The 57,671-nt window shown below is 63.6% G+C and carries 38 protein-coding genes and 2 pseudogenes (1 of these 40 running past the window's edge); 24 read left to right on the forward strand and 16 right to left on the reverse strand.

Annotation, left to right across the window (positions count from 1 at the left end):
* A partial coding sequence (locus C1T17_RS00005; protein WP_317617073.1) for a cytochrome c oxidase subunit II transmembrane domain-containing protein occupies window positions 1–505 on the reverse strand: 505 nt, incomplete at its 3' end.
* Window positions 506–746: 241 nt separating this feature from the next.
* Here C1T17_RS00005 and pyrE point away from each other — a divergent pair.
* From pyrE to C1T17_RS00030, 5 genes and pseudogenes are all read left to right on the forward strand, one after another.
* A pseudogene (gene pyrE / locus C1T17_RS00010) lies at window positions 747–1,322 on the forward strand (orotate phosphoribosyltransferase).
* 53 nt (window positions 1,323–1,375) lie between these two features.
* A pseudogene (locus C1T17_RS00015) lies at window positions 1,376–2,127 on the forward strand (pyridoxine 5'-phosphate synthase).
* Window positions 2,124–2,525: a holo-ACP synthase gene (gene acpS, locus C1T17_RS00020; protein WP_104951647.1), complete on the forward strand. Its 402-nt coding sequence runs from the start codon at window positions 2,124–2,126 to the stop codon at window positions 2,523–2,525. Before C1T17_RS00015 ends, acpS begins: the two are co-directional and overlap by 4 nt.
* 45 nt (window positions 2,526–2,570) lie before the next feature.
* Window positions 2,571–3,497: a signal peptidase I gene (gene lepB / locus C1T17_RS00025; RefSeq protein WP_104951648.1), complete on the forward strand. Its 927-nt coding sequence runs from the start codon at window positions 2,571–2,573 to the stop codon at window positions 3,495–3,497.
* Complete coding sequence (locus C1T17_RS00030) at window positions 3,494–4,576, forward strand: AI-2E family transporter (protein ID WP_104951649.1); 1,083 nt, start codon at window positions 3,494–3,496, stop codon at window positions 4,574–4,576. Before lepB ends, C1T17_RS00030 begins: the two co-directional genes overlap by 4 nt.
* 244 nt (window positions 4,577–4,820) lie before the next feature.
* On the opposite strand, the gene C1T17_RS00035 is transcribed toward C1T17_RS00030, so the two are convergent.
* A complete protein-coding gene (locus tag C1T17_RS00035; protein ID WP_223262716.1) occupies window positions 4,821–5,990 on the reverse strand; it encodes a serine hydrolase in 1,170 nt (389 codons plus the stop codon).
* 173 nt (window positions 5,991–6,163) lie between these two features.
* Here C1T17_RS00035 and C1T17_RS00040 point away from each other — a divergent pair, with 173 nt between their 5' ends.
* Entirely contained in the window at window positions 6,164–7,012 is an 849-nt protein-coding gene (locus tag C1T17_RS00040; protein ID WP_104951650.1) for an alpha/beta fold hydrolase, read from the forward strand.
* Between the two features lie 78 nt (window positions 7,013–7,090).
* Window positions 7,091–7,519, forward strand: coding sequence for a hypothetical protein (locus C1T17_RS00045; protein ID WP_104951651.1), 429 nt, complete (start codon window positions 7,091–7,093; stop codon window positions 7,517–7,519).
* A 6-nt stretch (window positions 7,520–7,525) separates the two neighbouring features.
* Here the strand turns inward: C1T17_RS00045 and C1T17_RS00050 are convergent, their stop codons facing one another.
* From C1T17_RS00050 to C1T17_RS00060, 3 genes are all read right to left on the reverse strand, one after another.
* Window positions 7,526–8,218 carry a Crp/Fnr family transcriptional regulator gene (locus C1T17_RS00050; protein WP_223262717.1) on the reverse strand — a complete coding sequence of 231 codons (693 nt, stop codon included), beginning with the start codon at window positions 8,216–8,218 and terminating at the stop codon, window positions 7,526–7,528.
* Complete coding sequence (gene nadB, locus C1T17_RS00055; protein ID WP_104951652.1) at window positions 8,215–9,819, reverse strand: L-aspartate oxidase; 1,605 nt, start codon at window positions 9,817–9,819, stop codon at window positions 8,215–8,217. Before nadB ends, C1T17_RS00050 begins: the two co-directional genes overlap by 4 nt.
* A 145-nt stretch (window positions 9,820–9,964) precedes the next feature.
* A complete protein-coding gene (locus C1T17_RS00060) occupies window positions 9,965–10,900 on the reverse strand; it encodes an ABC transporter ATP-binding protein (RefSeq protein ID WP_104954888.1) in 936 nt (311 codons plus the stop codon).
* An 83-nt stretch (window positions 10,901–10,983) separates the two neighbouring features.
* On the opposite strand from C1T17_RS00060, the gene C1T17_RS00065 reads away from it, so the two are divergent.
* Window positions 10,984–11,211 (forward strand): zinc-finger domain-containing protein, encoded by a 228-nt coding sequence (locus C1T17_RS00065; RefSeq protein ID WP_104951653.1) that lies wholly within the window; start codon window positions 10,984–10,986, stop codon window positions 11,209–11,211.
* A 9-nt stretch (window positions 11,212–11,220) separates the two neighbouring features.
* Here C1T17_RS00065 and C1T17_RS00070 read toward each other — a convergent pair whose 3' ends face one another.
* A complete protein-coding gene (locus C1T17_RS00070) occupies window positions 11,221–12,627 on the reverse strand; it encodes an HlyD family type I secretion periplasmic adaptor subunit (RefSeq protein ID WP_104951654.1) in 1,407 nt (468 codons plus the stop codon).
* 87 nt (window positions 12,628–12,714) lie between these two features.
* On the opposite strand from C1T17_RS00070, the gene C1T17_RS00075 reads away from it, so the two are divergent.
* The 4 genes from C1T17_RS00075 (at window position 12,715) to C1T17_RS00090 (ending at window position 17,921) form a co-directional block, all read left to right on the forward strand.
* A complete protein-coding gene (locus tag C1T17_RS00075) occupies window positions 12,715–14,976 on the forward strand; it encodes an ATP-binding cassette domain-containing protein (protein WP_189338438.1) in 2,262 nt (753 codons plus the stop codon).
* A 95-nt stretch (window positions 14,977–15,071) separates the two neighbouring features.
* Window positions 15,072–15,800, forward strand: a complete 729-nt coding sequence (locus C1T17_RS00080) for a hypothetical protein (protein ID WP_104951656.1) — start codon at window positions 15,072–15,074, stop codon at window positions 15,798–15,800.
* Window positions 15,801–15,828: 28 nt separating this feature from the next.
* Window positions 15,829–17,493 (forward strand): hypothetical protein, encoded by a 1,665-nt coding sequence (locus C1T17_RS00085; protein ID WP_104951657.1) that lies wholly within the window; start codon window positions 15,829–15,831, stop codon window positions 17,491–17,493.
* Window positions 17,494–17,525: 32 nt separating this feature from the next.
* Entirely contained in the window at window positions 17,526–17,921 is a 396-nt protein-coding gene (locus C1T17_RS00090) for a PilZ domain-containing protein (RefSeq protein WP_104951658.1), read from the forward strand.
* Here the strand turns inward: C1T17_RS00090 and C1T17_RS00095 are convergent.
* Window positions 17,918–18,853, reverse strand: a complete 936-nt coding sequence (locus C1T17_RS00095) for a glutaminase (protein WP_104951659.1) — start codon at window positions 18,851–18,853, stop codon at window positions 17,918–17,920. The two genes, C1T17_RS00090 and C1T17_RS00095, sit on opposite strands and share 4 nt — an antisense overlap.
* Before the next feature lie 58 nt (window positions 18,854–18,911).
* Here C1T17_RS00095 and C1T17_RS00100 point away from each other — a divergent pair, with 58 nt between their 5' ends.
* Both C1T17_RS00100 and C1T17_RS00105 read left to right on the forward strand, forming a co-directional pair.
* Window positions 18,912–19,112 (forward strand): hypothetical protein, encoded by a 201-nt coding sequence (locus C1T17_RS00100; protein ID WP_104954889.1) that lies wholly within the window; start codon window positions 18,912–18,914, stop codon window positions 19,110–19,112.
* A gap of 3 nt (window positions 19,113–19,115) precedes the next feature.
* Window positions 19,116–19,928: a crotonase/enoyl-CoA hydratase family protein gene (locus tag C1T17_RS00105; protein WP_104951660.1), complete on the forward strand. Its 813-nt coding sequence runs from the start codon at window positions 19,116–19,118 to the stop codon at window positions 19,926–19,928.
* A 3-nt stretch (window positions 19,929–19,931) separates the two neighbouring features.
* On the opposite strand, the gene C1T17_RS00110 is transcribed toward C1T17_RS00105, so the two are convergent.
* From C1T17_RS00110 to C1T17_RS21110, 3 genes are all read right to left on the reverse strand, one after another.
* Entirely contained in the window at window positions 19,932–40,757 is a 20,826-nt protein-coding gene (locus tag C1T17_RS00110) for a hypothetical protein (RefSeq protein WP_104951661.1), read from the reverse strand.
* Between the two features lie 75 nt (window positions 40,758–40,832).
* Window positions 40,833–42,410, reverse strand: a complete 1,578-nt coding sequence (locus C1T17_RS00115; RefSeq protein WP_104951662.1) for a TolC family outer membrane protein — start codon at window positions 42,408–42,410, stop codon at window positions 40,833–40,835.
* Window positions 42,411–42,662: 252 nt separating this feature from the next.
* Window positions 42,663–42,818, reverse strand: a complete 156-nt coding sequence (locus C1T17_RS21110; RefSeq protein WP_189338439.1) for a hypothetical protein — start codon at window positions 42,816–42,818, stop codon at window positions 42,663–42,665.
* A 117-nt stretch (window positions 42,819–42,935) separates the two neighbouring features.
* Here C1T17_RS21110 and C1T17_RS00120 point away from each other — a divergent pair, with 117 nt between their 5' ends.
* From C1T17_RS00120 to C1T17_RS00150, 6 genes are all read left to right on the forward strand, one after another.
* Window positions 42,936–44,171 carry a dicarboxylate/amino acid:cation symporter gene (locus C1T17_RS00120; RefSeq protein WP_104951663.1) on the forward strand — a complete coding sequence of 412 codons (1,236 nt, stop codon included), beginning with the start codon at window positions 42,936–42,938 and terminating at the stop codon, window positions 44,169–44,171.
* A gap of 120 nt (window positions 44,172–44,291) precedes the next feature.
* Window positions 44,292–45,887, forward strand: coding sequence for an isocitrate lyase (locus C1T17_RS00125; protein WP_104951664.1), 1,596 nt, complete (start codon window positions 44,292–44,294; stop codon window positions 45,885–45,887).
* Window positions 45,888–46,461: 574 nt separating this feature from the next.
* Window positions 46,462–47,400 (forward strand): NAD(P)H-dependent flavin oxidoreductase, encoded by a 939-nt coding sequence (locus tag C1T17_RS00135; RefSeq protein WP_104951666.1) that lies wholly within the window; start codon window positions 46,462–46,464, stop codon window positions 47,398–47,400.
* 12 nt (window positions 47,401–47,412) lie between these two features.
* Complete coding sequence (locus C1T17_RS00140; protein ID WP_104951667.1) at window positions 47,413–47,682, forward strand: hypothetical protein; 270 nt, start codon at window positions 47,413–47,415, stop codon at window positions 47,680–47,682.
* On the forward strand, window positions 47,675–47,851 hold the full coding sequence (locus C1T17_RS00145; protein ID WP_104951668.1) for a DUF4169 family protein: 177 nt from the start codon (window positions 47,675–47,677) through the stop codon (window positions 47,849–47,851). The genes C1T17_RS00140 and C1T17_RS00145 overlap by 8 nt, the downstream gene beginning before the upstream one ends.
* A gap of 85 nt (window positions 47,852–47,936) precedes the next feature.
* On the forward strand, window positions 47,937–49,244 hold the full coding sequence (locus C1T17_RS00150; protein ID WP_223262718.1) for a metal-dependent hydrolase family protein: 1,308 nt from the start codon (window positions 47,937–47,939) through the stop codon (window positions 49,242–49,244).
* Window positions 49,245–49,248: 4 nt separating this feature from the next.
* On the opposite strand, the gene C1T17_RS00155 is transcribed toward C1T17_RS00150, so the two are convergent.
* Entirely contained in the window at window positions 49,249–49,392 is a 144-nt protein-coding gene (locus C1T17_RS00155) for a hypothetical protein (protein WP_189338611.1), read from the reverse strand.
* A complete protein-coding gene (locus tag C1T17_RS20900) occupies window positions 49,392–49,640 on the reverse strand; it encodes a hypothetical protein (protein ID WP_145958924.1) in 249 nt (82 codons plus the stop codon). Before C1T17_RS20900 ends, C1T17_RS00155 begins: the two co-directional genes overlap by 1 nt.
* Window positions 49,641–49,920: 280 nt before the next feature.
* On the opposite strand from C1T17_RS20900, the gene C1T17_RS00165 reads away from it, so the two are divergent.
* Together C1T17_RS00165 and C1T17_RS00170 are read left to right on the forward strand one after the other, a co-directional pair.
* On the forward strand, window positions 49,921–51,741 hold the full coding sequence (locus tag C1T17_RS00165) for a DUF885 domain-containing protein (RefSeq protein WP_104951671.1): 1,821 nt from the start codon (window positions 49,921–49,923) through the stop codon (window positions 51,739–51,741).
* 243 nt (window positions 51,742–51,984) lie between these two features.
* Complete coding sequence (locus C1T17_RS00170; RefSeq protein WP_104951672.1) at window positions 51,985–52,632, forward strand: hypothetical protein; 648 nt, start codon at window positions 51,985–51,987, stop codon at window positions 52,630–52,632.
* 66 nt (window positions 52,633–52,698) lie between these two features.
* Here C1T17_RS00170 and C1T17_RS00175 read toward each other — a convergent pair whose 3' ends face one another.
* From C1T17_RS00175 to C1T17_RS00190, 4 genes are all read right to left on the reverse strand, one after another.
* On the reverse strand, window positions 52,699–52,848 hold the full coding sequence (locus C1T17_RS00175; protein ID WP_104951673.1) for a lmo0937 family membrane protein: 150 nt from the start codon (window positions 52,846–52,848) through the stop codon (window positions 52,699–52,701).
* A 130-nt stretch (window positions 52,849–52,978) separates the two neighbouring features.
* A complete protein-coding gene (gene infC, locus C1T17_RS00180) occupies window positions 52,979–53,512 on the reverse strand; it encodes a translation initiation factor IF-3 (protein WP_104951674.1) in 534 nt (177 codons plus the stop codon).
* Window positions 53,513–53,647: 135 nt separating this feature from the next.
* Window positions 53,648–55,642: a threonine--tRNA ligase gene (thrS, locus tag C1T17_RS00185; RefSeq protein WP_104951675.1), complete on the reverse strand. Its 1,995-nt coding sequence runs from the start codon at window positions 55,640–55,642 to the stop codon at window positions 53,648–53,650.
* 109 nt (window positions 55,643–55,751) lie between these two features.
* Entirely contained in the window at window positions 55,752–56,132 is a 381-nt protein-coding gene (locus tag C1T17_RS00190; RefSeq protein WP_104951676.1) for a hypothetical protein, read from the reverse strand.
* Window positions 56,133–56,229: 97 nt separating this feature from the next.
* On the opposite strand from C1T17_RS00190, the gene C1T17_RS00195 reads away from it, so the two are divergent.
* Complete coding sequence (locus C1T17_RS00195) at window positions 56,230–56,979, forward strand: alpha/beta fold hydrolase (protein ID WP_104951677.1); 750 nt, start codon at window positions 56,230–56,232, stop codon at window positions 56,977–56,979.
* Window positions 56,976–57,671: the 5' portion of a tetratricopeptide repeat protein gene (locus C1T17_RS00200; protein WP_104951678.1), read on the forward strand. Its footprint extends 162 nt past the window's final position; the window shows 696 of its 858 coding nt (coding positions 1–696); it begins with the start codon at window positions 56,976–56,978; its stop codon lies beyond the right edge, outside the window. The genes C1T17_RS00195 and C1T17_RS00200 overlap by 4 nt, the downstream gene beginning before the upstream one ends.

A 57,671-nucleotide genomic window follows, 5' to 3' on the forward strand; every position in this document is an offset into this window, starting at 1 on the left:
GATCGGCCAGCAAGCCAATCGAGGGCACCGCGATCGCCAGCAGGATCACCACAGGCAGCACTGTCCAGAGCACTTCGATCGTGGTATTGTGCGACGTCTTCGAGGGCACCGGATTGGCCGAGCGGCGATAGCGGAACATCACCCAGAGCATCAGGATCAGCACGAAGATCGAGATCACGGTGATGATCGGCAGCAGCATCACGTCGTGCAGCCAGCGGGCCTGACGGCCAAGCGGCGTGAACTGTTTTTGCAGCGTATATTCGCCGGGCATCGGCATTCCGATGCCTTCAGTCGGCTTCATGCGAGGCGGCGCAGCGACTTTGGCAGCGTCCGGCGCAGCGGCAGTCGCCGCCGGAGCCGCTGCATTCGCGGCAGCTGCGGCCGAATCAGCAGCGGCGGCAGCAGGAGCAGCCGCAGCTGCGTTGTCCTGCGCCAGGGCCCCCTGCCCCAGCACCGGCGCAAACGCCAGCAATCCTGCAAGTACGACCGATTTCACCATCTTCATAAGCGTCTCGACACCTTGTATCCCCGAACAGCCGACGAACGTCACGGAAACGGGTCCGGCAGCGTCTGACTTGGGGCGGCTTATAGGCACGGTTATGCCGCGCCTCAAGCACCTATAAACTGATTTTCTTCGCTGTTGCAACGGGCGGTCCCGCCGCCTATCTGCGGGCGGCTGTGCGAGGATCGGATGCCGGGCTTGCGGGCCGTTGCGCATCTGCCGCGACAAGGGGAACGGGCTGGAAATGACTGACGAAGAAGTGCTGGCGGAATTCAGGGCGGCAGGTGCGCTGCTGGAGGGGCATTTCGTGCTGTCTTCGGGGCGGCACAGCGCTAATTACCTGCAATGCGCGCGCGTTCTGATGAATGCGGAGCGCGCGGGGACGCTGGCGCGGGCGCTGGTGCACGCTGCCGCGCGAGATACGCAATGAAATCGAAGTGGTGGTGTCGCCTGCGATGGGGGGCGTTATCATCGGGCACGAAGTCGGCCGCGCGCTGAATGTCGACGCGCTGTTCCTGGAGCGGCCCACCGGCACGTTCGAGTTCCGGCGCGGCTTTGCGTTGAAACCGGGGCAGAAGGTGCTGATGGTGGAGGACGTGGTGACGACCGGCCTGTCGTCGGGCAGGCGATGGAGGCCGTCGCGGCGGAAGGCGGCATCGTCATTGCCGAAGCGGCGCTGGTGGACCGCTCCGCAGGCGAGGCGGATTTGGGCGTACCCTTCTATCCGCTCGTGAGCATCAATTTTCCGGTCTATGATGCCGATAATCTGCCGCCTGAACTGGCAGCGGTGCCGACCACCAAGCCGGGAAGCCGGAAATAGCGGCCTCGCGCCCCATCGCGGACGCCGCGCAGCCCGGATCTGAGGGAGAAGATATGAGCGGACATCTGAGGCTGGGCGTCAACATCGATCATGTGGCGACGATCCGCAACGCGCGCGGCGGGGTATCCCGATCCGATCCGGGCGGCGCTGGTCGCACAGGAAGCGGGCGCGGACGGCATCACCGCACATCTGCGCGAGGACCGCAGGCACATCATCGACGAAGATATAGGCCATTTGATCGGCGCGATCTCATTGCCGCTCAACATGGAAATGGCCGCGACCGAGGAGATGGTGGAGATCGCGCTGCGGCATCGCCCGCATGCGGCGTGCATCGTGCCAGAGCGGCGCGAGGAAGTGACGACCGAGGGCGGGCTGAATGCGGCAGGGCTGCATAACAACCTGAAGCCGCTCATCACGCGATTGAAGGATGTCGGTATACGCGTCAGCCTGTTCATCGAACCCGATCGCGGCAGATCGAGGCGGCGCTGTCGCTAGGCGCGCCTGTGGTCGAGCTGCACACTGGCAAAATGCGCATAGCGAGGGCGAGGATCGGGCGGTGGAACTGCGCCGGATTGCCGATGCAGCGGCGCTGGCGGCGAAGAACGGGATAGAGGCGCATGCGGGGCATGGGCTGACGTTCGACAATGTCGCACCGATTGCCGCGATCCCGCAGATCGCGGAACTCAATATCGGCCACTTCCTGATTGCCGAGGCGATTTTTGATGGGCTTGGTCCGGTCGTGCAGCGAATGCGTGCGTTGATGGATGCATCGCGTCCTTCGACAGGCTCAGGATCAGTTGGATGATAATCGGGCTCGGCTCCGACCTGTGCAACATAGAGCGCATCCAGAACTCGCTCGATCGGTTCGGGTCGCGGTTCGAGCAGCGAGTGTTCACGCAAGTCGAGCAGGCCAAGGCGGCGCGGCGGCCCCTCACCAAGGCGGGCGCGCTGGCGAAGCGCTTCGCCGCCAAGGAGGCGTTTTCCAAGGCAGTCGGAACCGGCTTCAAAGCTGGCGTGTTCATGAAGGACATCGGCGTCGTCAATGCACCCTCCGGCGCGCCGACCTTGCATCTGACAGGAGGAGCGGAGGCGCGGTTGCTCTCGCTCATTCCTGCCGGCCATCGGCCCGTCATTCACCTGACGCTCACGGACGATCATCCATGGGCACAGGCATTTGTAATTATCGAAGCCTTGCCGCAATAAGAACGGGCGGGGCGACCTGCAGGCATTAAGACTCCAAGGACGCAGATGACGGCTACTCCGATAGATGCAGGACAGGATACTAGCGTCCGGCTGGACTTCGATTCCACCGCCGATCATAGCGGCCACGAGACGGGGCCGGAGGGCGGCGCGCCGTCGCGGCACGGCGTCGATTGGTGGCAGGAGATCAAGAGCATCGTCGTGCTGGTGCTGGCCGTGCTGTTCTTCCACAGCTTCGTTGCCAAGCCGTTCTACATCCCATCGGAATCGATGATGCCGGTGCTGCTGACCGGCGACCGGCTGGTGGTGAGCAAATATCCCTATGGCTGGTCGTTCGTCTCGCCTAGCTTTCATCCGCTGCCGTTCATCAAGGGGCGGATCTTCGGACGGCTGCCGGAGCGGGGCGACATCGTGATCGTGACGCCGCAGGCGCGGAACGAGGATTATATCAAGCGGGTGATCGGCCTGCCCGGCGACATCCTGGAAGTGCGCGACGGCATCGTCATCCTGAACGGCATTCCCGTGCCGCAGAAGTGGATACCGCCGCTGCGCATCCCGGTAGACGCCAACGCCCCCTGCCCGCCCGACCAGTTCCCCGGCGCGCTGGTCGAGGATCGCAGCGGCAAGCGCTGGTGCGAATTGCCGGTGAAGCAGGAGACGCTGCCCAATGGCAAGACCTACAAGATCATCGATGTCGGCGCGCGGACGCTCGACTGGTACGGGCCGGTGCGCATCCCCGATCACCACGTGTTCCTGATGGGCGACAATCGCGACAACAGCGCGGACAGTCGCGCGACGCTGGCCGATCGCGGCCTCGGCGGGCCGGTGCCGTGGGAAGCGATCGGCGGACGCGCGGAGTTCATCACCTTCTCGCTGGATGGCACCGCCAGCATCAATCCCTTTAGCTGGTTCGGAGCGCTGCGCAGCGGCCGGGCGGGAAGCAGCCTGCGCCCTGCGACGGAGAGCGGCCAATGAGCGACGGCGAGCGACATATCGAACAGCCGGGTCCGGCGGAGCATCAAAGTGCGCTGGTACGCAGTGAAATGCAGCGCGCAGGTGTGTGGATCGGCCTGGTGGTCGCAATCGCATTGGCGTGGTTGCTGGCGCAGCCGATCCTCCTCATCCTTGCAGCGCTGGTGCTGGCGACGATGATGGATGGCGGCGCACGGCTGCTGGGGCGCGTGTTTTCGGGCGGCCGCGGCTGGCGGCTGGCGATCATCATCTTCGGCGTGTTCGGTTTTCTGGCATGGACGGTCTACCTGACCGGATCGCAGATGGCGGGGCAGGCCGTGGCAATGCGCACCATTGTCGAAACACAGATCAACCGCATTGGCGACTGGGCATCGCAGCTCGGCATCACCGCAACCCCGGCCGATCTCAAATCGCTCGGCAATCAGGTGATGAGTTCGCTCGGCCGCGTCACGGCGGCGCTGATGACGACCGTGGGTGTCGTCACCAGCCTGGTCATGATGCTGGTGCTGGCGATCTTCATTGCAATCGAACCCAAGCTCTATGAGCGCGGCGTCGCGTGGATGCTGCCGATCAACAAGCGGCAGAATTTCTACCGGATCGCCGACAAGATGGGCTGGACTTTGCGGCGGCTGATGGCCGGGCGTCTTATCGGGATGCTGGTCGAAGGCATCGGCACCTGGGTGCTGCTGGCGGTCGGCGGGGTGCCGATGGCCGCGCTGCTGGGCGTATTGACGGGGATATTGGCGTTCCTGCCGAACATCGGCGCGATCATATCGGGCGCACTCATCATCCTTGTGGGCTTTTCGGGCGGCGTCGATTCGGGGCTGTACGCCGTGGGCGTGTATCTGGCGGTGCAGATGATCGACGGCTATCTGATCGTGCCGATGGTGGCGAAGCGGGCCGTCGATCTGGCTCCGGCGCTGGTGCTGGGCGCGCAGATCCTGTTCGGCGCGCTGTTCGGAATATTAGGGCTGGCGCTGGCCGACCCGATCGTCGCGATGATTAAGGTATATCTGGAAGAACGGGCCAAGGCGCAGGACGCGGCGCAGGGCGAGCGCTTGCTTGGGGTGCCAAAGGGTTAGCGGCTGGGAACGGGTAAAAGCAATCGCCGCCTTCTGACTCTGGAAAGTCGTATCTGGTGGTGGAAACGTCTTGGAGCCTAGCCGCCCGCGTAGCGATCCCAGGCAAGTGGTTCCAGTCTTCGACTGACCAACGCGCGGCGAAAGTCATTTCCACCGCGCCAGTCAGTTCATTCTGTCGAACCAGCGAGATTTTCCGGCGACGATATCCGTGCCCCTAGGGGACAAGGCCGTTAAACAAGCAGGATTATCGCTTGTCGTGGTTCGCGGCGATGGCCCGCGCGACCGACTGCATCAATTGCCATCGCTCGGGGATCGAAACCGTCGTGCTGCCGATGAACACGGCGACCGCATAGCTCGTCCCATCCGGCGCGGTCATGATGCCGATGTCGTTGAAGCCAGTGGCGCGGGGGCCAAGCTCCTGCCCCGTGCCCGTCTTGTGCAGATAGCTCCAGCCGGGTGGCACGCCGCCCTTGATGCGCTGTGGGCCGGTTTTCGCACGATGCATCACGTCGAGCAGCAGGCTCGTCGACGATGGCGACAGCATTTCGCCACGCTTCAGCTTGGCGAGCGCCATCACCACGGAACTAGGCGCGGCACCGTCCGGTGGGTTCGCAAGATAGGCGTCTAGCGCCCTTTGCCGCACTCCCATCGGTAGTGCCGCGCGCGCAGTGTAGAAATTGCGCCCCTGTGCGTAGCTCGGGTTCCAGCTAAGCCCTGCCGTCGTGCTTTGCAGAATGCGCTCGCCGGGACCAAAGCGGATGTTGCTGACGAAGCGCCGCGCCAGGAAACTGCGCACCGCCTCCGGCCCGCCAACCTTGCGGAGCAGCATGTCGTTCGCGGTATTGTCGCTCTGCGCCATCGCGCGGGTCATCAGGTCTTCGATCGTGGTTGTGAAGCCATCGCTATCCACCATCGCCGCCAGCGGCTGATTGAACAGCGTCAGATCCTCGCGCCGGATCGTCACGGAGTCGGACAGGCGCAGCTTGCCGCGATCCACTGCGTCCAGCATCGCCATCGTTACCCACAGCTTCGACACGCTCTGCTGCGGGAACAGATCGGTGCCGTTCCACGCGACCGTCCAGTCGGCATCGACACGGCGGACCGCGATACCGACCTTCCCATTGAAATTCTGCCCCAGCGACCGGATGATGCTAACCAGCGCAGGTGAGGGCACGCTGCGCGGGTTGTAATCGGGTATGGCTATCGGCGGATTGGCGACGGGCTTGATCGGCTCGCGCGGCTTTTGCGGCGTCGTGACGGGTCCCGTATGGCGCGGGACCGCTGCGGCGACTCTCATCGGCCGGGGTTCGCCGCTGCCTACGCACGCACCCAGCGCCGCCAGCACGAGAGTAAGGCCAAGCCGCCGTCGCACGCGCTCCCTCCGGTCCATGGGAGCGCGGCGCTTGATCTTCATGTGCACGTTTTGCTCTTTTCCCCGCATTTTCAATTCTCTGAGTGTCGAGGCGGACCCTGCCAAAAAGCAAGGTCGATGCGGCGAATGATTCCCCACATGCGATGTAAGGAAGCTGAACGGGGCAACGGAACGCGTCATTGTGCGTTCAGGGCGGCTGCTTAAAAGGCGCGGGAATGACAGAGACTCCTTTTTTCGATCGACGTGCCTGTCTGGCAGCGGGCCTGACGGCGCTCACGCTGAGTGGAATGCCCGCCATGGCCGCGCCTTTTGCATCGCGCCGGATCAGCGTAACGGTGCGCGGCAACGGGCCGGATGTGCTGCTGATACCCGGACTTGCGAGCGGTCCCGGCATCTGGAACGGTACAGTCGCCGCCGTGCCGGGCTATCGCTATCATCTGGTTCAGGTGCGCGGCTTCGCAGGCCTTGCGCCCGACCTCAATAGGAGCGGTCCGTTGCTGGAGCCGCTCGTGGGGGAGATCGCGGCCTATATCACGCAAGCAAAGATCGCTCGTCCAGCGGTCGTCGGGCATTCTATGGGCGGTACGCTGGCGATGTTGCTGGCGATGCGTCCCGCGCCCGCGATTCGCAAAGTCATGGTCGTCGATATGCTCCCCGACGGCGCGAGCATGGTGGGCGGCACGGCCAGCGGAATGGGCTACCTTGCCGATCAACTGAGCAGCTACTTCACCTCCACAAAGGCAGGGCGGCAGCTGTTCATGCAGATGATCGCGCAGCAACCCGGCGCAAAAGGCAGCGATCCTGATGTCATCGCAAGCGCGCTTCGCGAACTGGCGCATACCGACCTTGGTCCGAAGCTGCCGCTGATCCGCGCGCCGATGGAAGTGGTATACGCGCTGGGCGGGGACGCGGCGACGCAACGGGCGCAAGTACAGCGTTACCGCACAGCTTATGCCGCCGCGAAGGCGATGAAGCTGGTGCCGATCAGCCCCAGCGGCCACATGGTCATGAGCGATCAGCCCGCGAAGTTTGCGGCGGCGCTGCGGAATTTTTTGACGGGCTGATCCGAAGTTTGACAACCGTCAAAGTTATCCACCCGGTCCCACACTACACAGGCTCCAGAACCCGAAAGGAGCCTCGCCATGACCGCACAATTTCCCGCAGAGACATTTACGAACGCACGCATCGTGCCCGCACCGGCAGCGCCCGCCCGCGGTCAATATGGTCGGGTGTTCGATCTGCCGCCGGCCCTCTTCTGGCTGACCGTCGGCGCTTATATGACCTATCTCGCGGTGATGGCAGTGGCGTTCCGCGATCCGCAGATCGCCATCCCGATGGTGATCTGTGTCATCAGCTTCGCGGCGGGTTTCGGCGTTCCTGCACTCTGGGCCGGCACTGCGCCGACTCCCGCTGGCCGCAAGCAGAGCTGGGGTCAGTTCATGGCGAACGGCTTCGAATGTGCGACCGGCCATGTGACTGGCGGCGCAGCGACCGCGCAGGTGCTGATCCTTCCTGGCCTGATCCTGCTCTGGGGCGTGTGCATCGCGATCATCGCCGCAGCCGTGCGCTGATCGCGTCTAGTCGACCATCTCCTCCAAACTGGGCACGTCGAGGACTTCCATGCCTCGCGTGCCCGTTCTTTTGATGATGCCGCGCCGCTCCAAAATGCCGATCTGGCGGCTGACCGTTTCTATGGTTAGGCCGAGCAACGCTGCCATCTCGCCCCGCGTCAGAGGCAAGTCGAAGCGCGCCGCGACGCCGCAGGGTGTATTGGAAGCCCCTCGCCCGAAGATCAGGATCAGCCCCGCCACGCGCGCCAACGACGTGCGGCGCCCGATCAAATCGATCAGCGCGCGCGTCTCCGCAAGATCCGCTGTCGAGCGGCGCAGCAGGGCCGTCGCCAGCCGGGGATAGCGTTCCACGGCCCGTTCGTAATCCATCCGTGGGAACAGGCACAGCAGGCTATCCGTCAGCGCCGTCACATGATGATGCGCGCGCGGCGCGAACAATTCGCCGACGAAGCCCGCCGGGTGCACTAGTGCAACGATCCGTTCCGTTCCATCCGCATCGATCGCGGCGATTTTGAGCGCGCCAGAGATCAGAGTGGCGCAGGCGTAATTATCGTCCCCTGCATCGACCAGTGCCTCACCCCGATGCAGCGTGCGATGCGTGCCGATCCGCGCCAACTCGCTGCGTTCCGCTTCGGACAACGCCGCGCATACCGCTTGCTCGCGAACCGAACATGCGGCGCAATGATCCGTCGGGATCACGGCACCAGCACCGTATCCACCGCCTCCGATAGCATCTCCGGGTAGTCCAGCGTGTAGTGCAGCCCGCGGCTCTCCTTGCGATGCAGCGCCGATCGCACGATCAGCCGCGCGACTTCCAGCAGGTTGCGTAGTTCGATCAGATCCGGCGTCACACGGAAGTTGCCGTAATAGTCGTCCACTTCCTGCGCGAGGAGGTCGATGCGGTGCTTAGCGCGTTCCAGCCGCTTGGTGGTGCGCACGATGCCCACATAGTCCCACATGAAGCGGCGGATTTCGCGCCAGTTGTGCTGGACGATGACTTCCTCGTCCGAGTCGGTGACGCGGCTTTCGTCCCAAGCGCGGATCAGGGGCGACACGGGTAATTCGTCCCAGTGGGCGAGGATATGCTTCGCCGCCGCCTCCCCGAACACGAAGCATTCAAGGAGGGAGTTGGACGCGAGGCGATTTGCGCCGTGCAGACCGCTTTCGGTCACTTCGCCCGCCGCGTAGAGGCCCGGTAGATCCGTGCGCCCGTCGAGGTCGATCACCACGCCGCCGCAGGTGTAATGCTGGGCCGGCACCACAGGAATCGGTTCCTTCGTGATGTCGATGTCGATGTCCAGCAGCCGCGCGTAAATGGTCGGGAAATGCTCCTTGATGAATTCGGGCGGTTTGTGGCTGATATCGAGGTGCACGTAATCGAGGCCCAACCGCTTGATCTCATGATCGATCGCGCGCGCCACCACGTCACGCGGCGCCAGTTCGCCGCGTGGATCATGCTTGTCCATGAAGCGCTTGCCGCCGCCGGGCACGCCGGGGGGCAGCTTCAGCATGCCGCCTTCGCCGCGCATCGCCTCGGTAATCAGGAAGTTCTTCACCTCCAGATTGTAGAGGCAAGTCGGGTGGAACTGGTTCATTTCCATGTTGGAAACGCGGCACCCCGCGCGCCAGGCCATTGCGATCCCGTCACCGGTCGCCCCACGCGGCGCGGTCGAGAACAGGTACGTGCGCCCTGCCCCGCCCGTCGCCAATATCGTCGCACGACCCAGCAGCGCGTCGACATGCTTGGTGGCCTTATTGAAGGCATAGACGCCCCACACATGCCCGTCGCCCGAGTAGCGCTCGCCATGGCGGCTGGTGATGAGGTCGATGGCGACCATGTCGCTCATCAGCGTGATGTTGGGGTTCGCCTGCGCCGCCTTTACCAGCGCCACCTGCACCGCTGCGCCGGTCGCATCGTCGACATGCACGATGCGGCGATGGCTGTGCCCGCCCTCGCGCGTCAGGTGCCAGCGTTCGCCAAGGCCGTCGCCCGCGTTGAACGGCACGCCGAGTTGCGCGAGGCGCTCGATCGCGGCGGGCGCGTTTTCCACCACGAATTCCACGGTCTCGCGATTGTTGAGGCCCGCCCCCGCGATCATCGTGTCCTCGACATGCTGCGCGAAGCTGTCGCCCGGCTCCAGCACTGCGGCGATCCCGCCCTGCGCCCAGTTGGTCGATCCGCCGTCCAGCGCGCCTTTGGCCAGCACCAGCACCTTCTTGTCCTGCGCCAGCGTAATCGCCGCCGTCAGCCCCGCCGCACCGGAGCCGATGATGATGACGTCGTATTGGTGTGTGGGCATCGTCGTCCTGGCGCTGTCTTTTATTCCGTTCGCCCTGAGCCTGTCGAAGGGCCATACCGAACGCAGTGAGGGGGTATTGCCTTCGACTACGCTCAGGCGAAGGCTTCGACAAGCTCAGCCCGAACGGAGGTGGGGGGCAGTTTGGTTAAGCCGCCGCCGCAGTCAGGTTGAGGAATACATCCTCCAGGTCCGGGTCGCGCGTCACCACGTCCACGATCTGCAACCCCATCGCCTGCACCGCGCTCAGCACGTCGCCAGCATTGGCCTTGTCCTTCGAATAGGTGATGCTGAGCACGCGCTCCCCTTGCAGTTCCACTTTCTCGAAACGTAGATGCGATGGCGCATCGGTAAGATCGCGATCGACCGTCACCTGCACCACCTTCTCCTGTGCCATGCCCACCAGTTCGCGAGTCGGCTTGTCGGCGATGACGCGGCCATGGTTGATGATCGCGATCCGATCGCAAAGCTGTTCCGCTTCCTCAAGATAATGCGTCGTCAGCACGATCGTCACGCCCTGATCGTTCAACTGCTTCACATAGGCCCAAAGTTGCTGGCGAAGTTGAATGTCCACGCCCGCCGTCGGCTCGTCCAGCACCAGAATCGGCGGCGAATGCACCATGGCCTTTGCCACCAGCAACCGCCGCTTCATGCCGCCCGAAAGAGTGCGGGCATAGGCGTTGGCTTTATCCTCCAGATGCACCGCGCGCAGCAGCTCCATCGTCTTGCGCGCATCCTTGGGCACGCCATAGAAACCCGCCTGATTCTCCAGCGTCTCGAACGGCGTGAAGAACGGGTCGAACACGATTTCCTGCGGCACGATACCGATCGAGTTCTTTGCATTGCGCGGGTTGGCGTCGATATCGAAGCCCCAGATGCGCGCATGGCCGCCGGACTTGTTCACCATACCGGACAATATGTTGATAAGCGTCGATTTCCCCGCGCCATTCGGCCCCAGCAGCCCAAAGATCTGCCCACGCGGCACCTCGAACGACACATGGTCGAGTGCGAGCTTTCCGCCCTTATAGACCTTGGTCAGATTGTCGATGGCGATGGCGGGTATGGGTGTCGGCGTGTCGATCATGCGCGTCTCATAGCGTGGCGGAACCGGCAGGTCGAGCAAGCGCTATATTGCGGCGCACCAACTGCGATGATACAGGCGATGCCATGATCCAGCCGCCCGAACTTTTCCGTGTATCCAAGACTCGCGTGACCTGCGACGGGTCGGGCGACATTCCTGCCGCCCTTGGCCATCCGCGCGTCTATCTGGAGATCGACGAGAAGGGCTATGTGGATTGTGGCTACTGCGACCGGCGCTTCGTGCTGATCGGCGGGCCTGCCGATGGTGCGGACCAGAGCAGCCTGCCGGACGTTCCCTCCGGCGCGAGCCTCTAGGCTTACGGATTATTCCCGCAGCGCACTGTCGCGAATGCGGATGAGCGGCCCCAAGATATAGTCCATGATGCTCTGACGGCCGGACTTGATGTTCACTTCGGCCGTCATGCCCGGAATGACCGGCTTGCCTGCACCGAATTTTGACGTCTCGGCCCGCAGGCGCACACGGTAATAGACTTCGCCCTTGGCATCCTGAATGACGTCCGGCGACACATCGACGACTTTTCCGTCCAGCCCGCCATAGATCGCCGAATCATAGGCGGAAATTTTGATATTTGCCGGAAGGCCCGACCAGACCTGACCGCGATCCTTGGGCATGATCCGCGCTTCGATCATTACCACCTTGTCGACGGGTACGATTTCGATGATCGGTTCGCCGCCGCGGATCACGCCGCCGACTGTCTGAACATAGAGCTTGTTGACGATGCCATCCATCGGCGCGCGGATTTCCTCGCGCGATTCCTTGTCGGAATAGGCGTCCAGCGTCTCGCCGGCCTTGGCGAGTTCCATGCGGAGCTTGGCGGCTTCCGCCTTCGTTTCCTGCACCGACTTGGTCCAGACTTCGCCGCTGCGGGCCGATGTTTCGCTCATTTGCGCCCGGACCTGGGGAATCTGGCTTTCCACGTCGGCGATGCGCGTCTGGAGCGCCAATAGCATCGATCGCTTGTCGAGCACTTCGCGTTCGGAGATCGCTTCGGCTTCATAGGCGCGTTCCAGCTTGTCGAGCTGCGTCATCATCAGCGTCTGTTCGCTGCGCAGGTTCTTGAGGCGCGATTGCAGACCGGCGAGTTCGGCGCGATGCTGGCGCGACTGTTCCGAGATGATGCCGGTTTCCTGACCCCGTTGATTGCGACTCGAATAGAATAGCGCCTCTTCGGATGCGGCGATGTCGGGCGCGGCTTTCGCCAGATCGGCAGGCACGGTGAAGCTGGACGCGCCGCTGACGGTCGCATCCATCCGCGCCAAAGCAATGCGCTTGGCAACGACATCGGTACGGGCGTTTTCGAAGTCGGCGGTCGTGAATTGATTGTTGATGCGCATCAGGATCTGCCCCTTGCGGACGCGCTGGCCTTCGCTGACGAGTAGCGCCTGCACGATGCCGCCTTCGAGATGCTGGACGACCTGATTTTGTACCGAAGGCAGGACACGGCCTGATCCCCGCGTGACCTTGTCGACTTGAAAGAACACGGCCCAGGCGAGGAACGCGATGACGAGGAACGCCAGTACCTTCAGCACGCGGCCCTGACGGTCGGTGCGGATGCGCGCGCTCCATGGCGCAATGCCGTCGATCGGGGCGCTGGCGACCTTGATGTCGCCTGCAAACGCTGCCGCCAGTTCACGGCTGCTCACGCCTTCGAACAGGCTGGCCCCGCCGAGCGACCGGATGATTCGGTCTCTGATTGCGCTGAATTTCATGTCGTGGTCCCCGAAAATCTCAGCGGCGTTTACCACTCATTATCCTTAAGAATGTTTAATGATCCCCGCAAACATATGGGGACTACCATGACGCGGGCTTCAGACGAGCAGACGGGGATCAGCCTTTTCGGGCGGATAGCGGCGGCCATTGGCATGGCGCCGTCACCCGAATCACGCAGCGAGCGCGCGCGCCACGCGGCCAATGCGGCGCGGCAATGGAGCGGATCGGTAGAGCCTGCATCGCTGGTGACATGCCTGGAGCGCCTCAGCGCATTATGCGGCAAGCCGACGCCGCGCGACATGCTGATCGCGGCGCTGCCGATGCCCAATGGCTTCATGGACCCTCGCCTAGCGCCCATCGCGATGGCCCGCGCGGGGCTGGACGCACGATGGGACATGCGGCCACTCGCCAGCCTGACGCCGCAGGATCTGCCGATCGTCATGCAGTTGCGCGAGGGGGGCTCGGTATTGCTGGTCGGCCTGAGCGACGATCCCCATGCCACCATCATCGACGCAACTGGCGAGAAGCTGGTGCCGCTCCCGATCCTGAAGGAACTGGTGAGCGAGGACGTCCTCGTCTGCGGCCATGTCGACCCGGCAAACGGGTTGGAACTGGACGATGAGCGCAGTTTCGTGCGCCGTAATCCGCGCCTCTGGCTGCTCGGCACGTTCCTCAGCGAGCGCAAGCGACTCGGGCAGTTGCTGCTGGCGGCGGCCTTCCTCAATCTGTGCGCGCTGGCTATCCCCCTCTATATGCGCGCGGTTTACGACCGGGTGGTGCCCAATTTGGCGATCGAATCGCTTTGGGCGCTATCGGCCGGCGTGATGATCGTTCTGGTCTTCGAATTTGTCTTCAAACACGTCCGTGGCGGCTATATCGACGCCGTGGGCGTGCGCGTGGGACAGGCGATCCAGAACCGGGCGATGGCGTCCTATCTGCACGCGCGGATGGGCCATGCGGAAAGCAGCGTCGGCGGACTAATGACGGCACTGCGCGATGTCGAGGCGCTGGCCCTGCTCGTGCCGCAGGCGGTCGTGACATTCTGCATCGATGTGCCGTTCTTCTTCGGATATGTCGCGCTCATCATGCTGATCGGCGGCTGGGCCGTTGCAGGACCGATCGTCGGCGCAGGCGCGATGGTGCTGGTGGGCATCACCGCTGCTTACGCCCTGAAACTCTCCAGCCGCCGTTCGTCGAAGCTGATGCACGCCCGTAGCAACCTGGTCGTCGACGTGACCGAGGGGTTGACCACAATCAAGGCCAACCAAGCGGAGCGACATTTCCTGCGCCAGTGGGACATCGTGTCCGATCACATCGGCATCAGTTCCAAGGTCGCACGCAAATGGAGCGACCTGCCTGCCTCGATGGCGGGGCTGCTGGTGCAGATGGTGACGGTGCTGGTTGTCATTATCGGCGTGTTCCAGATCAAGGCCGGGATCATGACGACGGGTGCGCTCGTCGCCGTGACGATGCTGACCGGCCGTGCGATGGTGCCGGTGTCCGCCGCGATCTCGGTCGTGTCGAAGGGCTATCAGAGCCTGTCGCAGTTCGCGGCGCTCTCCAAAATCCTTGGTGCTGAGCCTGAGCGGGAAACATCCGATCCAGCCGTCAAGACGCGCGCGATCAAGGGTGACATCCGCCTGCAGAACGTCGTCTTCTCTTATTCCGAAGCCGCGACGCCAAGCCTCAAGGACATCACCCTTTCGATCAAGCCGGGCGAGAAAATCGCCCTGATCGGCCGTTCGGGGTCGGGCAAATCTTCGCTGCTGCAACTACTTGCCGGGCTGCGTCAGCCACAGGGCGGCGCGATCACCGTTGATGGCAATGCGATCGACCAATATGCCGTCAGTCACTTGCGTCAGAGCATTTCCTATTCGGCGCAGGACGCGACTTTGTTCAATACGTCGATCTGGGGCAACATCCTGCTCGGCCTTCCCGAACCGGAAGCGGACATCGTGGAGCGCGCCATCGCCGCGTCGGGCCTTGATCGCTTCGTCAGCCGCAGTGTCGAGGGCTATGGCCGCAATGTTGGCCCCAATGGCGTCAAGCTGTCGGGCGGACAGCGGCAGTCGGTTATCCTGGCGCGCGCACTGCTGCGCGATCCGCCGATCCTGCTGCTGGACGAACCTACTGCCGCAATGGACATCAATAGCGAGCAGGCGGTGATGGAGGGCCTGCGCGATGTGGCGAAGGACCGGACGCTGGTGATTGCGACGCATCGCATGGCGCTTCTCGATCTGGTCGACCGGGTGATCTGGCTGGAGGAAGGCAAGGTGTTCGCCGACCGCCCCCGCGCCGAGATCCTGATGATGATGCGCAACCAGCAGGCCGCCAACCGCGCGGCATGATCGCTGTTGGTGAGGGTTTGTTAAGGTTAATTCACTACCAACGACGATGAAACGGGATCGCGCGCAAGCCGCGCGGCTAATTTGGGGAACGTTACGTGGCGGGTGCTTCAGCAGAAGGCGAAGTCAATCACTGGCCGGCATTCGTCGACGTGCTGACGACCGTCATCATGGTCGTCACCTTCCTGCTCGTCATCATGAGCGCGGCGGTGATGGTCCTTTCGCAGCGCACGCTTCAGACTGTCAAGGCGCAGCTCGAAGCGAAAGAGCATAAGACTGCCGATCCCAGCGCTGCCACATCTGCCAGCGCCAAGGATCAGAACAGCCAGACCAACAACCATCAGGTCACGGCCGAAGCGGGCAGCTCGAATGCAGAGCTTGGCGCGGTGCTGCGAACCGATAAGCCGATCAACGGCAGCGAGGCGCTGACGATCCGCACGCGCGAAACGGCTGACACGCTGAAGCTCCAGGTCAAGGCTATGGAACAGCCCGACGAGAGCAAGGGGGTCGAGGTGAAGACTGCCGATGTGTTGCTGCGCGTCACGTTCGAGCCGCTGGCGGTGCGCTACAACGATGACACGTCAAAGCAGGTGATGGACTTCCTCAGCACGCGGCAATCGCCCGGCATGAAGTATGAGATCTGGTCCTTCGCACCGCAGACATCCTCGATCACCGAGGCGCAGCGACTGGCCTTCTATCGCGCCGCGATGACGCGCAACCTGCTCGTGCGCGCCGGGATCAAGCCTGCCGACATTTACACCCAGATTCGCGTAACGGATGCGGCCGCCAAGGATGGCCACAACGTCCGTGTCGTTCTGAAACCCTGACGCCGCAGCACCAGCGAAAGTATCCGCGATGGAACAGAAAATCCGATCCGAACTGCTGAAGATGACCATGGTCATGCTCGTGCTGCTGGGTCTTGGCATCTACGCGCATCAATTTGTGATCGCGGGCATCAAGGCGAAGGTTGCCCTGAACCTGTCCATCTTCGCCGTGTTCGGACTTGCTGCGGGCATTGCCTTCCGCCACGTCCTGAACCTTAAGAACGAAGTGCAGGCGCTCAAAGCACTGAAGGTCGACTATGGCGATCGCTCGAGGCGGCCGCTCGACCCGTACAAGCATCCCGCCATTGTGTTTCAGGAACCGGAGCTTCTAGGTCAGGGATATCGCCTGATTACCGAAGAACTTGGCAAGCAGGGCGCGCTGCAAATCTCCAACGCGACGGTTCAGACGCTTCTGCATGACGTCGATCAGCGCATTAACGACCGTAAGTCGACATTGATCTACTTCTCCGGTTTGATGGTTTTCCTAGGTCTGCTCGGTGCATTCATGGGTTTGATGAAGACCGTACAGTCGGTCGGCGACCTTATCGGCAGTATGGACGTTTCCGGTTCGGGTGGCTCCGACAGCTTCGGAAAACTTATCGAGGGCATGAAGGCGCCGCTGAACGGCATGTCCGTCGGCTTCTCATCATCGCTGTTCGGCCTGATGACATCGATGGTCCTGGGCGCGCTGGAGCGCTTCATGACCAGCGCGATGAAGACGCTGCGCAACGAATTCGAACATTGGCTGTCGAACCTGGCGGCGCTTGAGAACCCGACCGGCGAAACCGCGGCACGCACCGCCACCGATTTCAGCGGCGTGGTGCGGGCGCTGGAACTCGGCGGCAAGCAACTGCGCGATCTGCGCGATGCCGTGGCTGGTGGCGCGAACATCAACGCAGACGCGCAGCAGTCGATCGCGCACATGGCAAACGCGGTGACGAACCTGTCGCATTCGGTGCAGAACGTGGCCGATCCCACGCCGATGCTGCAACCGATCGCCGATGTCGTGGCCGAACTGGCGCGCAACCAGACGCTGATGGTCGGACAGTTCCAGGGCTTGTTCGACATGGCTGAGCGCGACCGGCTGACGATCCGGCAGATGCTGGACGGGATGCACGCGGGGCTTGATCGACAAGGCGCGCTGGATGGTCCGCAGCTTCATGCGCAGATCGATCGGATGGTCGCGCTGCAATCCGAACTTCTGCAATATAGTGCCGACGCCCCTACACTTGCGAATGCACGGCCCACAGAGGCAGAAGCGCCGCGCGGCTGGCTCCCTTCGTTCTTTGCGACATCTCCTTCCGCACTTGCCCGTCGCGAACGCAAGCGCCTGCGCGCCGAGGTGCGCGACGTGGCGCTCAGCCAGCGCCAGTTCGCCCGTTCGGTGGAAGGTGCGCTGGACCGCTCCATCGGCAAGATCGAAGCGGCCCGCCGGAGCGATCACGCGCTGCTGGCCGACATGATCGCGCAGAACGATCGCAATCAGGCGCGGCTGACGGCGATGCTCGACAGGCTGGGCGCGCTTGAAGGCAACGCGAATGCAACCGAAGGACAGGCGCTGACTGCCGAACTGCATGGCGCGCGACAGGAAATGGACATGCTGCGCCGTCGCATGAATCTCACGCAGGAGCAGGTATCGGCGCAGACGGATACGCCGGTCGCCGAAACCCGTATGCCCGACAGCAAAGCCGGCTGACGGCAGCGGATACGAACAGGAAAGAACGCACCATGGCACTCTCACTGCGCCGCCTTTTTGCTCCAAAGCAAACCTTCAGCCGCTCGGCTGCCCGCTATTCATGCAAGATCGAGAGCACACTGATCGTGATCGACCGTATGGCAAGCTTTGAAGGCAGGGTCATCGATCTTTCCAGCGGCGGCGCGATGTTCCGCCCCCGCCTTGCCTATCTGATGGACCGGCGGGACGTGCCGATCTGCCTCACCATGGGCGAATTCGAAGTGTTCGGGCGCATCATGAGCACTAGCCCCAAAGGTTTCGGCTTGCGGTTCGACGAACCGATCGAAGAAGAGGAAATGACGCAGATCCTGGCGTTCGGCGATCCGGCGGCGGCTATGGCAGCGGGTGTTCTTCCCGGATCGCCCCCCGCCGCCGCGTTCGTGCGTTAGGCCGGATCGAACACCGACCATCCGGTCCGCTGCACCAGACGTTCCAGCGCCAGCGTGCCAAGTTGCGAGTTGCCGCGCGCATTCAGTCCCGGCGACCAGACCGCAATCGAAGCGACGCCCGGCGCTACAGCGAGAATGCCGCCGCCTACGCCCGACTTACCTGACAATCCGACGCGGTAGGCGAATTCGCCAGACCCGTCATAATGGCCGCAGGTCATCATCACCGCATTGATGCGCCGCGTGCGTTGCTTCGAAATGATCGTCCGCCCCGTTTCCGGATTGACGCCGCCGCACATCAGATAGCGCCCCGCCATCGCCAGTTGGCGACAGCTCATCGCCAGCGCGCATTGATGGAAATAGACGCCCAGCGGCCGTTCCACCGCGTGATGGATGTTGCCGAAGGCGCGCATATACTGCGCAAGCGCCATGTTGCGGAAGCCGGTCTGCTCTTCGGCATGGGCAACTTTCTCATCGATGAGAATGCTTTCATCGCCAGCGAGGCCGCGCACGAAGCGCAAGATTTCCCCGATCGCCTCACGCGGTTCATGACGGCCCAGCAAGATGTCCGAGACGACGATGGCGCCCGCGTTGATGAAGGGATTGCGGGGAATGCCCTGTTCGGTCTCCAGTTGGACGATCGAGTTGAAAGCGCTGCCTGACGGCTCGCGCCCGACGCGCTTCCACAGCGCATCGCCGACCATGCCGAGCGCGAGCGTAAAACCGAATACCTTGGAGACGCTCTGGATCGAAAACGGCACGTCGGCGTCGCCCGCGACATGGACGGCGCCACTCGCCTCTACAACCGCAATGCCGAAGCGCTTATCGGAGACGGCGGCGAGCGGCGCGATATAGTCAGCAACCTTGCCCCGATCGGTCGCCTCCGCCATTTCGCGCGCAATATCGGCAACGATTGTGTCGAGCGTGCCGTTCATGCCGATCCCCCTTGAGCAGCCGCTTGCGTGCCCGTCCATTCATCCGCATTATGCCGGGATGCGAACGATTTCCAGTGATGTGGCGGTGAGGCTCTATCATCTCGATGAGGGAGAAGGCGGCGCGGCCTCCACTTTGTTGTACGGGACGCTGGCCGAAGCACTGACGCTCGCGGCCGAGCAGCCCGAGGACATACAGGCGGGGCTATTCCTGCAAACGAGCAACGATGTCGTCGCCTATCTCGATCTAATTGAGGAATAAACGATGGAAGCAAGTGTTGAGCCGACCCCGCCCCAATCCGACGCGGCGCGTGTAGTGCTGCATGTGGCGGACGGCATCGGCCATTTGCGGCTCAATCGTCCTGAAAAAATGAACGCGTTCGACATTGTGCAGTTTACGGCCCTTGCCGATCACATCAACGAGATTGCCACGCGGAAGGACATACGCTGCCTGGTATTGTCAGGCGAAGGGCGTGCGTTCAGCGTTGGACTGGACCTGCAAGCGCTGGACGGGCCAGACCGTTTTCCGGACTTGATGCCCCGCACTTATGGCGCCTCGAACGTTTTTCAACATTGCGCATGGGGGCTGCATCGTCTGCCTATGCCCGTGATTGCGGCGGCGCATGGCTTTGCCTTTGGCGCAGGGTTTCAGGTGATGCTGGGCGCAGATATCCGCGTGGCCTCACCCGATCTGGAATGCGCGATGATGGAGATTCGCTGGGGTATCGCGCCGGACATGGCCGGCATCGCTTTGCTGCGCAACATCGTACGCAGCGATGTGGCGCGTGAGATCACTTTCACCGGGCGGCGGATCAAGGCCGACGAGGCCGCCGCTCTGGGTCTCGTCACTTATGTTGCGGACGATCCGGTTGCGAAGGCGATGGAAATTGCGCGGGCGATTGCGGCCTCCAGTCCCGATGCGGTTCGGGCGGGCAAGCGACTACTCAATCTGGAGGCAGACGCCGTGACGATCCTGATGGAAGAATCGCGCGAACAGGATGCTTTGATGGCGTCGGCCAATCATCGCGAGGCGGTGGCGGCGGGCATGGAGAAACGCCCGCCGGTATTCCGCGATTGACGATTATATGACGCTGAGGCGCGCCACTTCCGTCGTCAGGCTTGCATCGCTGTACAGCGTATATTCCCCGCCAGCCTGCGTGTAATGCGCCGAACCGCTCATGGTGAGTGTATCGTTGGCGTCGAAGTCCACGGTCAGATGCGAAGTATTGCCGCTGCCGACGATCGACTGAATGAAATTGGAGTCGATGGTCAGATTGCCTTGTGTGCCGGTGCTGCTGAAGTCGATCTGCTCGGTATGCGTGAGGACGCTGAGCAGGCTCGCGCCGTTTACGGTGCCGCTGTTGTTCGCCAGCGTCACGGTGTCGTAACCGCTACCGCCGTCAACCGACCAGTTTTGCGCCAGGTTGAGCGTGAAGCCGTCGTTGAAGTTGCTGCCCACCACCTTCTCAATACCGTTCAGTGTATCGCCCGAAGCGTCGCCGAGCGATCCCGTGCCGGTCGCGCTGCTAAGGTTCAGCGCGATGGCCGACGAGGCGCTGGAATAGTCCGCCGTGTCGATGTCTGCGCCGCCAATCAGCGTATCCGCGCCGCCCCCGCCGACCAGCGTATCGTTACCCGCACCGCCGTTGAGGATGTTGGCCGAGCCATTGCCCGTCAGGGTATCAGCATAGGCCGAGCCAGTCAGATGCTCGATCGAGACATAGCTATCGCCCGCCGCATCGCCCGTGTTCGAAGCGTTGTTCGCAAGGCTTGCGACCACGCCGGACGCCGCGCTGGCGTAGCTGGCGATGTCATTGCCCGCGCCGCCGTCGAGGATGTCCGCGCCCGCGCCGCCATGCAGCGTGTCGTCGGCACCGCCACCATAGAGCGCGTTCGCCCCTGCGTCGCCGCTGAGCAAATCGGCAAAGGCAGAGCCGATTAGGTTCTCTATGCTAGTATAACTGTCATTCGTCGCTTCGCCGGTATTGGCGAGGCTGTTGCCGAGGTTGGCGGTGACGCCAGACGCGGCGTTCGCATAGCTGGCGGTATCGGTGCCGCCGCCGCCGTTCAGCGTGTCCGCGCCGAGGCCGCCAAGCAGGACGTCATCGCCAAGGCCACCGATCAGCGTGTTCGCGCCCGAATCACCCAGCAGCGTATCTGCAAAGGCGGAGCCGATGATGACCTCGATACCCGACAGGCTGTCACCCGCCGCATCGGAGCCAGTGCCAAGGGTGCCATCCATATAGACCGTGACCGCAGCCCCGGCGCTGGAATAATCCGCCGTATCGGTGCCCGAACCGCCGTTCAGAACGTCCCCGCCTGCGCCGCCGATCAACGTGTCATCGCCATTGCCGCCATCCAGGCTGTTCGCGCCGCTATCGCCAGTCAGGGTGTCGGCGTTGGAGGAGCCGATCAGATTCTCGATGCTGTTATAGCTGTCGCTTGCCGCGTCGCCGGTGTTCGCGGCGCTATTGGCGAGGTTCGCCACGACCCCGCCGCCTGCTCCCGCATAACTCGCAGTGTCCGATCCGAGGCCGCCGATCAGCACGTCTCCGCCTGCGCCGCCGACCAGAACATCATTGCCAATGCCGGTGCCGCCATCGAGCGTGTTGACGCCAGCGTCACCCACCAGCAAGTCGCCGAATGCCGAGCCGACAAGGTTCTCGATGGCCGTCAGCGTGTCGTTCTGCGCGTCGCCGCCTGAGCCGGTCGTGCCGTTGAGGTATGCGTTGACGCCCGAGGCCGAAGACGCATAGCTTGCCGTGTCGGTGCCTGCGCCGCCGTCGAGCGCGTCCGCGCCTGCGCCGCCGGTCAGCGTATCATTGCCGTCGCCACCATAAAGCGTTTCGTTGCCTGCCGCACCGAACAGCGAGTCGCCATAGTTGCTGCCGACCACGATCTCGAAGCCTGTCAGCACATCGCCCGCCGCATCGCCGCCCGTTCCGGCTGTGCCGTCGAGCTTCACGGTGACAGCGCTGCCCGATGCGGCATAGTTGATCGTGTCGTTGTCGCTACCGCCAATGAGCGCGTCCGAACCTGCACTGCCGTAGATCGTGTCGTCGCCTGCGCCGCCGTCGAGCATCTCGCTGCCCGCGCCGCCGGTGAGGCTATCGGCGAATTTGGTGCCGATCAATCCTTCGATCGAGACGAATATGTCGCCCGACGCATCGCTGCCGCTGACGACCAGCGTGCCGCTGGCAAAGCTGGCGGTGATGCCTGCGCCCGATGTCACGTAGGAAACACTGTCGGTGCCGATCCCGCCGTCCAGCGTATCCGCACCCGCGCCGCCGATCAATATGTCGCTGCCGCTGCCGCCGGTCAGCGTCTGGCTGCCCGCCGTGCCGTACAGCACGTCATCGAAGCCAGAGCCGATCAGGTTTTCGATGTTGCTCAACTTGTCGCCTGCGGCTTCCCCGCCGACACCCAGGGTCACGCCGTCGAGGTATACCGTCACGCCCGCCGTGGACGTCGCGTACGTCGCCGTGTCGGTTCCCGCGCCGCCGTCCATGGTATCCGCGCCCGATCCGCCCGAGAGCAAATCGTTGCCGCCGTCGCCGTTCACAACATCGTCGCCGACGTTACCCTGGATCGTATCGTCACCGCCGTCGCCATTCAGCGTTTCATTGGCGTTGGAGCCGATGATGGTATCCGCATAGCCCGAACCGATCGCGGTTTCGATCGACAGCAGCACGTCGCCCTGCGCGTCGCCATTAGCTGAGGTCGTGCCGTCCAGATAGAGCGTCACGGCGGAACCGGAGTCCGAATAATCCGCCGTGTCGATGCCTCCACCGCCATTCAACTGATCCGCGCCTGCGCCGCCATGCATGAAGTCGTCGCCCGCATTTCCGGTTAGCACATTGTCGCCGCTGGTACCATACAGGAAGTCTGCGCCGCCACTGCCGGTCGCGTTTTCCATATTGGCGTAAGTGTCGCCTGCGGCGTCTCCGCCAGAGCCCGCGCCGGTATCCAGACGGACGGTAACGGCGGCAGAGGATGTCGAATAATCGACGGTGTCGCGGCCAATGCCGCCGTCCATTGCATCCGCGCCCGCATCGCCCTTGATGATATCCGCGCCGTCATTGCCGAAGATCTGGTTGGCGCTGGCATTGCCCGACAGGATGTCGTCGTAATTGGTGCCGAGAAGATTTTCGATGTTGGTGAGGATGTCGCCCTGCGCTTCTCCACCGACACCGACAACGCCATTGAGACCGATGGTGACGCCAGTGGTGCCGCCGAGATAGGAAGCCGTGTCAGTGCCTGCGCCGCCGTCGATCGTATCCGCGCCGCCAAGACCACGGAACCATTCGTCCGCGCCGGTGCCGTAGGCCTTGTCGTCAAAGCCAGTGAGATAAACGATCTGGATATTAGTGTAGGTGTCGCCCGCCGCGTCACCGCCGACGCCGACGGTCGTGCCGTTCAGATAAACGGTCACGCCTACAGTTGCGGAAGACGCGGCCGGGTTGCCGGGGTTCGTGCCGAAATACAGCGTGTTGGTGCCGGTGCCGCCATCGATGATGTCCGCGCCCGCGCCACCGCTGATGATGTCATTGCCAATACCGCCCAGCAGCGTGTCGTTCCCCGCGAGGCCCGAAAGCTGGTCGTTGCCGTCGCCACCGGTCAGAACGTTGTTGCCCGACGTGCCAACCAGATAGTCGCTATAGGCCGAGCCAGTCAGATTCTCGATGTTGGCGAAGGTATCGGCCAGCGCATCGCCACCCGTGGCGCTATTGAGGTTCATGTCGACGTTCACCGCCGCACCGCTCAGGCTATAGTCGACGGTATCGGTGCCAGCACCGCCATCCATCTTATCGGTGCCCTGCCCGCCAAGGATGGTGTCGTTGCCATTGCCGCCATTCAGCGTGTCGTTGTCCGCGCCGCCGTCTATGATGTCGTCGCCGTCATTGCCGTTGATGGTGTTCTGCGCCGCATTGGCCACCAGCGTGTCGGCATAGTTCGAGCCATTCAGGTTGACGAAGCTGGTCAGCGTGTCGCCATTGGCGTCGCCCAGCGTGCCGGTGCCGGTCAGCAGCGAAGCAGACACGGCCGACAGTGCCGAGATATAGGTGACTGTGTTGATGCCGAGGCCGCCGTCGAGAACGTCCGCGCCTGCGCCGCCGTCGATCACGTCATTGCCGTCTTCACCATAGATGGTGTCGATGCCGCCTGCGCCATTGATCGTGTCGGCGCCATTGCCGCCGTAGATCGTGTTCGCATTGTTGTCGCCGCTCAGCGTATCGTTGCCGCCCGATCCGATCAGGTTCTCGAAATTGGTGAGCTTGTCGCTATCGCCGGTCGTGCCCGTCGCTGCGAGCGAGACGGTGATGCCGTTGAAATTGGCGTAGCTTACGGTATCCACACCCGCGCCACCGTCCAGAATGTCAGCGCCTGCGCCGCCCAGGATCGTGTCGTCGCCTGCGCCGCCCTGAATGTTGTTCGCGACACCTGATCCGACGATATAGTCAGCGTTGGCAGACCCGATCGCATTCTCGATCGACTGATCGGAGAATATGTCGCCCTGCGCGTCGCCGCCGCTATTGGCGGTGCCGCTGCCGAGGTTGATGGAAATCCCTGCCGCGCTGGCGCTATAATCGACGGTATCGGTGCCAAGGCCGCCCAGCATCGTGTCCGCACCCGCGCCGCCGATCAGCGTATCGTTGCCGTCACCGCCCTCCAGCCTGTCGTCCCCGCCACCGCCGCTCAGCGAATCATCGCCAGCATTGCCGAGCACGGTTTCCGCGTTCACCGATCCCACGAAGATGTCGTTGAGGCCGGAGAGCTGGTAATTCTCGATGCTGACGAACGTGTCGCCTTGCGCGAGCCCGGTGGAGAGCGCTGCATTGGTGAGGTTCACCGTCAGGCCCGTCGCCGAGCCGCTATAATCGACGGTGTCAAAGCCATTGCCGCCATCAAGCGTATCCGCGCCCAAACCGGGGCGGATCACATCGTCGCCATCACCGCCGACGATAGTGTCGGCATTGGTGGAACCTATAATGATGTCGGCCAACGCCGATCCCACGACCTTCTCGATGCCGATCAGGATATCGCCGTTGGCGTCGCCTGCTGTGCCCGCGGTTCCGTCCATGCGCACCGAAATGCCGCCGGAGGAGGAGTAATCCGCCGTGTCGAAGCCTGCGCCGCCATCCAGCGTGTCCGCGCCAGATCCGCCGATCAGGGTGTCGTCGCCCGCGCCGCCTTCGAGCGACTCGTTGACGCCCGTGCCATAGATCGTGTCGGCATAAGCGGAACCGATAACATGCTCGACCAAGAGGATCATGTCGCCCGCCGCGGTGCCGCCCGCAGAGGCTGTACCGTCCAGGCGAACCGTCACGGCTGCGTTGGAGCCGCTATAGTCGATCGTGTCGGTGCCTGCGCCGCCGTCGATGCTGTCGGCTTGCGAGAAGCTGACGAAGGTATCGTTGCCGCCCCAACCCCACAAGACTGTCGCCGCCAGCGTGCCGCCGCGCAGCGTATCGCCGTAGCTCAGCGAGCCTTCGATCCGCTCGATGCCCGCCAGCGTGTCGCCTGCCGCCCAGCCGCCCGATCCTGCCGTGCCGTCGTTGGCGATCGTGACCGCCGCGCCGCTGTTGCGATAGTCGGCTGTGTCGGTGCCATTGCCGCCGATGATCTGATCCGCGCCAAGGCCGCTGGCGATGGTGTCGTTGCCATCACCACCGTTCAATATGTCCGCGCCGCCTGCGCCGAACAGGAAGTCGTCGCCTGCGCCTGCCGATATCGTCGAACCGCTGGCATTGGCGGTGATCTCGTCGTTCTGGCCCGAACCGATGACGACTTCCACGTTGAAGATTTGATCGCCCGCTGCATCGCCGCCGGTGCCGAAGCTGCCGTCGAGATAGATTTTCATGCCGCTGGACAGGGATGCCGAGTAATCGACTGTGTCGCTGCCGCCATCGCCGCGATAGATGTCCGCGCCCGCGCTGGTGATGAAGATGTCATCGCCCGCTGCGCCGGTCAGATCTTCATCGCCGCTGCCGCCTTCGAAGCGGTCGGCATAGGCCGAGCCGATTACCTTCTCGATGCCTGACATGGTGTCGCCTTCGGCGTCGCCGCCGCTGGACGTGCCGGTGATGCGGATCGTGACAGCAGTGGACGCCGAATAGTCCGCCGTGTCGATGCCGCTGCCGCCGGCCAGCGTGTCTGCGCCTGCGCCGCCGATCAGGATATCGTCGCCGATGCCGCCGGTGAGCACATCGTCGCCTGCGTCGCCGCGCAACAGGTCGTCGCCGTCGAAGCCATCGAAATTGTCCGCACCCGTGCCACCGACCATGATGTCGCCAAGCCGGGATCCGACGAACCGCTCAATACTGACGAAGGTGTCGCCCTGCGCGTCGCCGCCCGAAGCGGTGCCCTGCGTCAGGTCGATGGTGACGGCCGCGCCGGAGGTCGAATAGCTGACGGTATCGGTGCCGAGACCACCGTCGAGCTGATCCGCGCCGCCGTCGCCACGCAACGTGTCGTTGCCCGCTTCGCCTTGCAGGATGTCGGTGCCGGTGCCGCCGGACAGCACATCGTCGCCATTGCCGCCAAGCAGCGTATCATCCGAGAAGGTGCCAGTGATGGTGTCGGCAAAGCCCGAACCGATAACGGATTCCACGCCGGTCAGGCGGTCCCCGGCGGCGATGTCGCCGCTGCTGGACGACCCGTCGAGATTGACGGTGACGCCCGCGCCTGCCGCCGCATAGCTTGCGGTGTCGAAGCCCGCGCCGCCGGTCAATGTGTCTGCACCCGCGCTGCCGACCAGCATGTCGTCGCCCGCGCCGCCGTCGAGCGTTTCCGCTCCAGAGCCGCCGCTCAGGGTGTCGGCGTAATCCGACCCGAGCAGCCGCTCGATCGATACCAGCGTGTCGCCATTGGCTTCGCCAGCGGTGCCGCTGTTGGTGGCGAGGCTGACGGTGACGCCGCTCGTCGCATGTTCGTAGGACGCGGTGTCGGTGCCGATACCGCCGTCGATCGTGTCCGCGCCCGCGCCGCCTTCGATCGTGTCGTTGCCATCCTGACCGATCAGGATGTCTGCACTCGCGCCGCCGATCAGCGTATCGCCGAACGCCGAACCCAATATGCGCTCGATGTTGACGAGCGTGTCGCCCGTGGCACTGCCGCCTGCGCCCTGATCTATGCCGTTGTTGTAAACGGTGACTGCCGCCGTCGATGCGGAATAGTCGGCCGTGTCGGTGCCTGCGCCGCCATCCAGTGTATCGCTGCCCTGCCCGCCCACGAGCGTATCGTCACCTGCGTCACCGTCGAGAGTATCGCCGCCTGCGCCGCCGTCCAGGCTGTCATTGCCATCGCCCCCGCGCAGCGTATCGACATTGGCCGAGCCGATCAGCGTGTCGTTGTTTGCCGAACCGATGACCTGCTCGATAGCCGAGAGCGTGTCGCCCTGTGCGTCCCCGCCTGTGCCGAGGCCCGTTGCTAAGTTCACCGTAACAGCCGCTGCGGATGCCGCATAAGACGCCGTGTCGAAGCCGTCGCCACCGGACAATGCGTCCGCGCCTGCGCCGCCGACCAGCATATCGTCGCCGGAGTTGCCGATCAGGCTGTCATTGCCCGTGCTGCCATAAAGCGCGTCGGCATTGGCCGAGCCGCGCAATGACTCGATGTTTGTGAGGGTGTCGCCAGCCGCTTCTCCGCCAACGCCTGCCGTGCCGTCGAGATAGGCAGTGACGCCCACCGCCGAGTTCGAATAATCCGCTGTGTCCGTGCCCGCGCCACCGTCCAGCGCATCCGCGCCGAGGCCGCCGGAGAGCGTATCGTTGCCGCCATCGCCGAAAAGCTGGTCGAGGCCATCGAGACCCTGAAGAATGTCGTCGCCTGCGCCGCCCTCGATACGGTCGTTGCCCGAGCTGCCGCTGACGGTGTCGGCAAAGGCCGAACCGATGACGCGTTCGATGTTGGTCAGCGTGTCGCCCAGCGCTTCGCCGCCGCCGCTCGCAACGCCGTCCATGCGGACGATCACGCCCGCCGCCGCACCTGCATAGCTCGCCGTGTCGGTGCCCGCGCCGCCGTCCAGAGCGTCGGAGCCGGTGCCGCCGATCAGCGTATCGTCGCCAAGGCCGCCCGAAAGGCTGTCATTGCCCGCCGCGCCGGTTAGTAAGTCGTCGCCCGCGCCGCCAAGGATCGTATCGGCATTGGCGGAGCCGGATATGCTGTCATTCTGGCTCGTGCCAATGACTTGCTCGATGCCGATCAGGACATCGCCCGCCGCGAAGCCGCCGGTCGAGGCCGTGCCATCCATATAGACCGTCACGGCGACGGCATTGTTCGAATAATCGACGATGTCGAAGCCGCTGCCACCGGTCAGGCTGTCCGCGCCCGCGCTGCTGTAGAGGATGTCGTCGCCCGCGCCAGCATCCACCTGATCGTTCCCTGACGATCCGTAGATCGTGTCGGACAGGCTGGAGCCGATCACCGATTCGATAGAGGTCAGCACATCGCCATCGGCGTCGCCGCCGACCGAGAGCGTGCCGTCCATGTAGAGCGTCACGCCCGAGAGCGATGTCGCATAAGTCGCGGTGTCGGTGCCGAGGCCGCCGTCGATGATGTCCGCGCCGAGGCCGCCGGTCAGTATGTCGTTGCCGTCCTGCCCACGCAGGATATCATCGCCGCCGCCGCCCTGAACCACGTCCGCGCCCGCGCCGCCCAGGATCGTTTCCGCCCCGTTGCCGCCGAACAGGCGATCGTCGAAGGCCGAGCCGACAAGCTGTTCGATGCTGACGAGCACATCGCCCGCCGCATCGCCACGGCTGCCCGATGTGCCGTCCAGATAAACCGTAACCGCGCTTAACGCGCCGCTGTAGCTTGCGGTGTCGAAGCCGGTGCCGCCATCGAACTGGTCCGCGCCTGCGCCACCGATCAACGTGTCGTCGCCCGCGCCGCCCGCCAGTACGTCGTCACCGACCCCGCCGGAAAGCGTGTCAGCGCCAGCGTTGCCGATCAACGTATCGTCGCCGGTGGATCCGCCGAGCGTATCGTCGAAGGTCGAACCCAGCAGTCGCTCGATCGTGAAGAGCGTGTCGCCCGCCGCTTCCGCACCCGTGCTGGCGGTGCCGTCGAGGGCGACAGTAACGCCGCCGGTCGCGCCGGTGTAATCCGCGGTATCGGTGCCTGCGCCGCCCTCGAGGCGATCCGCGCCTGCGCCGCCGACGAGCATGTCGTCGCCGCCATTGCCGTAGAGCGATTCATCGGCAGTGCCGCCATGGATGGTGTCGGACTGCGCCGATCCGAGGACGCGTTCGATGCTGGTCAGCATATCGCCATCGGCATCGCCGCCGCTGCTGGCGAGGCCATCGAGGTTGACCGACACTGCACCAACCGACGCAGTGTAATCCGCCGTGTCGACGCCCGCGCCGCCGTCGAGGCTGTCCGCGCCTGCGCCGCCCGTCAGCGTGTCGTCGCCAGTGCCGCCCTGAAGGTCATCATTGCCGAAGCCGCCCGAGATGATGTCCGCGCCCGCGCCGCCAATCAGCGTGTCGTTCGCTGTTGCGCCGGTCAGGACGTCCGCCTGGCCCGACCCGATGATCCGTTCGATCGAGGTCAGTTGATCGCCCTGCGCATCGCCGCCGACGCCCGCCGCACCGCCAAGGCCGATGGTGACGCCTGCGCTGGACGCCGAGTAATCGACCGTGTCGAAGCCCGTATTGCCGTCGAGCGTGTCCGCGCCTGCGGAACCCAGGATCGTATCGTCGCCGTCGCCGCCCGAGATGCTCTCCGCCGCAGCGCCGCCGCGCAATGTGTCGGCAAAGGCTGAACCGATCAGCCGCTCGACATTGGCGAGCGTGTCGCCCGCCGCTTCGCCACCCGTCTGCGCGCCGCCATCAAGGCCGACATTCACGGCGCTGGCGCTGTTGGCATAGCTTGCCGTGTCGAAGCCTGCGCCACCGTCGAGGGCATCCGCGCCCGTGCCGCCCAGCAAAAGGTCATCGCCTGCGCCACCGAGGAGGCTGTCGTTGCCCGCGCCGCCGATCAGCGTATCCGCGCCGTCATTGCCTTCCAGCGTGTCCGCCGCATCGGTGCCGTTCAGCGTGTCGGCATTCAACGAGCCGATAACGCGTTCGACATTATTGAGGGTATCGCCTGCCGCATCGCCGCCCAGCGAGACGGAGCCGTCCAGATTGACGGTAACGCCCGAGGCCGACGCCGAATAGTCCGCCGTGTCAGTGCCCGCGCCGCCATCGAGGGCGTCTGCGCCCGCACTGCCGACCAGCGTGTCGTTGCCCGCTCCGCCGATCAGGGCGTCAGCCCCGACACGGCCATATAGCGTGTCGGCAAAGGCCGAACCTTCGAGCGTCTCCGCATTGGTGATGACATCGCCCGCCGCGTCGCCGCCTACGCCGGCGGTGCCTCCCAAGGAGGCAGTCACACCCTGCGCCGACCCGGCATAGCTTACGGTGTCGATGCCGGTGCCGCCATCGATGCTGTCCGCGCCTGCGCCGCCGGTCAGCATATCGTCGCCCGAGCCGCCCGAAAGCGTGTCATTGCCTGCCGCACCCGAGAGCACGTCGTCGCCAGCCTGACCCGAAAGAATATCGTTGCCGGTGCCGCCGGTCAGCGCGTCGCCATCGCCGGAACCCAGCACGCGTTCAATGCTCACATAGTTGTCGCCCTGTGCGTCGCCGCCGATGCCAGTCGATCCGTCCAGCGTGACCGTGACTGCCGTGTCCGATGCGCTATAGTCTGCGGTATCGGTGCCCGCGCCGCCGTCTAGGACATCCGCGCCCGTACCGCCGCGCAGGATATCGTTGCCCAATCCGCCGCGCAGCGTGTCGCCGCCGCCATTGCCGGTCAGCGTGTCGTCGCCGCCCGCACCTTCCAGCGTTTCGCCAGCAGAGCCGCCTGTGATGATATCGTCGAACGCCGTGCCGACCACACGCTCTATGCGAACGAGGGTGTCACCCTGTGCGTCGCCACCCGAAGCGCTGGAGCCATCCAGAATGACCTGAATGCCCGCCGTAGACGTCGAATAGTCGGCCGTATCGAACCCAGCGCCACCGTCCAGCATGTCCGCGCCGATGCCGCCCGCCAATATGTCGTCGCCCATCCCACCATCGATCGAATCCGCGCCTGCAGCGCCCGTGAGGGTGTCCGCGCCTGCACCGCCTTCTATGATTTCGTCGGCTGCCGATCCCGCCACGGTGTCGTCGAAGTCGGAACCGATGACATGTTCGACGCTGGCGAAGCTGTCGCCCTGTGCGTCGCTGCCTGTTCCGGTGCCTGCCGCCAGGTCGATGCTGACGCCGCTCGCAGCACCTGCGAAGCTGACGGTATCGATTCCGCTACCGCCATCGAACGCATCTGCGCCCGCGTCGCCGACCATGACGTCATCGCCCGCGCCGCCGATCAGGCTGTCATTGCCCGCGCCGCCCGACAGGCTGTCATTGCCTGCATTGCCTTCCAATATGTCGTTGCCGGTGGAGCCGGAGAGCGTGTCGCCTTGTGCGGAACCAACGATCCGTTCGATCTGCGTGAGGCGGTCGCCCGACGCGTCGCCGCTGGAGCCGAAGCTGCCGTCGAGGCCGATGGTAACACCTGCGCTCGACGCGGAGTAATCCGCCGTGTCGATGCCCGCGCCGCCGATCAGCGTATCGTTGCCGAGGCTGCCGACGAGTACGTCGTTGCCTGCGCCGCCATCCAGCGTTTCGCTGTTCATGCCGCCGATCAGCCGATCCGCCTGTGCCGATCCGACAATGCGTTCGATGCTGGAGAGCGTGTCGCCTGCCGCGTCGCCGCCAATGCCGGTGCTGCCGTCGAGGCCGACAGTGACGCTCTGCACCGAGGTCGAGTAATCCGCCGTATCGTCGCCGACACCACCATCCAGCACATCGTCGCCTGCGTCGCCGCGCAGAGTGTCGTCGCCCAGTCCGCCGCGCAATGTGTCGGCGCCTGCGCCGCCCCGCAGAGTGTCGCTATAGTCAGAGCCGAGCAGGACTTCGACGCCGGTCAGCGTATCGCCCTGCGCCGTGCCGCCTGTGCCGGCGACGCCATCCAGTCCCACGGTCACTGCCGAAGTCGAGTCGGCATAGCTTGCAATGTCCGTGCCCGCGCCGCCGTCGATCGCATCCGCGCCATCGCCGCCCAGGATCGTGTCGTCACCTGCGCCACCAGCCAGGTTATCGTTGCCGCCCGCTCCCCGAATCTGGTCATCGCCCGCGCCGCCGTCGATGCTGTCGGCCAGCGATCCGCCGATCAGCGTGTCGCTATTGGCTGATCCGACCAGCCGCTCCATATTGAGCAGCACATCGCCCGCCGCATCGCCACCGCTACCCGCGCGTCCGTCAAGATAGGCGGTAACCGCCGCACCCGAACCTGCATAGCTTGCCGTATCGAATCCGCCTTCACCGTCGAGCGTGTCCGCGCCTGCGCTGCCCAGCAGGGTATCGTCGCCCGCACCGCCCGACAGGGTTTCAACGCCCGCGCCGCCGACCAGCGTGTCGGCAAAGGCCGAACCTATCAGGCGTTCCACGTTCGTCAGCGTATCGCCCAACGCTTCGCCTGCCGTGCCCGCTGCACCGTTGAGGCCGATCGCAACGCCTGTTGTAGCCGCCGCATAGCTCACCGTATCGGTGCCGCCACCGCCGTCCATGCTATCCGCGCCAAGACCACCGACGAGGATATCGTCGCCGGTGCCGCCGCTCAGCATGTCGTCCCCTGCGCCGCCGGTAACACTGTCGTCGCCTGCCGCGCCATCCAGCACATCATTGGCGTTGCCGCCGATGATGACGTCGCCCTGCGCCGAACCCGTCACACCCTCGACGTCGGAAAGCACATCGCCCTCCGCATCGCCGCCGGTGCTGGGACCGCCATCCAGGCGCACGTTCACGCCTGCGCTGGAGCCTGCATAGCTGGTGGTGTCGAAGCCCGCGCCGCCGACCAGAGTATCCGCGCCTGCGCCGCCGAGCAGGAGATCGTCCCCCGCCCCGCCGATCAGCGTGTCGGACCCGGCATTGCCGCGCAGAATGTCGTTGCCCGCGCCGCCGTCCAGCGTCTCATTCTGGCTGGTGCCGGTGACCGTGTCGTCCAGCGCCGAGCCGATGACGTTCTCGATGGAGGAGAGCGTGTCGCCCTGCGCGTCGCCGCCCGCCGAAAGCGAGCCATCGAGATTGATGTTGATCGCGCCGGTCGAAGTGGAATAGTCCGCCGTATCGCTGCCCGCGCCGCCCTGCAGCATGTCCGCGCCTGCGCCGCCGTTCAGGATGTCGTCGCCCGTGCCGCCGTCCAGCGTGTCGCTGCCCGCGCCGCCTTGCAGCACGTCATCTCCGCCATTGCCGCGCAAGTCGTCATTGTTTGCCGAGCCGCCGATCGTGTCGGCAAAGCTACTGCCCTCGACGATCTCGATATTGACGAAGCTGTCGCCGGTCGCATCGCCACCAGTGCCGCCCGTCGCGAGGTTCAGCGCCACGCCCGCGCCGGCAAGCGAATAGTCCGCCGTATCGGTGCCTGCCCCGCCGTCGAGGACGTCCGCGCCTGCGCCGCCCCGCAGGATGTCGTCGCCTGCGTTCCCGCGCAGTTGCTCGTCCGCCGCGGAGCCGTTGATGATGTCGGCAAAGGCCGATCCAGACACGATCTCGATGCTGGTCAGCATGTCGCCTTCGGCGAGCCCGCCGAAGCTTGCGCCGCCGTTGAGGCTGACCTGAACGCCTGTGCCTGATGCGGCGTAGTCTACAGTATCGGCGCCAGTGCCGCCATCGATGCTATCCGCACCCGTACCACCGTCGATGATGTCGTCGCCCGCGCCACCTAGCAGCGTGTCGTCGCCACCCGCGCCGGAAATATTGTCAGCGCCCGCGCCGCCTTCGATCACGTCGGCAGAAGAGGAACCTGAAATGGAGTCTGCAAAGCCCGAACCGACGACGCGTTCGATGCTGTCGAGGGTGTCGCCTGCTGCATCGCCTTGCGTGCCGGTGCCGGTTGCGAGGGAGACAGTGATGCCGGAAGCCGCGTCGGCGTAATCGGCCGTGTCGAAGCCTGCGCCGCCGATCAGGTGATCCGCGCCGCCGCGGCCGCCCAGACGATCGTCGCCTGCGCCGCCGGTCAGCGTGTCCGCCGCCGCCGTGCCGAGCAATACATCATTATAATCCGAACCGATCAGATTCTCGACATTGCTGAGCTGGTCGCCTTCCGCCGCGCCGCCCGTCGAGGTCGAGCCATCGACCGAAACATTTACGCCCGAAGTCGAGGTCGAATAATCCACCGTATCGACGCCTGCGCCACCGTCGATCCGGTCAGCGCCCGCGCCACCGTCGAGCAAGTCATTGCCTGCGCCGCCACGCAGATCATCATCGCCACCACCGCCGACGATGCGGTCGTTGCCCGCGCCGCCGTCCAGAATGTCAGCCTGATTGCCGCCCGTGATCGTGTCGTCCAGCGTCGATCCGATGACGCCTTCGATGCTGATAAGCTGATCGCCCGAAGCGTCGCCGCCAATGCCGAGTGATCCGTCGAGCGTGATCGTTACTGCGCTGGCCGATGCACTGTAGTCCACGGTGTCGAAGCCGGTGCCGCCGTCCACGATGTCCGCGCCGGTGCTGCCGAGCAGCCGGTCGTTACCCGCGCCGCCGCGCACGGTGTCCGTGCCTGCGCCGCCGCCAAGAACGTCATCGAATGCCGATCCTTCGAGCGTTTCGATATCGGTGAGGCTATCGCCCGTCGCATCGCCGCCCGTGCCGAGCGAACCGTCAAGCGAAACGGCAACGCCCGCAGTTGCGTCGGCGTAGCTCGCCACGTCCTGGCCTGTTCCGCCTTGCAGATCGTCGGCGCCCGCGCCGCCATCCAGCACATCGTCGCCGCTACCGCCGCGCAATATGTCCGCACCTGCGCCACCGGTGATGATGTCGTCGCCCGCACCGCCGGTCAGCACTTCGTCGGCAAGGCTGCCATGCAGGATATCGTCGAAGCTGGAACCTGTGACGTTCTCGATCCCGATCAACTGGTCGCCCGTCGCATCGCCGCCGATGCTTGCCGATCCGTCGAGGTTGATCGTCACCGCCACGGTGGAGGTCGAGTAATCGACCGTATCGACGCCCGCACCGCCGTCGATGACGTCCGCGCCGCTACCGCCGCTCAATATGTCGTCGCCGTCACCGCCACGGAGCGTGTCGTTGCCCGCTGCGCCGCTGATGATGTCATCACCCGCGCCGCCGACAAGTTCGTCATTGTTGAGGCCGCCGGTCAGCGTGTCGTTGAAGTCCGATCCGATCAATCGCTCGATGCCGGTCATCACATCGCTCTGTGCGTCGCCGCCTGTGCCGGTGCTGCCGTCGAGCCCCGCCGAGATCGCAACCAGCGAGGAGGAATAGTCGACCGTGTCGAAACCCGCGCCGCCGTCGAGGAAGTCTGCGCCCGCGCCGCCGTCCAGCGTGTCGTTGCCTGCGCCGCCCAAGAGTGTGTCGGTGCCTTCCCGCCCGACGAGCAGATCGTCGCCCGCGCCGCCGGAAATTTCGTCATCGCTCGCCGCGCCGCGCAAGACGTCAGCGCCGGAGGAACCAATCAGCTTTTCAATCGAGAGAAGCTGGTCGCCTTCCGCGTCGCCGCCCGTTCCGGTGCCGGTCAGAAGATCAACGGTCACACCCTGTGCCGAACCGCTGTAGTCGGCAGTATCCGTGCCCGCACCACCATCCAGAAGGTCCGCGCCTGCGCGACCTTCCAGGCGATCGTCGCCGCCGCCGCCCAGCAGATCTTCGTCGGCTGCGCCGCCGGTTAGCGTATCGGCAAAGGCCGTGCCGATAACGCGCTCGATCGAAGACAGCACGTCGCCAGTCGCGTGGCCACCGAGGCCGGTCGATCCATCGAGCGAAACGCTAACGCCCGCGCCCGATGCGCTGTAATCGGCGGTATCGCGGCCTGCGCCGCCGTCGATCGTGTCGCCGCCTGCGCCGCCTTCGATGAAGTCGTCGCCATCGCCACCGATCAGCGTGTCGTTGTTCGCGCCACCGCGCAATGTGTCGTCGCCCGCGCCGCCTTCCAACTGATCGGCTGCGCTGCCGCCAGTCAGGGTGTCGCCAAACGCCGACCCCACGACGATTTCGATGCTGGAGAGGACGTCGCCCTCCGCGTCGCCGCCAATGCCCGTCGATCCATCGAGGGTGATGGTCACACCCGCGGCGGAACCCGAATAGTCGGCAATATCGGTGCCAAGGCCGCCGTCGATCACGTCGGCACCTGCGCCGCCGTTCAGCGTGTCGTCGCCGCTACCACCGATCAGCATATCGCGACCGCCCGCGCCCGAAAGCCTGTCGGCGCCGCCGCCGCCTTCCAGCACTTCGTCCGCGTCGACGCCCGTGATGGTGTCGGCATATTCGGAGCCGAGAATCTTCTCGACATTGCTGACGGCATCGCCCGCCGCATCGCCGCCCTGCCCGACGCTGCCGTCCAGGGCCAGCGTGATGCCGCTGGCGCTCGCCGAATAGTCGGCAACGTCGAAGCCGTCGCCGCCATCCAGAATATCTGCACCCGCACGGCCCGCCAGCGTATCATCGCCTGCATCGCCGCTAAGGCTGTCCGCGCCATCTCCACCGATCAGACTGTCGTTGAACGAGGAGCCGACGACCGCTTCGATGCTGGTCAGCGTGTCGCCCGCAGCATGGCCGCCAGAGGCATTGCCGGTGCCCAGATTGATCGTGACGCCCGCATCGGACGCACTGTAATCGGCCGTATCGAAGCCTGCGCCGCCGTCGAGAATATCTGCGCCTGCGAAACCCGTCAGCCGGTCATTGCCGCCCTGACCGCGCAGGACGTCGTCATCCGCGGAACCGAATATCGTGTCGGCAAAGGACGAGCCGGAAATACCCTCTACATTGGTAAAGCTGTCGCCCGCCGCATCGCCGCCCGTGTTGGCGCGACCATCGAGGCCCGCAACGATCCCGGCATTGGACAGGCTGTAGTCGGCAATGTCGATGCCCGCGCCACCGTCCAGCGTGTCGGCCCCGCCGCCGCCCTGCAGCACGTCGTTGCCCTGACCGCCATCCAGCGTGTCGTTGCCGGTGCTGCCCGTGATCCGGTCGTCAAAACCCGATCCGATGATATGTTCGATCTGCGACAGGCGATCGCCCTGCGCGTCTCCGCCCAGGCCGATGGAGCCGTCGTTGGATATGATGATGTTGGACGCTGATTGCGAATAATCCGCAGTGTCGAAGCCCGCGCCGCCGATCAGTTCGTCGCTGCCCAGACCGCCGCGCAGCACATCGTCACCCGCGCCGCCCGATAGGCGGTTCGCGGCGTCATTGCCTGTAAGCGTATCGGCAAAGGCCGAGCCCGTCACGCCCTCGATATCGTTCAGGCGATCGCCAGCCGCATCGCCGCCCGCGCCCAGCGACCCGTCCAGTGCGATGTTTACGCCGTTGCCCGATGTGGAATAATCGGCAATGTCGATGCCGCTGCCGCCCTCCAGCGTGTCCGCACCTGCGCCACCGCTCAAGGTGTCGTTGCCCGCGCCGCCAGACAGGCGATTGACGCCAGCATCGCCGCCAAGCCGATCATCATAGTCGGAGCCGGAAAGGTTCTCCACGCCATCGAACGTATCGCCCTGCGCCGTGCCACCGCTGGCCGTGCCAGTCGCGAGACTGACGGTGACAGCGGTGTTAGAGTCGCCATAATCCGCCGCGTCGATGCCTGCGCCGCCGACCAGATGATCCGCGCCCCGCCCGCCGCGCAACGTGTCGTCGCCGCTTTGTCCTTCCAGCGTGTTATCGCCGCTGTCGCCGATCAGCGCATCCGCATAGGCGCTGCCCAGAGCGCGTTCGACGCCCGAAATCCTGTCGCCCTGCGCCACATCGCCCGAGGACGCATTGCCGTCCAGGCGGATCGTGACCGCACCCTGCGCCGCCGAATAATCGACCGTGTCGAAACCGTCTTCGCCCTGCAACTGGTCTGCGCCCGCGCCCCCGACGAGCGTGTCATTGCCAAGTCCGCCTTTAAGGATATTGTCCTGATCGTCGCCTGTGAGCCAGTCGTTCTGCGCCGATCCGATCAGGCGCTCGATGCCGGAAAGCACGTCGCCCTGTGCGTCGCCGCCAATGCCGACCGAACCGTCCAGCGCTACGGTAACGCCCGCCGCCGAACTGCTGTAGTCGGCCGTATCGGTGCCTTCACCGCCCAGCAATATATCCGCGCCAGCGCCACCGCTAAGAATATCGTTACCCGCACGGCCTTCCAGCCGGTCGTCGCCTGCGCCGCCGATCAGCCGGTCGTCGAGCGAGGAGCCGACCACGCGCTCCACGTTGCGCAGTATGTCGCCATCGGCATCGCCGCCTTCGGAAATGCCGCCGTCCAGACGCACCGTCACCGCAAAACGCGAGAGGCTGTAGTCCACGGTGTCACTGCCCGCGCCACCGTCCAGCGTATCTGCCCCGCCAAGACCCAGCAGCGTGTCGTCGCCGTCATTGCCCAGCAGCGTATCGCTACCGGCCGTGCCGATCAGCGTATCGTCGAAGCGCGATCCTTCCAGCCCTTCGATGCTGATGAAGCGGTCGCCAACCGGGTCGCCGCCATCCAGCGTCAACCCGTCCAGCGACACGCGCACGCCGTTTGCTGCGTCATGATAGCTGGCAATGTCAAACCCGTCGCCGCCATCCAGCGTATCCGCACCCGCGCCGCCTTCCAACACGTCGTCGCCAAGGCCGCCCTTCAATGTCTCCGCGCCAGCGCCGCCGACGAGATGATCCGCCTTGGTCGAGCCGGTGAGGATTTCGATATTGCTGTAGCGGTCGCCTTCCGCGTCACCGCCCGTGCCAGCGCGACCGTTCAGATAGACGGTCACACCCACGGCGCTGTCGTTGAAATCGACGGAGTCCGTGCCTGCGCCGCCGTCGATCGTATCTGCGCCCGCACCGCCTTTGAGGACGTTATCGCCCGCATCGCCCGTAAGCGTGTCGGCGAACGCGGTGCCCGTCAGCCCTTCGATGTTGGTGAGGATATCGCCTTGCGCATCGCCGCCGACGCCCGGCGTGCCGTCCAGCGAAACGCTGACAGCACCGTTCGAACCGGAATAGTCCGCGATGTCGAATCCCGCGCCGCCATCCAGTTTGTCCGCGCCACCGCCGCCGACGAGAATGTCGTTGCCTGCTGCGCCCTCAAGCTGCTCGTTCGCGCTGCTGCCGATGATCTTGTCGTCCAGCGCCGTGCCGATGACATGCTCGATATTGGTGAGACGGTCGCCTTCGGCTTCGCCGCCATGCGATACGGTGCCGTCCAGATGAATCTCGACGCCCGGTCCGGACGTGCCGCTGACTGCTTTGGAATAGTCGACCGTGTCGAAGCCTGCGCCGCCCTCCAGTTTGTCTGCACCCGCGCCGCCGTCCAGCTTGTTGTCGCCCGCGTCGCCGATCAGTTCATCGTCGTGTGCCGATCCGCTGAGGCCCTCGATGCTGGTATAGGTGTCGCCGCGCGCATAACCGCTGGTTCCCGTGCCAGTGGCGAGATCGGCATGGACGCCGACGTTGGATTGCGCATAGCTGACGGTATCGAAGCCGCTGCCGCCATCGATCTTGTCTTCGCCCGCGCCCGCGACGATGCGATCGTTGCCATCGCCCGCCGTGACGATAGTGCCGGGCGGGTTGGAGAACAGGACATAGACCGGATCGCCCGTGACAGGATCGGTGACGACCATGTCGGACGCGCTGTTGACGACCTTGATGCCGAAGTGCGTGGAGACTTCGACACTGTTGGAGCTGTTCTTGCCATCGGTGGACAGGCCAAGCTGCACCGGCAGGAAGAATTCGTCCTGAAAGCCGCTTGATGCCGTGGTCTTGCCATCGGCAGGCAGTGTGTACACAAGGTCGATATCGAAGGTGAAATGCGACTGGCTGGCGGGGTAGTTGACGGTCTTGCCCTGCGCGTCGACAAAAGTGGTGATCTTGGTAATCTTGCCTTCGTCCAGGCTCACCAGCCAGCCTTTGTCGGTCTGCGTTGCGTTGGCGACGGAATAGCCGGAGGGCAGCGAGGGGATCAGGATCGAAAGAAGCTGCAGGCTCTTTGCAGGCACCATCGCTTCGACGTGCAACACGCGCAGCGATGTGCCTGAGGGCACCACGCGGGGATCGTCGGCATAGATCGTGTCACTGCCTGCCGTGCCGGTGATCTGTTCCTTCGCCGACTGCGCGTCATAGCTCGCCACGGTGGACGACGTTGCGCCGCCGGTAGAACCGCGCACGACCGTAGCGCCCGCTTCGGCGGCAGTCTTGACGCCTTCCTGGTTGAACAGCGTGAACGTGAGCTTGGGCACCAGCTTGCCGATGCCTGCCGGTCCGATGGCGTCATCGGGCGCAGGCTCTATGGCGCGGGCGGACGGAGGGCTGGACGGGGCGCTGGAGCTGGGGGACGTGCTGCTGATCTTCTGTGTCAGGCGGCTCGCATCTTCGTCGGAACGATGTCGGTTTTCCTCCTGTGCAGCGGCGTTCGCCTGTGTCTTCGCGGAATCGGACGGCTGGATGCCGGTGCCCTGAAGGTCCTTGTCTGTCGCAGCCTTCTTGTCAGCGTCCTGATCGGATGACGCCGAGGACAAGCCGAATTTGACCGGAGAGACCTGTTCCTTGATTTCGCCGACGCCATCGACGGCGGCTTCCGCGGCGACAGTCTTGTCCTTGAACACCAGTTGGGGATTGTTGCCCGAAAACACGGCCAGCGCCATGCCGGGAATGATGATCTTCGTGCCGTCTTCGAACAGCAGGACGACATCGACGTCGATAATCTCCGCCTTGAACGCACCGTAGAAGCGTTCAAGGATGGCGCGCCCATCGTCGGTAAGCTGGACGACCTTTGCATCGCCGTAATTGTTGCTGACCTGACCCGCGCTGATGTCGATATCGGCAGGGGCATCGCTGGCAACTGCATGGGCTACCGGTTCCTTGAACCCTGCGCCCTTGCTCCCCTTACCCGCACTACCCTTGATTTTCGCCATCGCGCGACGTCCCTAAATGTTCTGGAACAGCCTACCCGCAGGCGGGTTACGATATGGTAAACGCGAAATTTACTTTCACTTGGTGCTGCCGGGAGCGGGCACGACAAGCGGCGGCAGAGGCTCTCCGCCGCTGACCAGATCGAACAGGCCGCCCAGCTTCTGAAGCACGCGGAATTCGGCAGCCGTTTTGGCCGTCAAGTTCGCAATCTGGTTTGCGCGCGCGTTGAACAGGATGTTCTGGCTATCGAGCAAGTCGAACACCGTGCGGCGACCCTCACGGAACTGCTGGGCATAGAGATCGACGACCTTCTCAGCCGATTGAATCTCGGACTCGATGGTGACGATCTTGCCGCGCGCTGCGTCCAGCGCATTGAAGTCGATGCGGATGTCCTGCTCCACTTCGCGACGGCGGCGATCGAGCTCGTAATCGGCCTCGCGAAGGCGTGCGGAAATACGGTTGCGCACCGCGATGTCCGCGCCGCCATTAAAAAAGTTATAGGTGACGGTCAGCATCGCGCGCGCATCGCGGTTGGTGCCGGTGCGGCCCTGCACATCATCGCGCCAATTGCCCTGCGCCTGGAAAGCGAGGCGCGGGAAGAAGGTGCCGGTCTGGCTGGCGCGCTGACGGTCGAGGGAGCGCCGGTCCTGTACGGCCTGCGCCATCCGCGGACTGCGCTCGTCGATCAGGCCCACGGCGGCGTCAGCGGACGGCGGCAAGGCGGCGGCGGGCGAAGGCAGATCCACTGCAAGACCGGGAAGATGATCGGTCAGGCGGCGATAGGATTCGCGGGCCTGTTGCAACGCGCTGGTGCGATCGAGCAGCGTGGCCTTCACGTTGTCGAGGCGCGCCTTGGCACGGCTGATATCGGCAGATGTGGTGAGGCCAAGCTCGTTCTGGATCGAGACGATCTTCACGATCTTCTCGTTGGCCGCGATCTCCTGATTGGACAGATCCACCAGCTTCTGCTGCTGGAGCAGGCTGATATAGGCGGTGGCGATATCATAAGCGATCGCCTCGATCCGCTCGCGCGTTGCCCATTGCGCACTCCGATAAGTGGCGCGAGCGCGCTTGATGTCGTTGATCGTGGTGCCGAAATCCCAGACGTTCTGGTTCAGGGTGACGACGCCCTCACTCCGGCGCAGCGTGGAGTCCGCGCCGATCTGCGGCTGGTTGAGTTCGCCGCCCAGCGCCACGGTCGCGTCGAGGTGCGGGAGATAACCGGAACGCGCTTCATCGACTCCGTATTTTGCGTCATCCTGACGCGCGAGCGCGATCTGGATTTCCGGATTGCCTTTCAGCGCTTCTACGATCGCGTCGCGCAGCGATTCTGTCGCGCCCGGCGGCGGCTCGACATTCTCGCGCGCAGCCTGCGCAGTGGCGGCAGGATCGGTGGGCAAAGGGGGAATCTTGCCATCGGGTCCAACCGCATAAGGATCGTGCAGGTCTGCCGGGGGGGGCGTGGCGGACGAAGGCGAGGACGGCTCCTGCGAAGGCGGCTGCGCGAACGCGGGTGCGCTGAGCGCCGCGACGGGGGTCCCGTTGGGCAGCGGCCCTGCCACATCTGCAGCGGCCAGCACAGGCTGGTGGAGCATCAGCGGAACGCAGAGCGCAGCAATGGCCGCGCCGCGCAGGATAATAGCTTTATGTGTCATGCCCTTAACGACCTTTTCATCCGGGCAGACCTTTGACTGAAGGCGTGCCGCTACGATCTTTGAGAAGGGGAATGGAGCAATATGGTTAAGATCGAATTAAGCGTAAAAAAGCTTTTATACGAGGAAGTTGCATCGATTTTGTGTTCCTGGAGCCAGACAGAATCGGTGTCGTACAGCCGCGCGGGAGCGCCGGCGTCGGACATGCGCGCCTTGTGACGAGCACATCGAGGGAGACCGACTAAACCCGTCGCCCTATGCCGCCCGCCGCTGACCGGAGATCAGGCCGAGGCTGCGGATCATTTCGTCCAGACGGGGCTTGGCGGAACTGCGCGCAGACGATGACGGCTCTTGCATCAGTGTCTGCATCCTGTGGCGCACCTGTGCGAAAGCGTCCTGATTGTCGGCCATGTCACATCCCTCTTTGCTCTGTGGATGATCTAGGCGGATATGGTTAATAACGACTTACCCGCGAATAGCTGTTCGCCCACTTCCGTCCTGTCGCACCACCTGTTACGCCTGTGTTTCATGTCCCAGACCACTCGTATCCTTTTTGCGCTCATAGTCGGAATTGCTGTCGGGATTGGCGGCGCGCGCATGGGATGGAGCGGAGCAGCCGCGATCGCCGAACCCATAGGCAATCTGTGGCTGGATTCGCTCCGGATGACCGTAGTGCCGCTGGTGGTGTCGCTTCTCATCACTGGCATAGCACGCGCCGCCGACAGCGCGCGTGGCGGCAAGCTGGCATTGCGGTCGGTCCTGCTGTTTGTCACATTGTTGTGGTTGGTGACGCTGATAGCGGCCTTCCTCGTGCCCGCTTTGCTCAGACTATGGCCATTGCCCGCAGAAGCGGCGGCGGCGTTGAACGCAGCGTTGGGGCAGACCACTCAGGCTGTCGGAGCCGCACCGGGCTTGGCTGACTTCCTGAAATCGATCATCCCGACCAACCCCATCGCGGCCGCGGCGGACGACGCGATGTTGCCGCTGATCCTCTTCGCGACCCTGTTCGCAATCGCCGTGACCCGGCTTGAACCTGAAGCACGCGACCGGATCACCGGGCTGTTCAGCGCGATCGAACAGGCGATGCTTGAAATCGTGAACTGGGTGCTGTGGATCGCTCCGATCGGCGTGTTCGCCCTCGCCTTCGTCGTCGGCATGAAGGCAGGCACGGCAGCGATCGGCGCATTGGCGCACTACATCGTCATCGTATCCTGTGCCGGTCTCGCTGCGTGGGCGCTTGCCTATCCGATGGCGGTGTTCGGCGGTCGCGTCCGATTGCGCGACTTCGTGCGTGCCGTCGCACCTGCGCAGGCGGTTGCGCTCAGCACGCAAAGCTCGCTCGCCTCGCTACCCGCGATGTTGCGCGGATGCCAGCAACTCGGCGTCGCCACCGAAGTTGCGGGCGTGCCGCTCCCCATTGCCGTGGCCATCTTCCGCGTGACAAGCCCGGCGATGAACCTGGCCGTCGCTTTATACGTCGCACACTGGATGGGCATAAGCCTCAGCGCAGGCGCAATAGCTGCAGGCGCGGTCGTAGCGGCGATCACGACTATGGGTTCGATCAGCCTGCCAGGGCAAGTCAGCTTCCTGACATCTGTCACGCCGATTGCGCTTGCGATGGGCGTGCCGCTGCACCCGCTGGCTCTGCTGATAGCTGTCGAGATGATCCCCGATCTGGTACGCACTATCGGCAACGTGACGATGGATGTTGCCGCAACAACAGCGCTAGGGCGACGACAGCAAGAGGATTTGTCACATCTTTGACAAGTTATCCAGTGCTGCACCGCAGCACATCACATGTTTTCACGATTGTGACAGACAAAACCGAGGCTGCTGAAGTAAATTCTTCTACATGGCTCCCAACGTAGCAGTAAGGAGCTTTCGATGACCTACCAAGATAACATCCGCCAAACGAGCCAGCTCGTTGCGGGCTACAAGGGTACTTGGGACGGCATCGATCCCGAATCCGTTGCCCGTATGCGCGCGCAGAACCGCTTCCAGACGGGGCTCGACATCGCCCGCTACACCGCCAAGATCATGCGCGCCGACATGGCCGCCTATGATGCGGACCCCGTCAACTACACGCAGTCGCTCGGTTGCTGGCACGGCTTCATCGGTCAGCAGAAGATGATTGCGGTGAAGAAGCATTTCGGCACGACCAAGGGTCGTTACCTCTACCTCTCCGGCTGGATGATCGCCGCCTTGCGCAGCGAATTCGGTCCGCTTCCCGACCAGTCGATGCATGAAAAGACCAGCGTGCCTGCGTTGATCGAGGAGCTTTACACCTTCCTGCGCCAAGCTGATGCGCGCGAACTCGGCATGATGTTCCGCGACCTGGACGCCGCGCGCGAAGCAGGGGACCTCGCCAAGGAAAAGCAGCTCGAAAAGGCGATCGACAATTACGAAACGCATGTCGTGCCAATCATCGCGGACATCGACGCGGGCTTCGGCAATGCCGAGGCGACCTATCTCCTCGCCAAGAAGATGATCGAGGCGGGCGCCTGCGCACTCCAGATCGAGAACCAGGTTTCCGATGAAAAGCAGTGCGGTCACCAGGACGGCAAGGTCACGGTGCCGCATGAGGACTTCCTCGCGAAGGTCCGCGCCTGCCGTTACGCATTCCTGGAATTGGGCGTCGAAGATGGCATCATCGTCACGCGCACTGACTCGCTGGGCGCTGGCCTTACTAAGCAAATCGCGTTCAGCAAGGAACCCGGCGACCTTGGCGACCAATATAACAGCTTCCTCGATTGCGAAGAGATCAGCGACATTGCGCAGGCCAATGGCGACGTCATCATCAATCGCGACGGCAAGCTGCTGAAGCCCAAGCGTCTGCCGAGCAACCTCTATCAATTCCGTCCCGGCACCGGCGAAGACCGCTGCGTTCTCGACTGCATCACGTCGCTCCAGCATGGCGCGGACCTGTTGTGGATCGAAACCGAAAAGCCGCACATCGCGCAGATCGCGGGCATGGTGGATCGCATCCGCGAAGTTATCCCGAACGCAAAGCTCATCTATAACAACTCGCCAAGCTTCAACTGGACGCTGAACTTCCGTCAGCAGGTGTTCGATGCATGGACCGCCGAGGGCAAGGATGTTTCCGCCTACGACCGCGGACGGCTGATGAGCGTCGATTATGACGGCACGGAATTGGCGGACGAAGCCGACGAGCGCATCCGCACCTTCCAGAAGGATTCGGCGGCTCAGGCTGGCATCTTCCACCACCTCATCACGCTGCCGACCTATCACACCGCGGCCTTGTCGACCGACAATCTCGCGAAGGAATATTTCGGCGATGCGGGGATGCTCGGCTACGTCAAGGGCGTGCAGCGCAAGGAAATCCGGGAAGGCATTGCCTGCGTCAAGCATCAGAATATGTCCGGCAGCGATATCGGCGATGACCACAAGGAATATTTCGCTGGCGAGGCGGCCTTGAAGGCTGGCGGTGTGCACAACACGATGAACCAGTTCGCCGCCTGATTACGTCCTAATCATGCGTGAAAAGGGGGGCCGGTCACTGCATGATCGGCTCCCCTTTTGCTTGTCGGGCAGCAACAAATTGATCGAGGTTAAGCGCCCTGTTTTCAGCAGCTTGATCGAACACGCAAATTGAACCGAAGCCGTGATCCTGCGTTATTCCTCTACAACATGCAAAATGTGGAGCAGGACGATGGCAGTGGCAGTGATGTTCCCCGACGGGACGATCCGGAACGTCATTGGTGAGTTGAAGCTTGAAGGCGGCCGATTCGTGCAGAGCCCGATAAACTGCGACCCAAGGTGGAAGTACATTAAGCAATCCGGCGTATGGACGGCGCAGGGGCGACATGGCCAGGTGCATATGATGCCGTTGGCCGACAGACGATGCTGGTGGCACTCCATTCCGCAAATGTCGGATGACGTAGCGGAAGCGCCGAATGATAGGGCGATAACGCGTTCTGTCGCATGAGAAATCGGCAGATTTGCGTGTTTTTGTACTTCCTAACGATTACGAAAAGGTCATAAAGGTCCGGCCCAGCCACGACAGGCAAGGCTGACTAGAAGGACCAATACATCGATGGCGATGCCTGCTCTGCTTGAAAACCGGCTGAAGCTTCCCGTGATTGCATCGCCCATGTTCATCATTTCGCAGCCGGATCTGGTCACGGCAGAATGCCGGGCCGGGGTAGTTGGCGCGTTCCCCTCACTCAATGCCCGCCCGTCGGGCGTGTTCGAGGAATGGCTGAAGCGGCTTCGGCAGGATCTCACCGATCAGGACGCCCCCTTCGCCGTCAACCTGATCGTACATCGCAGCAACACGCGGCTGGAGGAAGATCTGGCGCTGTGCGTCAAATATCAGGTTCCCTTGGTCATTACCTCATTGGGTGCTCGCACTGATGTGAACGACGCAATCCACAGCTATGGCGGGATCGTGCTGCATGATGTCATCGACAATCGCTTCGCCCGCAAGGCTGTGGAGAAAGGCGCAGACGGCCTGATCGCCGTTGCCGCAGGTGCTGGCGGACATGCAGGAACGCTCTCGCCCTTCGCGCTGGTGCAGGAAATTCGGCAATGGTTCGAAGGCCCTGTGGCGCTCTCGGGCGCGATTGCCACGGGCGACGCCATACTCGCAGCGCGGGCGATGGGCGCGGACTTGGCCTATATGGGTTCCGCCTTCATTGCGACGGAGGAAGCCAATGCCGACGCCGCCTACAAGCAGATGATCGTCGACTCCTCGGGCGCGGACATTCTCTACACCAACTTGTTCACGGGCGTGCACGGCAACTACCTGCGGCCAAGCATCGTGCGCGCAGGCTTGGACCCCGACAATCTACCCGAATCCGATCCTTCCAAGATGGATTTTTCCACAATGGCCGACGGTGCAAAGGCATGGCGCGATATCTGGGGCTGCGGCCAGGGGATCGGTGCAGTACACAACGTCGTGCCTACAGCGGCGCTGGTCGAGCGGTTGACCAGTGAATATAAAGCAGCATTGCATCGTGTTAGCGGACAGTAACGGCCATTTTCCATGGACTTCCCTACGCTATTGCAGCGCTACTTCGGAACGCCGGATCTTGAGGCCGTAGATGCGGCCGCCCTCGCCGACGGGGCTGCGCGGATGCGTGTCGATTTCGGCCTGGAGACTGACAAGGGCCGCCGCTTCGCGCTCTGGACGCTGATGCATATGCTCGGTGTAGCGCCTGATATCGACGTTGCGTTTAAGGATGCGGCCGAGCAGGAAGCGGCGCGCAACTTCATGGACATCGCCGCCAGTCTGGAGGAGCCAAAGGATGGCTGAGATCGTCAACCTCCGCGTCGTGCGGAAGGCGCAGAACCGTGCGAACGCGGAAAAAGCCGCAGCAGAAAATCGCACCCGTTTCGGCAGGACCAAGGCTGAACGAGTTGCACAGGATCGCGAAGCCGATCGTATCGCGAAAACGCTGGATGGCGCGAAGCGGAGCGATTGACGCCGATCAACCACTCTCTGCCTCTTGCAGAGTAGCTCCAGTTCGCTATGCCTATGTAACGATTGCAAAAACAGGGGAGCAGGCGTTGAAGCCTTTGAAATGGATCGCGGGCGTGATGAGCCTTGCGACGGCATCGTTCGCGGTGGCGCAGGGGCCAACGCCGAACGAGGCAACCCGTTTCGTGCAAGCCGGGCGACTGCTGGCCGATCCTGCGACCGGGCGGGTCGAGCAGAACAAGACGCTGGTTATCCGCGACGGACGAGTGGCCGAAATCCGTGACGGCTTTGTCGGGGAGGGTCAGGGCACCGTCATCGACTTGCGCGATGCTTTCGTGCTGCCGGGTCTGATCGACAGCCATGTGCACCTGACAGGGGAACAGAACCCCAACTCCCGGCTCGACGAAGTGACGCGCTCGTCCGCGGAGCAGGCCATGATTGGCGCTGGGTTCGCTCACAAGACGCTGATGGCGGGCTTTACGACCGTTGCCGACCTGGGTGCGGAGAACAACGCGATCTTCGCCTTGCGCGAGGCAGTGCAGCGGGGCGATGTGCCGGGGCCGCGCATCATCGCGGCGGGCTCTGCGGTGTCGGTGCATGGCGGCCACGGCGACGCCAATGGCTTTCGCGACGACATCCTGCATCTGCTGTCGCCGACCAGCGTCTGTTCAGGGGCCGACGATTGTATGCGCGCAGTCCGGCTTCAGGTGCGCGCCGGCGCCGACATCATCAAGATCACGGCAACCGGCGGCGTCTTGTCGAACACGGCGGCGGGCCTTGCCCAGCAATTCAGCGACGCAGAACTGGCCGCCATAGTCCAGGCCGCGCATCGCATGGGGCGGCAAGTCACGGCACACGCGCATGGCGTAGATGGCATCAACGCATTCCTGAAGGCCGGCGGCGATTCCGTCGAGCATGGCACCTATCTGGATGCGGAGTCGATCCGCCTCTTCAAGCGTCCGGGAACCTATCTCGTACCGACACTGCTCGCGGGTGACTTCGTTGCGCGTGTCGCGGCAAGTCCCGGCAATTTCCTGACGCCCGCGCAGACCGCTAAAGCGCTGGAGGCTGGTCCCAAGATGCTCGACATGGCACGGCGCGCGCATGAGGGCGGCGTACATATCGCGTTCGGCACCGACACGGGCGTTTCCGCGCATGGCGACAATGCGCAGGAGTTCGCGTTGCTGGTGAAGGCGGGGCTGACACCGCTGGAGGCTATTCAGGCCGCCACGATCTCGGCCGCCGCACATCTCAAAATCGCCGATCAGGCAGGAAAGATCACGGTGGGCATGCCCGCCGATATGGTAGCCGTCTCTGGCGATCCGCTTAGCGATGTGCGGACGCTGGAGAAGATGCGCTTCGTGATGAAAGGCGGAACGGTGTACCGCGCCGACTGAGCGCCTATTCGCCGGTACGGCGCGGGATCTTGTTCGGCAGGTCCTTGCCCTTGGTACGGCGGGAAGGAACCTGCACCGGATTGCGCTTCTTCCACGCAGCCCAGGTCATCGGCCCTTCGGGGGTTTCAATGATATCGTCGTCGTTCATCAGTCTTCCTCCAGCGCGGCGTCCATCATCACCGTCCACAGCGTGTCCACGGTAATGCGGCCAGTCTGTTCGACATGATCGCCGCCCGCTTCGCACATCGCATCTGTCGCCAGCCGAAGCGATTGCAGCGCTGCCCTCGCATTGGCGCGGTACATGCGGCGGAGCAATTCGGCATCCGGATCGGCCCAGTCCCATTCGGGAGCGACGGCTTCATACATGGCGCGCGCGGCGCGTTCGATTGGTGTCATGATATGTTCAATCGACAGTGTTGCTTTTTGTGCCAACGGACGCGTGAAGTCCGGCCACTGTAAAGGCTTCTGGAAGCTGAACCAGAGCGGAAAGCGCGCACGCCTGCGCCTGAACGCAAGACGTTGCGGAGCTGCGCCCACCCTTGTCCGCGCGCTGATCTATTCTCGACATGCGCGGAGCATATCACGATCCGAAGACGCGGCCTATCGTGGCGCGCAGACTTGTCGAACAGCTTAAGCTGTTTCACAAACTGAGCTATTCCCAATCCGGAGACCGAACATGACGACACGCCGCGACTTCCTCATCGGCACAGCCGCCGCGGCGACTTTGACGACGCCTTTAAGAGCCGCGACCAGAGCGGATGCGAAGGCCGAAGCGGTGCTGGCGGATGTGGCCGAACAACTGATGGCCGATTACCCTGAAAGTGCGACGGGCTTGGGATTGGACAAGGGCAAGCGGGCCGCTCTTAAATCGCATCTTACGGATCGGTCCGGGCCGGGACAGATGGCGAAAGCACGTCGTGCCGCCGATCGACTCACGAAGCTCAAAGCCATAGACATGGACGCGCTTAGCCCCGCTGTTCGGACAGATGCCGATGTCGTGCGCACCGCGCATGAAGTGGCGGCGGAGGGATATGCTTTCCCCTTCGGCGATGTCGCGACGCTGAACCTCAATTTCTCCTATCGTAATGCGCCTTATGTGGTTGCGCAGAACACCGGTGCGTTCGTCGAAGTGCCGGACTTCCTCGACAGTCAGCATGTCATCGCCAATGCGGCCGATGCCGACGCTTATGTGGCGCGTGTCGAAGCTTATGCGGCAGCGCTGGACGGTGAGAGCGAACGGCTGAAGCACGACGGCGCGATCGGCGTCATCGCGCCCGCCTTCCTGCTGGACAAGACCCTGAAGCAGCAGCGCAGCGCGCGGACGCAGCCGTTCGATCAGTGGGTGATCGTCAGTTCGATCGCAAAGCGCGCCAAGGACATCTCCGGCGAGCACGCCGCGCATGTCCTGAAACTGGTGAGGGAAAAGGTCGCGCCTGCGATGGACCAGCAGATCGCCGTCCTGACGGCGCAGCGCGCCCGCGCCACCAGTGATGCTGGCGTATGGAAACTGCCGCAGGGGGATGCCTATTACGCATGGGCACTGCGGGCCAGCACGACCACGACGATGATGCCCGACGAGGTGCACGCGATGGGACTGGACCAGCTAAAGGCGCTGCAATCGGAGATGGATGGGCTTCTGAAAGGCCTCGGCTACACGAAGGGCACCGTGGGCGAGCGCATGACGGCACTGGGCAAAGATCCCCAATATCTGTTCCCGAACACGGACGCAGGGCGGCAGCAGATCCTGGATTACGTCAATGGCCGGATCGCCGATGTACGCACCCGCTTGCCCCGTGCATTCGCCACGCTGGTGCCGGGCCGTCTGATCGTGAAGCGTGTCCCCGTGGAAATCGAAGCAGGTGCGCCGGGGGGTTACGCCGGGCCAGGGACAATCGACGGATCAGTGCCCGGCAACTATTATATCAACTTGCGCGATACGAGCATCTGGCCCCGCCATGCCCTCCCAACACTGAGCTATCATGAGGGTATTCCGGGGCATATCTGGCAGGGGGAATATACGTTCAAGCTTCCGCTTGTCCGTTCATTGCTGGCCTTCAATGCCTATTCCGAAGGATGGGCGCTCTATGCGGAACAGCTCGCCAGCGAACTGGGCGTCTATGACGGCGATGCGGTCGGGCGACTGGGCTATCTCCAATCGATTGCGTTCCGCGCCTGCCGCCTCGTCGTCGATACCGGCATCCACGCCAAACGCTGGGAGCGCGACTATGCGATCGACTGGTTTGCGACGACCAACGGCTCCACGGTCGAGGAAGTTCAGGGTGAAGTTGACCGTTATTGCGCATGGCCGGGGCAGGCGTGCGGCTACAAAGTCGGCCATAGCGAAATCGTACGGCTGCGAGAGCGGGCGCAGGCGGCACTTGGCGATCGGTTTGACCTGCGGTTGTTCAATGATTCCGTGGTGAGGGGCGGCAATGTGCCGCTGACTGTGCTGGGGCGGAACATCGAATCGCATATTGCCGGACGAAGATCAGCCTGATTCGGGCTGACCGATCATTAGTCGCGCCGCGCAACTTTCTTCCTAACCTATGCCGGTCGCCGGAACCTGTATCAAATCAACAGGTTTACTTCACGTCCTGATTGGGAAGCACGCCTGTTTCTGTCGCAGGATAGCCCACAGGTGCCGCTCGTCGCGGCATGATGCGGGATGCCATGCAGAGAGCGGCTCCCGGACGGTAGGGGTGGACGAAAACGTCCATTCGTAAACGATAGGAGAAGTTGCATGAACAAGTTCATACTGTTGACTTCGGCGGCGCTGCTGACGGCGTCGGCTTCGCTTTCCACGGCACAGACCGGGTCGGGAGGCACTACGGGCGGGACCGGCACGACATCCGGCAGCGGAACCACTGGCGGCAGCGGAACCACTGGCGGCAGCGGAACCACTGGATCGACAGGTTCGGCTGGCGGGTCGATGGGTTCGGGTTCGGCAGGGTCCGGCACCATGGGCAGCACCCCTCCGGGTGATGCGGGCTCCGGCTCTACCGGAACGATGGGCAGCGGCACATCGGGAAGCGGATCAACCAGCGGGTCCAGCGGCGACATGTCCGGTGGCTCCATGGGCGGCACGGGCAGCGGATCGACCACGGGAGCGGGCGGTGACATGTCCGGCGGAGCGGCCGGTGGCATGGGAAGTGGAGCGGCCGGTGGCATGGGAAGCGGGGCGACCAGCGGCAGCGGCACGACATCTGGTTCGGGCGCGGGCGGCTCATGGACCAGCGGGAGTGGGGCCACCGGAACCGGATCAACCGGCGCCGGCGCGGGCACGAGTGGCAGCGGCAGCGCATCGGCTGGCCCTAACTCCTATCCAACCTGTTCGGCCACAGTCACTGACAATTGCAAGCAGGGCAAGGCCAAGCGGCGTCCCCGCTGATAAGATCGACTGATGCTAAAATGCCCCAGGCGCGCATTCCGCGCCTGGGGCATTTATTCGACGTGATTATAAAGATCGACGGCCGGTGAATAGCTGCCAGAGGCCGACAATCAACGCGAGCACCAGCAGGATGTGGATGAGTCCGCCTGCAATGTGGAAGGCGAAAAAGCCCAGAAGCCACAGAACAAGGAGGATGACGGCGATTGTCCAAAGCATGTGAACGTCCCTCAAAACTGCCGGCGATCATCGCAACGGCAACAATTGAGAAACGTCACAGCCAGCCGATCGTTCCGCCTGTGCATCGACGCCAAAACTATCAAGTGCGGAAACGCACGAGACGCTCAGCTTATTTAGGGGCGAGCACCATCAGCATCTGTCGGCCTTCCATGCGCGGGTAGGCCTCAACCTTCGCAACTTCCACCACGTTTTCGGCCACGCGCTGCAACAGCGCCATGCCCAACTGCTGATGCGACAATTCGCGGCCGCGGAAGCGCAGCGTGATCTTCACCTTGTCGCCTTCACCGATGAAATCGTGAACCTTCTTCATCTTCGTATCATAATCATGATCGTCGATGTTCGGACGCATTTTGATCTCCTTGATCTCCTGCGTCTTCTGGGTCTTGCGGGCGATATTCGCCTTTTTCTGGGCTTCGTACTTGAACTTGCCGACGTCCAGGAACTTGCAGACTGGCGGATCGGCGTTCGGGGAGACTTCAACGAGGTCCAGGCCCACTTCGGCAGCCTGCTCGATCGCTTCCTGCGTAAACATCACGCCCAGATTTTCGCCCTCTTCATCGATCACGCGGACCTTGGGAACGCTGATGAATTCATTGTAGCGGGGGCCGGATTTCGGCATCGGCGCCAATGGGCGGCGCATCATCGGGGGACGTATAGCAGACTCTCCTGTGGTCATTGAACGGACGGCTCATAGCGCCTTTTGCCAATGTCGAAAAGGCCGCATGTCCTGCTTCATGCAAGGGACAGCGGCCTGTGACATCTAAGGGACATCAGCGCCTTACCGCATATCGGGTGCGCGTGCCTGGTTTTCAAGTTGTGCGATTACTTCATCGAGCGACAGCACGGCCTGAGCCTGCTCGCCAAGTGTGCGCAGCGCAACGGTGCCCTCGTCGGCCTCGCGTTTGCCGACGACCAGCAATTTCGGGACTTTTGCAAGGCTATGCTCGCGCACCTTATAATTGATCTTTTCATTGCGCAGATCGATTTCGGCGCGAATTCCGGCAGCGCGCAGCTTTTCGACCACACTTCGCGCATAGTCGTCCGCGTCGGACACGATCGTCGCCACCACCGCCTGCACAGGGGCCAGCCATAGCGGGAAACGCCCCGCATGATGCTCAATCAGGATGCCGATGAAGCGTTCGAATGTGCCCAAAATGGCGCGATGGAGCATCACAGGGCGATGCTTTTCGCCGTCTTCGCCCACATAGCTGGCGTCGAGTCGTTCGGGCAGCACATAGTCCAACTGGATCGTCCCGCATTGCCACGTCCGCCCGATTGCATCGGTCAGATGGAATTCCAGCTTAGGCGAATAGAATGCGCCTTCACCGGGCAGTTCTTCCCAGCCATATTCAGGACCGGCGCGGCCAGCCTGCGCCACCGCGTCGCGCAGGCTCTGCTCGGCCTTGTCCCACATCTCCTCGGTGCCGAAGCGCTTCTCGGGCCGTAGCGCCAGCTTGATGGCGTAGCTTTCGAACCCGAGATCCTTGTATACGGTATCGAGCAAGTCGCAGAACAGCCGCACTTCCTCGACGATCTGGTCCTCGCGGCAGAAGATATGCGCGTCGTCCTGCGTAAACTGGCGCACGCGCATGATGCCGTGCAGCGCACCATGGGGTTCGTTGCGATGACAGCAGCCGAACTCCGCCAGCCGCATCGGCAAATCGCGATAGCTCTTGATGCCCTGCCGGAAGATCAGGACGTGCGCAGGGCAATTCATGGGCTTTAGCGCCATCAGGTCGGCATCGCCAGATAGCACCGGGCCTTCATCCTCGGCGTTCGGAATCTCGTCGGGCACCACGAACATATTCTCGCGATACTTGCCCCAGTGGCCGGACTGCTCCCACTGACGCGCGTCCATCAACTGCGGCGTCCTCACTTCGCGATAACCCGCGGCGTCCAGCTTGCGACGCATATACGCCTCCAGCTGACGCCAGACGATATAGCCCTTCGGATGCCAGAAGACGGAACCCTGCGCTTCGCTCTGGAGGTGAAACAGGTCCATTTCCTGCGCGATCTTGCGATGATCGCGCTTGGCCGCTTCCTCAAGGCGCAGGAGATGCGCGTCGAGCTGCTTCTTGTTGAGCCAACCAGTGCCGTAGATGCGGGAAAGCATCGCGTTCTTCTGGTCGCCGCGCCAGTATGCGCCAGAGACGCGCGTCAGCTTGAATGCCTGCGGATCGACCTTGCCCGTTGAGGCCAGATGCGGTCCCCGGCACATGTCGAGCCATTCGCCACCCGACGTATAGACAGTCAGTTCCTCGCCCTCGGGCAATTCCGCCGCCCATTCGGCCTTGAACGTCTCACCCGCGGCCTGCCAGCGCGCGATCAGATCCTCGCGCGACCACACTTCGCGGCGCAGCGGCTTGTCGGCGGCGATGATCTTGCGCATTGCCTCCTCGATGACGGGCAGATCTTCGTCCGTGAAGGGACGGTCCTTCGGCGCGAAGTCATAATAGAAACCATCGTCCGTGGACGGCCCGAAGGTGATCTGCGTCCCCGGAAACACCGCCTGCACCGCCTCGGCCAATATGTGTGCATAATCGTGCCGCACCAGTTCCAGCGCTTCCGCCTCATCGCGCGCGGTAATCAGCGCAAGCTGCGCGTCCTGCTCCAACGGGCGCAGTAAGTCACGCACTTCGCCGTCGACGCGCGCGGCGAGTGCAGCCTTGGCAAGGCCCGGCCCGATCGCCGCTGCAATTTCCGCCGGCGTAGTGCCGGGCGCAACTTCGCGCACGGAACCATCGGGCAGGCTGATCTTGAGCAACTGGGACATGAGGACGGCGGGGCCTTATATGCAAGGAAATCGGGACGCTTGCATGTGTCCAGCGGGAGCCGTGAAGTCAAGGCTGGTATCGGAATGCCGGGAATGGAGGCGCAGACGCCTAGGCTGTCTGGTCGCGCTCCTCCCCGGTCAGTAGCCAATGTTCAGCATCTTCCCCGTGGTCGAACAGCATAGCCTGATCCCGAACCAGGATACGGCGTGTCTGCATGCGGGAGAGCGAACTACCAGTAATGACCGCCACGCGCTTGGCCTTGAGCGGCAGATTCCCAATCAGGGTCTGAAATGCGGAAACGACATCCTGCGCCTGCAATGCGCACTGGGAAGTGTCGACATAAAGAAGATGCTCACCGCTGCGGCACACCATAGTGGCAGCGGCAGCCTGTAGGTCAGCCCCGAATGCCGCGACTTCCTCCACAGAGAAGAAACCTTGCAATTGTGCGCGGATCAGCTTTCGCGTGTAATCGGCCTGAAAAGTATACATCGCTTTACTCCCACAACGTGAATAGAAGAGCGTTCATTTCCAGTGCGTTAAAGTCACCGCTCGAATTTTGCGCAAAGCTAAGACATAAGTCTAATCCATGATCGAAAGAGCGCCCTTGCAATATCTTGCCCGTAGCGGTGGCCTGCGTCTCGCCTATCGGATGCGCGTCGGCTGCGGGCTAACGATAGTCTTCCTCCCCGGCTACATGTCCGACATGGAGGGGGGAAAGGCGCTCGCACTGGACGAATGGGCCGGTGGTCAGGGGCGAGCGATGCTCCGGCTCGACTATTCGGGTAATGGCGCGAGCGACGGCAGCTTTGCCGATGGGACGCTGGAGATCTGGCGCGACGACGTGCTGTTCCTTATCGATCGCCTCGTCGAGGGGCCGGTGGTGCTGGTCGGATCGTCGATGGGAGGATGGCTGGCGCTGCTGGTGGCACTCGCGATTCCAGAGAGAGTGGTGGGGATCGTCGGCATTGCGGCCGCCCCGGACTTCACTGAATGGGGCTTCAGCGACGCACAGAAAACGCAGCTTCATGATGCCGGCCGGATTGTTGAGGACACGCCTTATGGCGATCAGCCGTATGTGACGACGTTGGCTTTCTGGCAGTCGGGGCAAGCCCATCTGCTGCTCGGCGCTCCTATCGCTCTCGATTGCCCGGTGCGGCTGTTGCAGGGACAGGCGGACCTCGATGTGCCATGGTCCTTGGCGCTAGACATTGCCGCCGCGTTGCGTTCATCCGACGTGCAGGCCCTGTTGATTAAGGACGGCGATCATCGCCTTTCGCGCGATGCCGATATCGCCCGCCTGATAGAGGCGGTCGCGAACCTGCCGGAGCCAACATGATCTTTGCCGCCCTTTTAGCGCTACAGGGCTACAGCCCGGAAACGAACGCCGTGATGGATCGCGCCCGTCGGGAAGCGGCGGCGGCACGTGCGGCGGAGGCCAAGCCCACCACGCCGCCCAAGTTGCCGATGCTTGTCGAGGTTGCGAAGAAATTTCAGGCTTGCCTAGATGCGGCCAACACCGACCCGGACGCAGGCATACGCTTCGCCAATTCGTGGCGGCTGGACGGGGGCGCGTTTCATGCGCGGCAGTGCCTTGGGTGTAGCTATGCGAAGGCGGAGCGGTGGGCGCCCGCGATGGTGTCCTTCGAACAGGCCGCCGACGAGGCCGAACGCGCAGGGGATGTGCCGAGCGGCGCTAGACTGTGGGCCCAGGCGGGTAACGCAGCGCTGGCAAGTGGAGACGCGGCAAAGGCGCGCAGCTATTTCGACGCTGCGATCGCGCGCGGCCTGCCGCCCGGCGCGGAGAAGGGCGAAGCGTATCTGGATCGCGCTCGTACGTTCGTCTCGCTCGGCGATCTTGCCGCTGCGCGCAGCGACCTCGATGTAGCGCTTGACGAGGTGCCGCGCGATCCGCTCGCCTGGCTGTTATCGGCGACACTGGCGCGACGGGCGGGGCAGATGGACCTCGCGCAGTCGCATGTCGCCCGCGCCGTGCAGATGTCGCCGGACGATGCCTCGGTCGCGCTGGAG

This window comes from Sphingobium sp. SCG-1, assembly GCF_002953135.1.
GTDB lineage: Bacteria > Pseudomonadota > Alphaproteobacteria > Sphingomonadales > Sphingomonadaceae > Sphingobium.

Excerpts from the sequence above, each read along its gene's own strand:
- acpS (WP_104951647.1), top strand. The coding sequence starts at position 2,124 with ATGATAATCGGGCTCGGCTCCGACCTGTGCAACATAGAGCGCATCCAG.
- lepB (WP_104951648.1), top strand. The coding sequence starts at position 2,571 with ATGACGGCTACTCCGATAGATGCAGGACAGGATACTAGCGTCCGGCTG.
- C1T17_RS00030 (WP_104951649.1), top strand. The coding sequence starts at position 3,494 with ATGAGCGACGGCGAGCGACATATCGAACAGCCGGGTCCGGCGGAGCAT.
- C1T17_RS00035 (WP_223262716.1), bottom strand. The coding sequence starts at position 5,990 with ATGAAGATCAAGCGCCGCGCTCCCATGGACCGGAGGGAGCGCGTGCGA.
- C1T17_RS00040 (WP_104951650.1), top strand. The coding sequence starts at position 6,164 with ATGACAGAGACTCCTTTTTTCGATCGACGTGCCTGTCTGGCAGCGGGC.
- C1T17_RS00045 (WP_104951651.1), top strand. The coding sequence starts at position 7,091 with ATGACCGCACAATTTCCCGCAGAGACATTTACGAACGCACGCATCGTG.
- nadB (WP_104951652.1), bottom strand. The coding sequence starts at position 9,819 with ATGCCCACACACCAATACGACGTCATCATCATCGGCTCCGGTGCGGCG.
- C1T17_RS00060 (WP_104954888.1), bottom strand. The coding sequence starts at position 10,900 with ATGATCGACACGCCGACACCCATACCCGCCATCGCCATCGACAATCTG.
- C1T17_RS00065 (WP_104951653.1), top strand. The coding sequence starts at position 10,984 with ATGATCCAGCCGCCCGAACTTTTCCGTGTATCCAAGACTCGCGTGACC.
- C1T17_RS00070 (WP_104951654.1), bottom strand. The coding sequence starts at position 12,627 with ATGAAATTCAGCGCAATCAGAGACCGAATCATCCGGTCGCTCGGCGGG.
- C1T17_RS00075 (WP_189338438.1), top strand. The coding sequence starts at position 12,715 with ATGACGCGGGCTTCAGACGAGCAGACGGGGATCAGCCTTTTCGGGCGG.
- C1T17_RS00085 (WP_104951657.1), top strand. The coding sequence starts at position 15,829 with ATGGAACAGAAAATCCGATCCGAACTGCTGAAGATGACCATGGTCATG.
- C1T17_RS00090 (WP_104951658.1), top strand. The coding sequence starts at position 17,526 with ATGGCACTCTCACTGCGCCGCCTTTTTGCTCCAAAGCAAACCTTCAGC.
- C1T17_RS00095 (WP_104951659.1), bottom strand. The coding sequence starts at position 18,853 with ATGAACGGCACGCTCGACACAATCGTTGCCGATATTGCGCGCGAAATG.
- C1T17_RS00100 (WP_104954889.1), top strand. The coding sequence starts at position 18,912 with ATGCGAACGATTTCCAGTGATGTGGCGGTGAGGCTCTATCATCTCGAT.
- C1T17_RS00105 (WP_104951660.1), top strand. The coding sequence starts at position 19,116 with ATGGAAGCAAGTGTTGAGCCGACCCCGCCCCAATCCGACGCGGCGCGT.
- C1T17_RS00110 (WP_104951661.1), bottom strand. The coding sequence starts at position 40,757 with ATGGCGAAAATCAAGGGTAGTGCGGGTAAGGGGAGCAAGGGCGCAGGG.
- C1T17_RS00115 (WP_104951662.1), bottom strand. The coding sequence starts at position 42,410 with ATGACACATAAAGCTATTATCCTGCGCGGCGCGGCCATTGCTGCGCTC.
- C1T17_RS21110 (WP_189338439.1), bottom strand. The coding sequence starts at position 42,818 with ATGGCCGACAATCAGGACGCTTTCGCACAGGTGCGCCACAGGATGCAG.
- C1T17_RS00120 (WP_104951663.1), top strand. The coding sequence starts at position 42,936 with ATGTCCCAGACCACTCGTATCCTTTTTGCGCTCATAGTCGGAATTGCT.
- C1T17_RS00125 (WP_104951664.1), top strand. The coding sequence starts at position 44,292 with ATGACCTACCAAGATAACATCCGCCAAACGAGCCAGCTCGTTGCGGGC.
- C1T17_RS00135 (WP_104951666.1), top strand. The coding sequence starts at position 46,462 with ATGGCGATGCCTGCTCTGCTTGAAAACCGGCTGAAGCTTCCCGTGATT.
- C1T17_RS00140 (WP_104951667.1), top strand. The coding sequence starts at position 47,413 with ATGGACTTCCCTACGCTATTGCAGCGCTACTTCGGAACGCCGGATCTT.
- C1T17_RS00145 (WP_104951668.1), top strand. The coding sequence starts at position 47,675 with ATGGCTGAGATCGTCAACCTCCGCGTCGTGCGGAAGGCGCAGAACCGT.
- C1T17_RS00155 (WP_189338611.1), bottom strand. The coding sequence starts at position 49,392 with ATGAACGACGACGATATCATTGAAACCCCCGAAGGGCCGATGACCTGG.
- C1T17_RS20900 (WP_145958924.1), bottom strand. The coding sequence starts at position 49,640 with ATGACACCAATCGAACGCGCCGCGCGCGCCATGTATGAAGCCGTCGCT.
- C1T17_RS00165 (WP_104951671.1), top strand. The coding sequence starts at position 49,921 with ATGACGACACGCCGCGACTTCCTCATCGGCACAGCCGCCGCGGCGACT.
- C1T17_RS00170 (WP_104951672.1), top strand. The coding sequence starts at position 51,985 with ATGAACAAGTTCATACTGTTGACTTCGGCGGCGCTGCTGACGGCGTCG.
- C1T17_RS00175 (WP_104951673.1), bottom strand. The coding sequence starts at position 52,848 with ATGCTTTGGACAATCGCCGTCATCCTCCTTGTTCTGTGGCTTCTGGGC.
- infC (WP_104951674.1), bottom strand. The coding sequence starts at position 53,512 with ATGATGCGCCGCCCATTGGCGCCGATGCCGAAATCCGGCCCCCGCTAC.
- thrS (WP_104951675.1), bottom strand. The coding sequence starts at position 55,642 with ATGTCCCAGTTGCTCAAGATCAGCCTGCCCGATGGTTCCGTGCGCGAA.
- C1T17_RS00190 (WP_104951676.1), bottom strand. The coding sequence starts at position 56,132 with ATGTATACTTTTCAGGCCGATTACACGCGAAAGCTGATCCGCGCACAA.
- C1T17_RS00195 (WP_104951677.1), top strand. The coding sequence starts at position 56,230 with ATGATCGAAAGAGCGCCCTTGCAATATCTTGCCCGTAGCGGTGGCCTG.